The sequence below is a fragment of the Microlunatus ginsengisoli genome, assembly GCF_039537205.1.
Taxonomy (GTDB): Bacteria; Actinomycetota; Actinomycetes; order Propionibacteriales; family Propionibacteriaceae; genus Microlunatus; species Microlunatus ginsengisoli.
Window position 1 is genome coordinate 99,798 of sequence record NZ_BAABAB010000021.1, and the last position, 57,349, is coordinate 157,146.

Below are 57,349 nucleotides of genomic sequence, written 5' to 3' on the forward strand. Positions count from 1 at the left end.
CGTCCGCCTCCCCCGGCCCCGGAAACTGTGCAGCTCTGACAGCGACACGCCGGCGGCAACTGCAACAGCTGCACAGTTTCCGGGGGCGGGGGGAGGTTCTCGGGGCCGCTCTGGTCAGCTCTCGCGGACTCCGCGCGGGGTGATGGCCATGTGCAGGCGGTAGCGGTCGGCGCGATACCAGGAAGTGGACAGCTCGATGGCTCGGTCTCCGGCGTGGGTGACCCGCTCCTGCACCAGCAGCGGTGCGCGCTTGGCGATGCCGAGGATCCGGGCCTGGTGGGCGTCGGCCGACTCCGCCCGGACGGTCTGCTCGCCGCTGGTCACCACGACGCCGTACTCGGAGGCGAACACGTCGTAGAGCGAGCCGAGCTCGCGCTGCAGCAGGCCGGGGAACAGTGCCGATGGATAGAAGCCGACCTCGTACGCCATCGGGGTGCCGTCGGCGGTGCGCAGCCGCTCCACCCGGATCACGGGCCGACCGGGGCGGATCCGCAGCGCGTACGCGACGTCGTCGTCGGCCGGCTCCTCGCGCGCGCTCAGCACCACCGTCGATGGCACCAGGCCGCGATCGCGCATCTCCCGGGAGAACGAGGTCAGGTGCAGCCGGGAGTCGACCTGGGGGCCGGTGACGTAGGTCCCCTTGCCGTGCACCCGCTCCAGCACGCCGGCGTCGACCAGGTCGGCGATGGCCTGCCGCACCGTCACCCGGCTGACCCCGAGCCTGACCACGAGGGCCCGCTCGGACGGGATCGCGTCGCCGGCGTTGAGCTCGGTGTCGATCAGCTGTTCGAGGATGCCCCGAACCTGCGCGCGCTTGGTGGTCGCGAAGCGCTGCGGCCGCTCGGGGCGATACCTGACCGGCGTCTCCGCCCTACCGAAGTCGTGCTGCAATGGGAACCCCTCCCTCGACGCCGCCGCGTCGACCACGGACCGGTCGAGCTAGACCAGTTCATACCAGTATGAAGGAGTCGCCGCGTGTCCACCAACCCGTCCGAACCGGCGGCCGGCACCACCCGGATGGCGATCGAGATCGGCGAGCAGCCACGCGCGCTGGCAGACACCCTGGCGGAACTGCTGCCGATGCGGCCGGCCGTGCGCCGGATCGCCGCCGGCCGACGGCACCTCCGATTCGTGGCGCGCGGCTCCAGCGACAACGCGTGTGTGTACGCCCGATACCTCAGCGAGGTCCATGCCCGGATGCCGGCGGTGCTGGCCGCACCGTCGGTCTCGACCCTGTACCGCGCCCCGCTGGATCTCTCCGACACCGTGGTGGTGGCGGTGAGCCAGTCGGGATCGACGCAGGAGATCGTCGAGGCCCTGGAGTGGGCCCGGGCCGGCGGCGCCGCCACGCTGGCGATCACCAACGTCGAGGGCTCCCCGCTCGCGGCGGCCGCCGACCTGGCGCTGGTCACCCAGGCCGGTCCCGAGCTGGCCGTCCCGGCCACCAAGAGCTACACCACCCAGGTGGCGGCGCTCGCCGTCCTGGTCGACGCGCTGGCGCCGGAGCCCGGCACCCTCGACGCCGGCTTCGCCGCAGTGCCGGAGCAAGCGGCCGCGATGGTCGCCGTCGAGGGGACCGATGCGCTCGCCCAGCGGCTGGCGGCAACCCAGGAGGTGCTGGCCAGCGGACGCGGTCTCGCGTTCGGTACCACCCTGGAGGTCGCGCTCAAGCTCGAGGAGACCTGCCTGCGGCCGGTTCGCGGCCTGTCCTACGCCGACCTCAAACACGGCCCGATCGCCATCGTGGACCACGACCTGGTGACCGTGCTGGTGGCCGCCCCCAGCGGGCCTACGCTGCCCGGTCTGGTCGAGCTCGCCGCGACGCTGAGGGCGACGGGCAGCCCGGTGCTGGGCATCGGTGGCGACCCGGCGTTCCGGGACGCCTGCGACCTGACCCTGCCCGGGCCCTCTCTGAGCGAGGAGCTGGCCCCGCTGGTGCTGGCCATCCCGGCTCAGCTGACCGTGGAGCGGCTGGCCCGTCGGCTGGGCCTCGATCCCGATGCCCCCCGTGGACTGCGGAAGGTGACCCAGACCGACTGAGCACCCGAACCGGCTCGCGTCAGCCGGGTCGGGCCACGGCCGCTGCGCGGTGTCGTGGGCTATCTCCCCATGGCGATGAACGCGGCTCCTGCTGCCTCGAGCGCGAGATCACCCCGCGCAGCGATCCGCGCTCGCAGCATCACCTCCGGCAAGTCGTCGATCTCGCCGAGCCAGCGATGGATCTGGAGGCTGAAGTCCGCCGCCGCACGGTCGTTGACGACGACCACGCTGGACACGACGCCGACCGTACCGAGCGACAACAGCGCAGCGGCGAAGCCGAGGAGCTCGCCGGAGCCCACCGGAGCCATCACCCCGGACTCGCAGGCCGACAGCACGAGCCGATGCGGTGCGTGATCCAGCCGACCGAAATCGTGCACCGTCAACGCACCGTCATCGACCTCCAGGGTGGAGAACAGCGGGCTGTCGATGCGGAAGTGCCCGTGCGCCGCGATATGAGCGACGGAAGCGTTTTCGAGTGCACTCAGGCAGCCATCCACGGTCGCCGTTCCGTCGCGGAGCACCCGGGCCCCCGGCCGTCTCGCCGCGAGCGTGGTCACCTCGGCCCCCCCGGACTCCATCGCCGGGCCGGCGATGAACACCGGCGGTCCCGTCCTCGGTTGCACACGCTCCGCCCGGAGCCACAGGGCTGCCGACGGCACCGTGCTCACCGGCACGTCGCGCAAGGCAGGAAAGATCGACCACGGCACGGCATGGAGCCGGCTGGTCGGCGAGATGATCACGGGTCCGTCCGGCATCGCTCGCGCGGCATCGCCCAACAGGGCCGCCTGGAGCCGGTCCGGCAGCGTGCCGAGCGGCGCGGGTCGACCCCGGGCGGCGTGCCTGAGCCCGAACCGCGCCGACTCGACCAAGGCCAGCGCGCTGTCGGCGTCGCCGAGCGGATACCGCCGAACGGTTCGGTTCGCGACGACCACGGCGTGCAGCCGATTGTCGACGTTGACCAATTCGACAAAGGCTCGATCACCGAGCTTCTCGATCAGACGATCGAGATCGAATGCGCCATCCTCCGCTCCGGGCAAGCCGGGCAACTGGTGGTGGAACTGACGAACCGACTGTTCCAACTTCGTCCGCGCGGCTTCCAGGCCGGCGGTCGGAGCGTGGCTGAGCCGAGCCTCCGCCAGCCGGCGCCCGTTGTCGCGCAGCGCCGCGAGGGCCGCGACGAGCTCCAGGTCCTCCGGCGGCCTGACCGGGGGCTGGATCAGCGCATTCGCCCGCCAGCGTTCACTCCACCACAGCAGGCTGCGCGAGCTGACCCGTGACGCACGGCGGGTCGCAAGACGCGCCAGCTCGTCCCCATGGACCGTGGAGGAGGCGCGAAGCTCGGCGCTGCCGAAAGTGCGTCGCTGCTCGTCGACGGCATCCAGACCTCGGCGGCACGCGTGCAGCACCGCGCGAGTGTCGTCGCGGAGATCGCCTTCGATCGCACGCGCCAGCCAACCGGTGGCACGCACCATGTTCGACGAGTGGCGGGTGGCCCGCCCTGCTCGAGCGAGCACGTCACATGCACCCGGATCACCGGATGCGGCGGCGAGCCGGCCCGCGATCAGCCACGCGGCCGGAGCTTCGTCCGACCGATGGGCCTCCAGCCGGCGTGCGACCTCCGAGGCGGCCGCCACCAGTTGCCGGCCACGATCACCGTGCCGTCCACGGGCCCGGAGCACCGCCAGCTCGGCTCGAAGCATCCACTCCTCGCGGCGTTGCCGGCGGAACAGGTCCCGCGCATCCCGGGCGTAGTGCAACGACGTCTCGGTGCGCCCGGTCGCGAATTCCGTCGATGCGAGTGCGAGCAGCAGCTCCGCCCGGCGGATCGGCTGAAGCGCTGGACGACTCAACTGGTCGGCGAGGATGTCCCGCGCGTCCGCCATCAGGCCCGCCGTGAGCATCGCGTCCGCTTGGTCCAGCGCGAGCAGCGGAGGCGTCGGCCCGAGTGCCGCGAAGCGGTCAGCGGCCGAGTTGTAGAGCGCCAAGGCGGTCGGCAGGTCGCCCCGGCAGTAGGCAATCAGTCCGCGCATTTGCTGGGTCTGCACCGCTTCCAGCTGTTGCCCCTCGCTGGCGAAGATCTCCTCCGCATCACGGACGAGCTCAGCCGCTGCCGACACCTTTCCCAGCGCTAGCTTCGCTACGCCCATCAGGTTCAAGGTCCGGGCCTCCCAGACCCGGTCGCGGGCGGCGCGGATGCCTGGCAGCGCGCGCTCCAGATCGGCGAACGCGGCAGCATGACGGTCCAGGATGAGGGTCTGAACGTAGCCGCGGCGCATCAGGACCTTCGCCAGGGTGGTGCGATCCGTGGCGATGCGCACGGCCAGCTCCAGCTGAGCCAAGCCAGCCTGGGTGCGTCCGCTCATCGTCAGCGCGGCCCCCAGGCTGGCCCGCACATCGGCTTCCCGGTCCTGCTCGCCGCTGCGTCGGCTCAGCCGCAGGGCGGAGCGGAGTTCGACGAGGGCGGGCCCGAGCTCGCCGCGATCCCGGAGCACCAGCCCCCGTGCCTGGTGCGCCACGGACAGCACCGACGGATCGCGACTCGTCGAGATCAGGCTCGCCGCCCGGAGCTCGGCGTGTTCCGGCACGGACAACGCGAGCCGGAGGAGTTCCTCGCCATCCGCCGTCGAGGGACTCAAGAAAATCCCTCCTGACAGCGTACGAATCTCCGCTACCTTGATGAGCACCCTATTCCCCCCAACTCTGCGAGTGGGTGCAGCTGTGGCTGGTGATGCATACGAGGACGACCGTCGGCAACGAACCCGCGACCAGATCGCGTTGATCCGTTCGGCCCGGGAAGGATCGGTCGGCTGGGACTCCATCGACGAGGCAGATTTCACGTACCTGGTCGATCCGAGCCATGTCCTGCTTCGCAATGCCGAGGACGCCGTCCGGGTCGGCGACGCCCTCGAGCGGACGGATGAGTTCGAGGGTCGGGGTGATCTGGTCGAGTCGCTCTTCCCGGCCGTCGCGCGATACCGCCTTCCCACCAGGCGCGACAGCGGCGCGACCGACGTCGATCGAGCCCTGGAGCTGATCGCCGCCGACCCGTCGATCGACCTCGTGACGCCCGAGCACCTCCTGCACATCTGCTCGAACGGCAGCTGCTGCCCGGCCACCGAGCCCGCCGAGACCGGGCTGGACGGTCCGTGGCCGCGGATGACGCCCGATCCGGACGCCGGCGACGGGGTTCGCGTGCTCGTGATCGACACCGGGATCCACCTCCCGGCCACGACGGACGGCCGGACGCCCTGGCTCGACGGTGTCAGCGGCGACGCGGAGCCGAACGGTCCGATCCTCGACCCCTATGCCGGTCACGGCACGTTCGCGGCCGGTGTGGTCCGCTGCCGTGCACCCAAGGCGACCGTGGAGGTGCTCCGGTTCACCGTGGACGCATCGGGAGCGGTTTCGGAGATCGAGATCGCCGATCTGCTCGGGCGAGCGCTCGAGTCAGCCGACCCGCCGGACGTGATCAGCCTGTCGGCCGGTACCTACACCCGGCTGCATCGACCGCTGCTGGCCTTCCAGGTGTTGTGGGACAACACGCTGCAGAGAATGCCCGACACGGTGGTCGTCGCGGCGGCCGGAAACGACAGCCGATATGCGCCGTTCTGGCCGGCCGCGTTCGACTGGGCGGTCGGGGTAGGCTCGCTCGACCGCGACGACCGCATCTCCAGCTACTCCAACTTCGGTCCGTCCGCCGACGTGTTCGCGCTCGGCCGCAACCACGTGAATGCCTTCCCGGACGGCAGCTACGTCTGCAACGAGACTCCCGACAAGGGAGATCAGCGCGAGTTCGGGACGGGTCTGGCGCGGTGGAGCGGCACCTCGTTCTCGACTCCGATGGTGGCGGGGATGATCGCCGCCGAGATCAGCGGGGATCGCACCCACCGGCGCAAGACGCCGCGGCAGGCCCGGGACTCAGTCCTCTCGCAGGCCGGCCCCCGCTCCGATCAGGTGCGCGGTCCTTATCGGGCGCTGCCGATTCCCTGAGTTGATCTGGCGGCAGGCCACACCGGCTCGGCCGACCCGCGTCAGACTCTTCGTGCCTGTCAGATCAGGATCCAGTCGGTCCGCCGGGTCAGCTCGCCGCTGGTGAGCGCGAACCGGAGCGGGCCCGGCAGGGGTTGGATCGTGAAGATTCCCGACTCGTCGGCGAGTACGGTTCGTCGCTCACCCGACGCGTTCTCGATCGTCACCTCGTACGGTTGCGCGGGCACCGCCTGGCCCCAGATCGCATCGGCGCTCACCTCGAGCTCGAGGGCGAGGCCCTCGATGTCGAACGACAGGAGGCGCGGATCGTCGCTTCCGCGCACCGCTGCCGTCCCGACCTCGAGCGAGTCGAAGGACAGACGCATCAGCTCCTCGTCGACGGACCTCCAGGCGAACGCGGCCTGCGCGGCCTTCCGCCGATGGTCCGGCACGGCCGCCGCATCATCGAGAGCCCGACCGAGGTCGGCCATCAAGGCATCGTCGTCATCCCATCGCAGCATCGCGACCGCCTCCTCCATCATGTCCTTCTTCGTGGTCGACGAAGGCTCTCATCGCCTTGGTGTCGCGTAGCTGCGCGAGGGCACGTGCTCGTGTCGGTCCGATGTACCCGATGGGAATACCCAATCGGGCGCTGATCTCCCGATAGGACAGCGGGGGCTCAGCCAGCAGCAGCCGCAGCAACTCGCGGCGCTTCTCCGGCAGCTCATCCAGCGCCGCCAGCAGGGCCTCGTGGGTCTCCCACTGGATCAGGGCGTCACCGGCCAGATCTTCGACGACGACCTCCAGTGAGGACCGTTCCAGATCGAACGGCAACGTACGGCTCCGGGCGCGGATGGCGCGCAAGGCCTCGTTCCGGGTGACCGTCGACAACCAACCAGCAAGCGCGAGCGGCTCGCGGATGTCGTCGAGATGCTCCACCAGCCGCAACCACACGGTCTGGTTCACGTCGTCGGCATCGACCGCCGGCAACCGCATCCGGCGGATCACCGCGGTCACCAGCGGCAAGAACTCGTCGACCAGCCCGTTCCACGCCTGCTGATCGCCCGCCCGGGCGCGGGCGACGAGATCCGCCACCAGCGCGGGCTCGCTCATGGCTGACGTGGGGCCGGCCAGGTCCGGTCCACGGGCCAGCACTCGGACGTCACCGAAGCTCCTCGCTCTCACGCCGGATGGATCCACGAGCGTACGTCTTGATACCCGACCTCGCGGTCCGAGGTCGGGTATCGGTCAGTTCGGCTGCACGAACACCGCCACGGTCCGGCCGGGCACGTCGAAGCCGGCGGTCGACGGGTTCCAGCTCGCCGCCTTGACCACCGGGTCGGCACCGCCGGCCTGCACGGGCGAGAGCCGCCAGCGGCCGGTCAACCCAGGAACCTGTTGCGACACCCGATCGGGTGAGGTGTTGAAGACGACGACCGCACCCTTCAACCGCGGGTCGACGTCGCGGCCGGCCCGGTCGTCGATCCGCATCACGATCACGCCGTCGTGCTGATCCGCCGTGCCCGACGCCGGGAACGAGACCTTCTGCTCGATCAACTTCGCCGAGCCCAGCCGGAACAGCGGTGTCGAGAACCGCAGCCGGAGCAGATCCTGCGCCTGCGCGGACGCGGTCTGCACCTGGTCCGCGGTCGGCTTCAGCGCGCGGTCGGCCAGCAGCGGCTGTTGGAAGCTCCACTTGCTCTCGTTGTCTGCCTTCATCGGCAGCCCGTGACCGAAGCCGTTGTCGTCGCCGGTCCAGGACAACGTGTTGAACCAGTCGCCGGAGTTGTAGGAGTTGCGGTCCAGGCTCTTGCTCCGCAGCAGGTCGGTGCCGGCGTGCCAGAACGACGGCGTCTGCGACAACGCGGTGAACGACAGTGCGACCGTGTTCATCCGGACCCGGTCGGCCATCGGCGTGCCGGTCGGCAGCTTGTAGGCGAGTTCGTCGAACAGCGTCTCGTTGTCGTGCGCGTCGACGTACGTGATCACCTCGTCGGGTTGATCCGCATAGCCCGCCGGGCTTCCGTTGTAGTCCACCTGGTCGCCGCGGACGATGGCGCCGGAGGCGTTCCGGAATGTGTACGCGCGCAGGTTGCCGGCCAGCCCGAGCTGGGCCAGGTCGGTGTAGTTCTTCAGCCGGGCGGCCGCGTCGGGTTGTGGCTTCGCGTTCGGGTCGGTGACCAGCCCGGTGCCGAGACCCTGCAGTCGCGGATCGTCGTCGAACGGCCCGCCCCCGCGCACCGCGTCACGCAGCCGGTCGGAGAAGGTGCCGATCCCGGTGCCGCCGAGCTGACCCTGGGTGGCCTGCACGAACCGGGCGTTGTTCGCCACCTCGCCGAAGTTCCAGCCCTCGCCGTAGACGTAGATCGACTTGCCGTCGACCCCGTCCTTGCGCACAGTCAGCTTGTCCAGCGCGGACCGGACGGCCAGCATGTTCGCCTTGCTGTGGTGCCCCATCAGGTCGTAGCGGAAACCGTCGACGTGATAGTGCCGGGCCCACAGCACGGTCGAGTCGACCATGATCTTCTGGCCCATCGCGTTCTCCGTCGCGACGTTTTGGCAACAGGTCGAGGTCTCCACCGCGCCGGAGGCGTCCAGCCGCTGGTAGTAGCCCGGCACGACCTTGTCGAGCACCGAGGTCGGCGCGTTCCCCGACGCCGGGGTGTGGTTGTAGACCTGGTCCAGCACCACCCGCAGCCCGGCGGAGTGCAGACCCGCGACCATGGTCCGGAACTCGGCGACGCGCTGCCCGCCGTCGGCGGCCTGGGCCGAGGACGCATACGAGCCCTCCGGCGACATCCAGTGCCACGGGTCGTAGCCCCAGTTGAACGCGTCCTGGTCGGCCACCGCGCCGACGCACGCCTGCTGCTGCTTGCCGTCCGGCGGGTAGCTGCCCAGGTCGCAGTCGGGCGTCTTCTGCTTCGCCGGATCCTCCGGAATGGAGGCGATGTCGAACGTCGGCAGCAGGTGCACCGTGTTCAGCCCCGCCCTCGCGAGCGACGCCAGATGCTTCCAGCCGTCGCTGCCCTCGTCCGCGAACGCCAGGTACTTCCCGCGATGGGCCGCCGGCACGGTCGGGTCGCCGATCGAGAAGTCCCGAACGTGTAGCTCGTAGATGGTCGAGTCGACGGCTCGGGCGAGCTTCGGGGACGCCGTCATGCGCCATTTCTTCGGTTGGAACGCCTTGTCGTCCAGGTCGATCGCGACCGATCGGGTCGAGTCCAGGGTCAGCGCGACCGAGTAGGGATCGGTGACGTCGTTTGTCTCGATCTTCTGCGTCTGCGGCTGGTAGGCCCTGACCTCGAAGAGATACCGAGCGCCGGCGACACTCCCTCGCGGTCGCGCGGTCCAAGAGCCGTCGGACTGCTCGTCCATCGCCAGCCGTACGCCGGCGGAGGGTGGCGCGTCCGCTGCCGAGCCGGCCGGCCAGGTCCACAGGGCGACGCTTTGCGCGGTCGGCGCCCAGACCCGGAAGCTGCCGCGGTTGCCGGACCAGGTGATCCCGTACGCCTGCTTGCCGGCCTTGCCGCCGTACAGGTCGTCCAGCACGGGTGCGATCTGCACGCCGGTCCCGTCGGTCAGGTGGTAGCCGTCGCTGTATTGCCCGACGACCACCTGGCCCTTCAGCAGCCGCTTGACCAGCCTGTCCGAGCCGTCGAACCGGAGCGCGACGTAGCCGTCCAGGTAGGGATACGCCTTCAGTACCGACGCGGGCAGGCCCCTGGGGTCGTAGCGCAGGTCGTACGTCGCATCGCTGTGGATCTGCTCGGCGTCGTACGTGATGCCCGCCTGCGGAGACGCCTGCAGCGTCCAGCGCATCGTCCCCGGCCGGTCCGCCGGAGGGATCGCGTCGGCCGGCCAGGCCAGCAGGCCGGGCCGGATCCAGTACGCCTTCGACTTGGTCAGGTCGGTCGAGCTCGCGGGCTGGCTCACCGTGACGCTCGGCACGTGGGTCGCCGCGTTGTAGCTGAACTGCACCGTGAGTCCGTCGTCAGGCACGCTGAACGCGATGTTGTCACCGCCCGCCTTTCCGTCCGCGCCGTAGTTGACGTCCCACCCCAGATTCAACGCGATCTTGAACTCGTAGTTGCCCTTGGGGATGCCGGTGCCGGTCCAGGTGTAGGTCCCGTCTCCGTCCGGATCGCCCAACCAGCTGCGCATGCAGGCCGGATCCCAGTCACCGGAGCAGCCCTGCTCGGACTGGTAGCTGCCGGCCGCGACGATCAGGTCGCCCTGCGCGGTGTTCTGGATGTTCTTGGTGCGGTGGTCGTAGTAGAACGACACCGGGCCGCCGGACGTCTTGTAGCCGATGTTGCCACCGCCCGCTGCTCCACCGGCGCCGTAGTTCTCGTCCCACGACTTGTTGATCGCGATCTTGTAGGCATATGACCCCGCCGGCAGGCTCGCGTAGGTGCCCTTCCAGATGTCATCGTTCTTGTCGCGCGTCAGTTGCGCCTGGCCACAATCGGGCGCCCAGTCCGCGGCACAGCCCATCTCCGAGTTGTGGTCCCCCGGCACCGAGACGAAGTCCGGCTGGGTAACCGGACCCGCGCCGGCGCCCGGTCCGGCCTGATCGGTCCCCTTCGCGCCGACCGTGCCGAAGGTGGTGGTGACGGCATAGCGGCCCCGGGAGTCCTTCGCGACCATCCGGTACTCGACCAGCGAGCCGGTCTTCATCCCGGACACGTCGTGGTAGACCGCGTACGGCGCGGCGTCGTCGGTGCCGAGCTTGTGCCACTGCGTCGTCCCCGCGGGTCGCCAGGCGAAGGTCACCTGGGCGAACTCGTCGTCGCCGAGCGCGGCGCTGATCTTCGCCCGGCCGGTGAAGTCGGCGCCGCTGCCGGGCAGCCGGGGATAGAGGACGGGCGCAGCCGCGGACGCATCGATCCGGCCGTCGGCCTTCCACACCGAGACGCTCAGACCGGGAACGGTGACGCTGACCCGGCCGTCGTCGCGGGATCGGACCGACTTCGTCGCGCCGTACACCGGGCGGAACCGGTCGCCGGCGCTGTAGGTGTCGAAGTCCGCCGACTTCGGCTCGGTCGCATTGTTCACCGCGACGATGTATTCCCGCTTGTCCTTGCCGATCCGGCTGAACGCGTAGATGCCGGGGCCGTCCTCGGCGTACCGGCTGATCTGAGCGCCGTCGGCCAGCGCCGGGTTCGCCTGACGCAGCGCAGACAGCTGCTTGATCAGCTTGTACAGCGGAGTGCCGGTGCCGTAGCGGTCCTTCGACCCGCTCGCGTCCGAGCCGAACAGGTTCGGCTCGGTCTTGTACTGCTGGGTCTTCGTCGCGAACATGTCCTGCCGGGCATCCTTGTCCCCGCCGGCACCGATGAAGCCCTGCTCGTCGCCGTAGTAGGTGACCGGCTGGCCGCGGGTGAGGAACATCAGCTTGTTGGCGAGCTCGACCCGGTTCAGCACCTGGTCGGCGGCCACACCGGAGTTGGTCAGCAGCGCCGACAACCGGCCCATGTCGTGGTTGCCGAGGAAGGTCGGCAGCTCGTACGCGTTCGAGTCGGTGTCGGTGTAGTAGTCGTCGCCGGCATAGAGGTCGCGGAGCAGGCTTGCGCTCTTGCCCGCGGCCACCTGCTGGGCCGCGTTCTGGAAGCCGAAATCGAGCGTGGCGGGCAGGTCACCGGCGGTGGTGTAGGTGCTCATGAAGCTGGGACTGGCGTCGTACACCTCGCCGAAGGAGAAGAAGTCCGGATTCCCGATGTCCTTGGCGTGCTGCAGGATCGCCGGGTTGAACTTCTGCCAGAACTCCAGGTTGACGTGCTTCACGGTGTCGATCCGGAAGCCGTCGATGCCGAGATCGACCCACGACTTGTAGATGTCGGTCATCCCGTCGACGACCTTCGGGTTCTCGGTGAACAGGTCGTCCAGTCCGACGAAGTCGCCGTAGGTGGAGTTCTCGCCGGTGTAGGTCGAGTCGCCGCGGTTGTGGTAGAGGGTCGGGTCGTTCAGCCAGGCCGGCACCTTGACGGTCTTGTCCGCCTCGGTCCGGAACACCGGCTTGCGCGGGAAGGACGTGTTCGGGTCCATCGCCGGGAAGGTGTCCGTGCCCGCATATGCCCTGTCGTCGAAGACGTTGCCGTTCGCGTCCTTGTAGGGCGAGGCGGCCTTGTCGATGTAGGTGTAGCTCGCCGGGTCGTAGTCGATCACGTCCGCGGTGTGATTGGTGATGATGTCGAAGAAGACCTTCATCCCCTTGGCGTGCGCCTTGGCGATCAGGTCCTTCATCTCGGCGTTGGTGCCCAGATGCGGATCGATCTGGGTGAAGTCTGTGATCCAGTAGCCGTGGTAGCCCGCGCTGACGGTGTCCCCGCTGCCCTGCACGGGGCGGTTCTTGAAGGACGGGGTGAGCCAGATGGCCGTGGTGCCCAGGCCCTTGATGTAGTCGAGCTTGCTGGTCACACCCTTCAGGTCGCCACCGTGGTAAAAGCCCTTGTCGGTGGGGTCGAAGCCGGTGTCCAGCCGGCCCCCGGTGAGGCCGCCGGTGTCGTTGCTGGTGTCGCCGTTGGCGAACCGGTCGGCCATCAGGAAGTAGAACCGCTCCCGGGTGAGCCCGGTGCGCAGGCTGTCGGTGGCCAGCTTCTTGTCCGCGCCGGTCAGCGTGTTGTCCAGGTCGAGCGGCGTCACGGCCGTGGTGTGGGCCTTGCCGTCGTAGACGACCTTCAGCTGCACCTGGCCGCCGACGGCCAGCGGCGTGTTCGCCGAGCCACCGTCGCCGCCGTAGCTCTCGTCCCAGGTGCCGTTCAGCGCGACCTTGTACTCGTACGCGCCCGCGGGCAGCGTGAACGTCTTGCTGTACGTCGTCCCCGACGGGTCCTTGGGCAACTGGGTGGCCGCACAGTCCGGCTGCCAGTCACCCGAGCAGCCGAGCTCGGACTGCATGCTGCCGACCCAGAAGGCCGTGGGTTCGGCCGCCTGGGCACTCGAGCCGGGCAGGAAGACCAGCGCCAGGCCGGCGATCAGGGCGAGCGCAGACGTGATCGCGGCAGCGGGGGAACGGCGCACGCGTGACTCCTCTGTCAGGCGGGAGATCTGGCGAGCCCCCGAGGCCATCGCCGGCGGCGGGGGCCGCCGGCTACGCAGGACTCAACCTAGATCTGACCACCGACAGCCGTCTACGGCTTCTCTGGGGCCTCACTCAGCGGCGTCCGGCGTCGACCGTGCGCGGCCGGGTGGCCGAGTGTCCCGATATGGCGCCGACACGCCGAGCATCGCGCACCAACCGGGCGCGAGTGTCCGGATCGGTGTGCTGATCTGCGGTGGGCGTCCCGACCGTCAGGTGGCCGTCGGTCCGGGCAGCCAATCCCGCGCCCAGTGGTACATCGCGATCGCGGCGGCGGCGCCGGCGTTGATCGAGCGGGTCGACCCGTACTGGGTGATGGCGACGAGCCGCTCGCACACCGACACCAGCTCGTCGGTCAGCCCGGGGCCCTCGGAGCCGAAGACGAGGCAGACCTGCTCCGGCAGCCGGCAGGACTCCAGCGCAACGGCACCGGGCAGGTTGTCCACCCCGACCACGGCATAGCCGAGCGAGTCCATCGCGGTCGCGAACGACGCCACGTCTGGGTGATGTTCGACACTCAGGTAGCGATCGGTGACCATCGCGCCGCGCCGGTTCCAGCGCCGCCGGCCGATGACGTGAACCCCGGCCACGTTGAAGGCGTTCGCGGTCCGCACCATCGACCCGATGTTGAAGTCGTGCGCCCAGTTCTGGATAGCGATCCGCAGCGGATTCCTTGTCCGATTGAGATCCTCCACGATCGCGGCCATCGTCCAGTAGCGGTAGCGGTCGGCCACGTTGCGATGGTCTCCGCCGGCCAGCAGCTCCGGATCGAGCCGGTCGTCGCCGGCCGGCCACGGCCGCGGGTGCGGACCGACCCCTGGACCGGCGAGGCGCGACACCTCGTCCTCGCTTAGGAAACTCACAAGCTCCGACGGTACCGTTGTCACGCGTGAGCCCACTGATCGACGCCGCGTTCCTGACGCCGATGCTGCTGCCGTCCTGGATGGACCCCGAACACCTCATCCAGACGTTCGGCCCGTACGCCCTGTGGGGTGTCGCGTTCATCATCTTCGCCGAGTGCGGGCTGTTCGCGATCCTGCCCGGCGACTCGCTGCTGTTCACCGTCGGGATCTTCACCGCCCTCGGCGTGATCCCCCACTCGCTCTTCTTCGTCTGCGTGGTGCTCACCATCGCGGCGGTGCTGGGCAACATCTGCGGTTACTGGATCGGACGGCTGATCGGGCCGCCCCTGTTCCATCCGCGGCCCGGTCTGATGGGCAAGATCTTCAAGCAGAGCTACGTCGACAAGACCCACGAGTTCTTCGAGCGGTACGGCAACCGGGCGCTGATCCTGGCCCGGTTCGTGCCGATCGTCCGTACGTTCGTCACCCTCGTCGCCGGCGTTGGCAGGATGGACTTCCGCAAGTTCATCACCTACACCGCGATCGGTGGCGTGCTCTGGGTGACCATCGTGACGACCGCCGGCTACTACCTCGGCAACGTGCCGTTCATCAAGAACAACATCGAGGCCGTGCTGGTGCTGATCGTGTTCATCTCGGTGATCCCGATGCTGGTGGAGTACGTCTTGCACCGGCGCCGCGCCGCCAAGGCCGGCAGCCCCTCGGCCTGAGCCCGGGCCGAGGAGTCGCCGGGGCTCAGCCCTGGTAGCTCTGCGACGGGTCGTCGGTGCAGTGGCCGTCGATGTTGACGGCGTGGGTGGATACGTCCCAGTTCGTGTCCGAGGCGCCGCGCGAGTCCCAGCCGGTCACCCGGCCGTCCTTGTCGATGTCGAAGTTCGGGATGGTGACCCCGACACTGCCCCCCTCGTCCACCGAGACCCCGTTCGGCACCAGCCGCCCTGACGCCAGGTTCTGGTCGATCAGCCACGGGTGGTCGGCGGGACAGGTGAAGCCGGAGATCCCGGTGCTCTGCAAACCGCTCAGGGTGGCCGAGTAACCCAGGATCGTCTTCTCCGAGTAGGCCTTCCGATCGCTGATCGAGACGATGCTGTAGCCGTCGCCACTGAGCTGACTCAACTGCAAGGTGCTGTCGGGAAGGGCTTGGAACGACATCCCGTCGGTGTGGTCCTGGGCGATGCCCAGGCTGAGGGTGCCGCCACCGGCGGACCGCAGCTGGAGGGTGTCGCTCGCCCCGCCGTGCGGCCGGACATAGATCCAGACCTTGGCATCCGTGCCGATTTGTGTGCCGACCGCGGGATCGGCGGTCTGGGTGTTCCAGTCCGAGCCCGCGTAGCCGCCGATCGTCAGGGGAGCCGTCGTGCTGTTCTGGATCTGGAAGGCCTTGTCGTAGCTGTCGCCCAGCTGGGCGGTCGAGCCGTGCGGGGTGGCGGCGGCCGCCGTGCCGGCGGCGAGTCCGAGCAACGCCGTCGCGGTCAGGGCGGCGGCCAGGGTCTTGGTGGCGATGTTCATCGATGCTTCCTCGGGACGAGACACCCGGTGGGCGGGTGCGGGATCAACTGGACGACTCCCACCCTGCCGCCGGCGGCGGCCGTTGTCGGTCCGACCGCCGGCCCATCCATCGGATGACGTCGGCATCCCCCGATCGGTGGAACGACGCCGCCCGCGGCCCGGATCAGCTGACCCGCAGCGCCGCCAACGCCTGTTTCGCCGGCTCGCTGAACTGCGGCGCGTTGTCCGGGATCGAGGAGTAGAACAGGCCGGCCTCCCCGTCCGCCGAACCGGTATCGACGACCACGATGGTGGCGGTCTCCCCCTTGGCCTGGATGCCCGGGATGTCGAAGGTCAGGTGCATCTCGATGATCCAGCCGGGGTGCCCGTCGATCGTCGTGGCCTGGTTCCGGAGATCCTTCCGATCCACCGGGTTGTCGCCGTAGAACTTGCCGACGATGCACTGGGCGACCACAGCCGCGCCCTGCTGCGGACCGTAGAACCCGTCACCTGCCAGCAGCCGGGCGATCAGCACGCCCGCGACCCAGCTGCTCGTGCCGTCCGCACTCTTCTCCACCGGTGCCACCTGAGAGCGGACGTCGCGACCGAACGGGGTGCGCGAGTCGGGTTCCGGCGTGCTGAACGGCGGGGCCAGCCGTGGATAGGACAGGTGTCCGCTGACCACCCGATCGCTGCCCGTGTCCGGGATCGGCGTCGGTGTCTGCGACGGGGTCGCCGGGCACTGGATGGCCGCCGAGTTGCTCGGGTTCATCTCCGGGTCCTGGTCGGGCGGCGCGGCGTCGAGATTGCGCAGCAGCAGCACCCCGGTCACCACGAGGGCCCCGACAACCAGGGCCCCGACCCCGGCCAGGATCCAGCCGACCGGGCTGCGACGCCCAGGCCCGCCGCTGCCCGACGGACCGCCGCCCGACCGACCGCCGCCCTGAGCGCCGCCGGCCGGTGGACCGCTCGCCGGGGCGGTGGCCGGCGGCCCGACGTACGGATTGCTCGTGGTGCTCGCCGACCAGGACCGCCCGTCCCAGTAGCGGAACATCCCGGGCTGCCCACCCGGATCGGGATACCAACCTGGTCCGGCGCTCACGGTCAGCGAGTCTAGGTGGCTCCGGGGTCGCGACGGCCGACGTCGCACAGCCGCTCACCTCACCCGCAGACCCTCCAGGGCCTCCCGGGCCGGCGCGACGAACTGGGGCGAGGTGTCGGGGATCGAGGAGTAGAACAGGCCGGCCTCGCCGTCACCGGTGTCGACCACGACGATGGTCGCTACCTCGCCCTTGGTCTTCAGGTCAGGGATGTCGAAGCTCAGATGCATCTCGACCAGCCAGGCGTCGCGCCCGTCCACCGTCGTCGCTTCGTTGCGCCGGTCCTCGCGACCGACCGGATAGTCCCAATAGAACTTGCCGATCACGCACTGGGCGACGATCGCTGCGCCCTGCCGCGGACCGTAGAACCCGTCACCGGCGAGCAGCCGGGCGATCAGCACCTGAGCCACCCACAGCCCCTGCCCCGGCACCTGCTCCACGGTCGCCAGCTGGGTGCGGACGTCGCGACCGAACGGGGTCCGGGAGTCCGACTGCGGCGGGGTGAACGGGCTGCCCAGCCGCGGATAGGACAGCCGGCCGCTGACCACCCGGTCGCCGCTGTCCGGCGCCGCGGTCGAGGACGCGGCGGTGGCCTGCGGACAGACGAGGCCGGTCGAGGCCGGGTCCGTGCCCGGGTCGTCCGAGGCGGGTCCCGTGGTGCGAGCGATCAGGAAGCCGATGCCCACCAGCACACCGACCAGGACCACCGCGAGCGCGGCGAGCACCCAGCCCCAGGCGCCGCGGCGGCGGGGAGGGGGCGTCACGACGGTCCGAGGCGCAGCCGGGGCGGGTACGCCCGACGCCGCCGGCATCGTCGTCGCCGACCAGGCCCGGCCGTCCCAATAGCGGGCCATCCCCGGTGCGCCACCGGGATCGGGATACCAGCCCGGCGGAGCGCCCATCCTCGGAGTCTACGAAGGCGCGGTGAGCTCTCGCAGCGTCGCCAGGTCGGAGGCGCTCGGGTCCCAGGCGCCGGCAGCCACGTTGGCCCGGACCTGGTCGGCCGAGGTCGCGCCGGCGATCACGGAGGTCACCGGCCCGCTCGCCGACAGGCCGCCGATCGCTACCTGCAGCATGCTCAACCCGCGCTCGTCGGCGAATGTCTGGACGGCCTCGATCCGGTCGAAGTCCGCCGCGGCGAGCCGCTCGGGCATCTTCGCCAGCTTCGTCCCGGCGGGTGCGGACTTGCCGCGACGGTACTTCCCGGTCAGCAGCCCCGAGGCGAGCGGGAAATAGGGCAGCAGGCCCTGGCCAGTGCGCTCCAGCGCGGGAACCAGCTCGGCCTCGACCCCGCGATGCAGCCACGAGTACTGGTTCTGGGCCGACACGAACCCGGTGGTTCCGGCGGTCCGTGCGGTCCAGTCGGCGTCGATCAGCTGCCAGCCCGCAAAGTTGGACGAGCCGAGATAGCGCACCTTGCCCTCGCGGACCAGATCGTCCAGCACCGACAGCGTCTCCGCGATCGGGGTCTTCGGGTCCGGCATGTGCATCTGGTAGAGATCGATCCAGTCGGTGCCCAGCCGCCGCAAGCTGGCCTCGACCGCGCGACGGACGTACCGGCGGGAACCGCGGACGCCCCAGTCCGGGCCGTTCTCGCCGGCCATGTCGGCACCGAACTTGGTCGCCACCACGACGTCAGCACGCCGGGCGCCGAGGGCCTTGCCGAGCAGCACCTCCGAGCCGCCGCGATTGCCGTAGACGTCGGCGGTGTCGAACAGCGTCACGCCCGCGTCGATCGCCGCGGCCACCACCTCGGGGACCTTCTCGTCGGGCATCCGGGCGCCGAAGTTGTTGCAGCCGAGCCCCACCGCGGAGACAGTCAGGCCGGAGCCGCCGAGTTGTCGATAGTCCACCGTTACAGTCTGCCAACTGGGCAGGTGCATCGATTCAACCGGTGCCGGACCCGGCGGCGAAGCCGTCTAGGCTGACGCAAGACCTCAACGGGAAGGCCGTACGTGAGCATCGTCGCCGGAGTCGACTCCTCCACCCAGTCCTGCAAGATCGTGGTCTGCGACGCCGATACCGGCGAGGTGCTGCGGACCGGGCGGGCGTCGCACCCGAACGGCACCGCGGTCCCGGCCGGCGCCTGGCTGAGCGCCTATCGCGAGGCCAGCGCCGACCCGTCGCTGCTGGCCGAGGTCGAGGCGATGGCGGTCGGCGGCCAACAGCACGGCATGGTCGCCCTGGACGAGAGCGGCGAGCCGGTCCGCGACGCGCTGCTGTGGAACGACAATCGATCCGCCTCCGATGCCGTCGACCTGATGATCGAGCTGGGCGGCGCCGAGGCATGGGTCGAGGCGGTCGGTTCCGTGCCGGTCGCCGCCATGACGGTCAGCAAGATCCGCTGGCTCGCCCGGAACGAGCCAGACAACGCCGCCCGCACCGCGCAGGTCGTGCTCCCCCACGACTGGTTGACCTGGCAGTTGGGCGGGCGAAGCTTCGGCCCGGTGACCGATCGCGGCGACGCGTCGGGCACCTGCTACTTCGACGCGACCACGAACCTCTACCGCGATGACATCGTCGAACTCGCGTTCGGTCGGCAGCTCGAGCTCCCCCGGGTGGCCGAGCCGCAGGAACTCGTCGGCGAGACCCCGGAGGGGATCGGGCTGGCCGCGGGAACCGGCGACAACATGGCCGCGGGGCTCGGGCTCGGGCTGACCCATGGCTCGGCCGTGGTCTCGCTCGGCACCAGCGGCACCGCTTTCGCCCAGTCGGCCCGGCAGACCCGCGACCCCTCCGGCGTGGTGGCCGGGTTCGCCGACGCGACCGGCGCTTTCCTGCCGCTGGTCTGCACCCTGAACGGGGCCCGCAACCTGGCCGGCACGGCCAAGCTGCTCGGCGTCGACTTCGCCGAGTTCGCCCGGCTGGCGCTGAGCGCACCGGCCGGCGCCGAGGGGGTGTCGTTCATCCCCTACCTGGAGGGCGAGCGGACGCCACCGCTGCCGTACGCCAAGGGTGAGATGGTTGGCCTCGACCTCGACAACTTCACCCCGGCCAACATCGCGCGGGCCGCGATCGAGGGCATCCTGTGGAGCCTGGCCTACGGACTTCGTACGCTCGCGGAGTATGCCGGTGCGCTCGACCGGGTGATCCTGACCGGCGGCGCCGCCCAGTCGACCGCGGTGCAGCAGATCGCACCGGCCGTCCTCGGGCTGCCGGTCACGGTCACCGCGGTCGAGGAAAGCGTGGCGATCGGTGCCGCCCGGCAGGCCGCCTGGGCGCTCGGCGGCACGCTACCGGACTGGCCGGTGCCCCAGCAGCGCGAGCTGGAGCCCACCGAAGCCGACGTCAAGGCCGCCGAGGAGATCCACCAGCGCTACCACGGGATCGTCACCGCCCACTACACGCGGATCTAGGCCATCCGAGTCGGCTCAGAACTCGCACCACACCGACGCTGCGCGCCGGGGAGTGCAGGAGCGTTCGGTGAAACACGCTCTTCCGTTTCACCGAACGCGACGAACGACCCGGCTTGAAGCGCAGCGGAGCGCGGAGCGAGGCTTGCCGAGCGGAGCAATCAGGACGTCTGGGGCGGTTGGTAGCCGCCCTGTTGGGGCGGGTTCGCGCTCGGCGGGGTGTAGCCGCCCTGCTGGTAGCCACCCTGCTGCGGCGGCTGGTAGCCACCCTGCTGCGGATTGCCCTGCTGAGGGTTGTAGCCGCCCTGCTGCGGGTAGCCCTGCTGCTGCGGCGGTGAGTAGTAGCCGCCCTGGCCCGGCTGGTTCTGCACCGGCTGGTTCTGCACCGGTTGGTTCTGGGGCGGCTGGTAGTGCTGCTGCGGCTGGTACTGGTTCGGATTCGGCAGCGCATCGGAGGAGGGGCTGCCGTACTGCGCCGGCTGGTTGGACGGCTGCTGCGGCAGGCCCTGGGGCTGGTCGCCCCGGTAGGCGATCTCGCCGAAGCTCACGCTCGGCGCCTGGCGTACGGTCGGGTCGTTCACCTCGAAGTAGGTCGCCTTCTCGAAGTGGAACATGTTGGCGATGATGTTGGTCGGGACGGACTCGACCTTGGTGTTGTAGACCCGAACGTTGGCGTTGTAGAACCGACGCCCGGCGGCGATCCGGTCCTCGGTCTCGGTCAGCTGCTTCTGCAGCTCCAGGAAGTTGACGTTGCTCTTCAGGTCCGGGTAGGCCTCGACGCTGACGATCAGGTTCCGCACCGCGCCGGACAGCGCCGCCTCGACGTCGGCGCGCTGCTGGCTCGGCAGCGAGCCCTCCTGCTGCGACAGTTGCTGCGCCTGAGCCCGCAGCCGGGTGATGTCCTCCAGCGTGTTCCGCTCGTGCGCCGCGTACGCCCGGACGGTCTCGATCAGGTTCGGGATCAGCTCGTAGCGCCGGTTGAGCTCGACGTCGATCTGCCGCCACGACTCCTGGATCAGGTTGCGGGACTTGACGAACCCGTTGTACGCACTCATGGCGATCAACGCGATGATCGCGACGATCACCACGATGACGATGATCACAACGATGGCAGTACCCATCGACGACTCCTCGGCTCGGCACCCCAGCGAACGCTGGTTTCGTCTTGTCGGTGTGCCCTCAGGCTAGTCGACAGCCGGATCAGCCGCTGGCAGACCTCGCGCTGAGGGCCGGGACGATCAGGACAGACCGAGATCGCGAAGACCGAGCGCGGAACGGTACGGCAGCCCCGCCTCCTGGATGACCTCGCGGGCACCGGTGTCCCGATCGACGATCGTCGCGACCCCAACGACCTCGGCGCCGGCCTCGCGGACGGCCTCCACCGCGGCCAGCGGCGACCCTCCGGTGGTGCTGGTGTCCTCGACCACGAGCACCCGGCGGCCCTCGACCGGGGAACCCTCGATCCGCCGCTGCATGCCGTGCTTCTTGGCCTCTTTCCTGACCACGAAGGCGTCCAGCCGCTCACCGGCGGCGGCCGCCGCGTGCAGCATCGAGGTCGCCACCGGATCGGCGCCCAGGGTCAGGCCGCCGACGGCGTCGAAGTCCCAGTCCTCGACCAGCGCGCGCATCACCCGGCCGACGATCGGGGCCGCGGCGCCGTCCAGGGTGACCCGGCGCATGTCGACGTAGTAGTCGGCCTCACGCCCGGAGGTCAGCGTGACCCGGCCGTACACCACGGCGAGCTCGCGGATCCGTTCGATCAGCGCCGACCGGTCGTCGGCGGGGGTGTCGGTGGTCTCTGGCGTCAGGCTCACGGGGCACCAGCGTACGGCGTCCGCGCCGACGGATGCGCCGCTCAGCCCTTGTTCTTGGTGCTCTGCAGGTGACCGAAGCCGATCGAGCGGTCCGGGGAGTGGAACAGGTCCTGGCAGGTCGTCAGGGTGATCAGCGCCTGCGTCGGGGTCGCGTCGGGCTGGCCGGGGACCGGATCGACGACCCAGGTCGCGTTCTCCTCCACGGTCAAGTCCCGCGGCGCGGTGTCGATGACGTAGGTATAGATGGCCGATCGGGTCTCGACCAGGATCTGGTCGCCCTTGTCCAGCTCCAGCAGGCGGGAGAACGGCTGACCGTGGGTCACCCGGTGGCCGGCGATGGCGAAGTTGCCGATCTGACCCGGCTGTGCGGTCGACGGATAGTGCCCGACCCCGCGGGCCAGCACGGAGAGCTCGGTGCCTTCCAGGATCGGCACCTCGTAGGAGTCGCCGAACCGCGGGATCCGCAGCAGCGCGATCGCATCTCCGGGCACCGCTCGCGGCTGGGCGTCACTCAGCGCCGGATCGGCCGATCCGGTCGGGACGGCCGGGGCGGGCGGCTGCGCGTCCCACCTGGCCCGCAACTCCCCCGACTCCTGCTCGAAGGCGCGCTTGGAGACCACATTGGTGCCGACGTACTGGTAGGCGATCCAGCCGAGGCAGCCCAGACCGCCGAGCAGCAGGACGAGCCCGATCACCCCGAGCACCGACGGGCGGCGGCGCCGGGCACGCGGCTTCTCCAGACTCGGCGCGCTCACCCGGCCCATTCTGCCGGTCGGCCCAAGCCGGCCGAGGCGCGCTCGCCGTAACGTGCACGTATCACGGTCGACCTACCCTTGCTCAGAAGGACTGTGGACGACGGGGTCGTCTCTCCCCCTGGTCCGCGAGTCCAAGAAAGCGGGTTGGTCGTCGTGTTCACCCTCGTCGTCGTGATGATCGCGTCGTTGGTCGCGCTCGCCGCGGTGCAGGCACACCGCCACCGGGTCGAGGCGCGGCGCTTCCACTGGCAGTTCGCGACGTACGCCGGCGGCCGGCTGGTCCACGCGGTGCCGATCAGCGACATCCAGCACATCGAGGACCAGCCCGCCGACTGCAGCTGCGGGCCGTGGAGCGAGCGGTTCGAGCGGGGGGACGGCTCGTACGGCGACGTGATCTATCACCAGCGCGTTCGACGCTGACGGTGTGCGGCCGGCTCGCCGGCGACCAGAACGTCCGCCGGCCGCGGAGGGCGCGCGTCGAGGGTAGGTCTAGGGTCGCACCCGAAGCCTCCCTCCACATCGCCGTAGGAGTCCTCATGAGGTCTCGTCGTGCTCGCCGCCTCGGTGTCTTCCTGGGGTGCGTCGGCCTGCTCACCCTCGGACTGGGCATCGCCACACCGGCCACGGCCGCCGTGCCCGCTCCGCTGAGCCCGGCCACCAGGTTCTACGTCCCACCGCCCGATCCCGGGGCCGGGCAACAGATCAAGCGGCTGCTGCACCAGGGCCGGCTCGGCGACGCCGCCAAGATCGCCCGGATGGTGACCACGCCGCAGGCGGTCTGGTTCACCGGCGGCACGCCGAAGGAAGTCCGCAAGGACGTGACGTCGACGATCCGTGCCGCGCGGCACCAGCGCGCCGTGCCGGTGCTGGTCGCCTACAACGTCCCCGGCCGGGACTGCTCGCAGTACTCCTCGGGCGGGGCCGGCAGCGACGAGGCCTACCGGGCCTGGGCGGACGGGTTCGCCGCCGGTCTGCGGTCCGCCGGGCGGGTGGTCGTGGTGGTGGAACCCGACGGGCTGTCGAACCTGCCGAGCGACTGCCCGGACGCGTACCCCGGAGAGGACGTCGCCGCCCTCACCGCGGGCCGGATCGCCGACATCGCCTACCTCGGCCATGCGATCCAGGCCGCCGACCCGGACGCGCTGGTCTACCTCGACGCCGGGCACGCGGCCTGGCACTCGGTCGGCGACATCGCCGACCGCCTGCACCAGGCCGGGATCGCCGATTTCCAGGGCTTCTCGCTGAACGTCTCGAACTACCAGCCGACACCGCAGTCGGTGCAGTACGGCACCTGGATCGCGAAGTGCCTCTGGTACGCCGCCAACACGGCGGAAGGCGGTTGGCGGCTCGGCCACTACGACTACTGCGCCAGCCAGTACTACCCCGCCACCGCCGGCGACTACAGCACCTGGCACCTCACCGACCAGTGGTACGCGACGAACGTCGACAACGCGGCGAACCCACCGGCCGGTCCGAGCGATCTGGCCCACTTCGTGGTCGACACCAGCCGCAACGGGCAGGGTCCGTGGAGCGGCCCGCAGGACTGGTGCAACCCGCCCGGTCGAGGACTCGGGATCCGGCCGACCGCGGACACGGGGTCTGCGCTGGCCGACGCGTATCTGTGGGTCAAGACTCCCGGTCAGTCCGACGGGCAGTGCAACCGAGACGTCGCCGGCTCGACCACGGATCCGGAGTGGGGCGGGATCACCGATCCGCCAGCCGGTCAGTGGTTCCCGGCGCAGGCGCTGCAACTGGCCAGGCTGGCGTCACCACCGCTGCGGTGACCTTGTCCCCGGCCGTGGATGTGCGGATCCACCGCCGGCGGGTGGCGTCTCGGGCGCGCTCGGACGCGACGGTACGGGGCGGGTGGTGACGGTACTGTTCGGTGCGTGGCGTCGCAGTGGAGAGCCGGCCGGGTCCGGTCGTCGACCACCACGATCTTCGCCGAGATGTCTGCGTTGGCCGTGTCCACCGGCTCGGTGAACCTGGGCCAGGGCTTTCCCGATACCGACGGCCCGGCGTTCATGCTGGCAGCGGCCGAGCAGGCGATCGCGAACGGCGTCAACCAGTACCCGCCCGGCCGCGGCATCGCGCCCCTGCGGCAGGCGATCGCCGACCACTCGGCCCGGCACTACGGTCTGGGCTACGACCCGGACGCCGAGGTCCTGGTCACCACCGGCGCGACCGAGGCGCTGGCCAGCGCGATCCTCGCCTTCGTCGATCCCGGCGACGAGGTGATTGCGCTCGAACCGTTCTACGACTCCTATGCCGCCTCGATCGACCTGGCCGGCGGGACGCGGGTCGGCGTCGGCCTGTTCGGCCCCGACTTCCGGCTCGACCTGGACGAGTTCGCCGCCGCCTTCACGCCGCGGACCAAGCTGGTGCTGATCAACTCCCCGCACAACCCCACCGGAACCGTGCTGGACCGCGCCGAGCTGGCCGAGATCGCCCGGCTGGCCGTGGAGCACGACGTGCTGGTGGTCTGCGACGAGGTCTACGAGCACCTGGTCTTCGACGACGCGCGGCACGTGCCGCTGGCGACCTTCCCCGGCATGCGGGAGCGTACGGTCCGGATCTCCTCCTCGGGCAAGACCTACTCCGCCACCGGCTGGAAGATCGGCTGGGCGCTCGGCACGCCGGAGCTGATCAGCGAGGTCACCGCGGTCAAGCAGTTCCTCACCTACGTCTCCGGCGCGCCGTTCCAGCCGGCGATCGCGCGGGCGCTGAACGAGGGCGACGATTGGGTCGCGGCGCTGCGGGCCGACCTGCAGCGCAAGCGGGACCGGCTCGCGGCCGGCCTCCGCGGCATCGGGCTCGAGCCGGCGATGCCGAGGGGGACGTACTTCATGACCACCGACGTACGCCCGCTCGGCTACGCCGACGGCATCGAGTTCTGCCGCGACCTGCCCACCCGGTGCGGGGTGGTCGCCATTCCGCACCAGGTCTTCTACGACGACATCGAGGCCGGCCGGCCGTACGTCCGCTGGGCCTTCTGCAAGCGCGACGAGGTGCTCGACACCGCGATCGAGCGGCTCAACCGCGGTCTGGGCCGAACCAGCGGATAGCTGCCGGGGTCCACAGAATCGCCACGCAGATCAGGATGTAGGCGATCGGCGCCACCGCCCAGACGGGACTGAGGTGCAGCCACCAGACCAGCCAGCCGATGCTCACCGCGCCCAGCAAGCTATAGAACACCTGCGCCCAGCGCCGGCCCGACAGCAGCGTGAAGGCGGCCACGAACGCGATCGCGGGCAGCCCGAAGAGCGGGATCGCCAGGCCGTCCAGCAGCCGAGCGGAGAACCGGTTGAGCATGATCAGCACCTGGCCGTCGAAGTCCTGGTCCGCCGCCAGCCGAGCCTGGCCGGCCGCCGCAAACAGCCAGGCGGTCGCCAGCGCGCAGACCCAGAGCGCGGTCGCGGAGACGGTCATGCTGGCCGACATCGCGACCACCGCCGGACGCTGCGGACGGTGCGGCTGCTGGATGACGTACGTCCCCGGCGGGCCAGCCGGATAGCCGACCGGTCCGGGATAGGCCGGCCGCGGATACTCGGGCTGGGGGCCGTAGCCCGCGTTCGGCGGCGGATATCCCGGCACACCGGACGGCGCCGAGCTGCTGCCCGGCGGCATGAACTGGGGCTGGTAGGCCATGCGCTCCAGGTTACGGTCCCGGTCGAACGGTGGCCGGTCGTCAATCCAGAAGGGCTAGCGCGGACCCTCGATGCGTGGACCACAAGGGTTGCGATGGCCCACTCGTCGACGTACTCACCGACAGCCGACTCACGCGCCCCATCCAGCAGCCCCGAGCCGACTCCGCACCCCGCAGGGCGACTCCGCGCCCCGCGCACAGGGTGCGGAGTCACCTTCGGGGGTGCGGAGTGGCAGGGCGGACTTGCACTGGGGTTGCAACACCCAGCGCCGTGACCCGCCCCTTGACGGCTCGCGGATCAGAACCCGCGGAAGAAGTCGAAGGGCGGGTCCGGCGAGGGCGACACATCCTCGTCGGCGAAGGGCTTCGCGCCGGCGACCAGCTGGGTCAGCCGGGACCCGGTGAGGACCCGATAGGGGTACGGTCCGGAGCCGGCCCGCTGGGCATAGTCGAGCACCGGCAGCGGGAGCGCCGACGCGGCGAGGATGACATTGCCGAACCGGCGGCCCTTCATCGTCGAAGGCTCGGCCGACCACAGCACCTGGGCGAAAGCCTCGAGCAGACCGGCGGCGACCCGGCGGCCGTAGCCGAAGGGCCCGCGGTCGGTCAGGTTGATCGCCAGCACCCCGCGCGGCGCGACAACCCGGGCCACGTCGGCGAAGAACTCGACAGTGGTGAGCTCGGCCGGCACCCGGGCGCCGAGAAACGCGTCGACGACCACCAGATCGGCGTAGCCGTCCGGCAGCTCGGCGACCCCGGCCAGACCGTCGGTGGCGCGGACCTTGATCCCGCTCTGCCGGGGCAGCGGCAACCACTCCCGGACCCAGGCCGTCAGCGCGGCGTCCGGCTCGAGCACGACCTGCGCCGACCGCGGCCGGGTGGCGGCCAGATAGCGCGGAATCGCCATCGCGGCTCCGCCCACGTGGACGACCCTGATCCGCTCCGCCGGCGGTGCCAGCACGTCGATCAGGTCCGCGATCCGCTGGACGTAGTCGAACTCGAGATTGCTCGGATCGTCCAGGTCGACGTAGCTCTGGTCGGTGCCGCCGATCCGGAGCGTGTACGCGTTGACGCGGGCCGGGTCGCGGATCAGCACCGTGCCCGGCCGGAGGACGATCGCATGCTCGGCCACCCGGCCATCGTCCTACGAGCCGGGCTCGGGCAGCCGGCCGGCGCCGTTCAGCAGGCTCCGCATGGTGTCTGCGGCCAGCCGGGCGGCCGCGTCCAGGTCGGCGAAGATCCCGATCAGGTGCATCGAGGCCGAGCCGTGCGCGACCGCCATGAACTGCGGGATGAGGTCGACCGCGGCCTGGGTGTCGCCCCCGGTCGCCGCGATGGCGCGGAGCAGGACGATGTCGCTGACCGACCGGCCGGCATCGCGCAGCGACGGATCGTGCACCCCGCGCAGCTCGGGCGCGAAGACCACGTCGAATCCGGTGCGCCGGGTGCCGGCGAAGCGGACGTAGGCCGCCGCGGCGGCCGCGATCGCCTCGGTCGGGTCATCCCCCGCCTCGTCGGCCGCGGCCCGCATGGCGGCGTCGAGCTCCTCAGCCGCCTTGGTCGCGACCGCGACGACGAGATCCTGGCGGCTCGGGAAGTGCCGGTAGGGCGCGGCTGCGCTGACCCCGGTGCGCCGAGCGGCCTCGGCCACCGACAGCGCCGGCAGCCCGCCCTCGGCGACCAGCTCGGTGCCCGCGTCGATCAGTGCGACCCGCAGGTCGCCGTGGTGATATCCCACCGCCCACTCTCCTCATCGGTATCGGCATCCTCGGGAACGAATGTAAGAGAGATCATACATAACCTCTTGCGCTCTATGTTAGTCGCCTCTTACTATGTAAGAGCACACTAACAAGGAGGAAGTCCCGATGAGCACCTTGCCCTGGGGAACCATGAACGACTGGCAGCGCCTCGAGGTCGAGGAGCGTGCCACCCGGCTCCAGCGCCGGCTCGACGCCCGCGCCACCCGGGCCGCCCGCCGAACGCAGGCCGCGCCGATCGTCCGCACCGCTCCGGCCGTCCCGGCCATCTCGCAGGCCGACTGCACCGAGGCCGCCTGACCCAACCCGCCCCTCCGCACTGCCTCACCCCCAGATCCTCGGATCCCCTGTGCGGGGTCGGATCCGCTATACGGGATCCGACGGGCCGCAGGGGATCCGAGGATCTGAGGGGGCTACGTCGGATCCCCTGTGCAACGTCGGATCCCTTGTACGACTTCGGATCCCCTGGGCGACTTTGGATCCCCTGGGTGACTTTGGATCCCCTGGGTGACCTTGGATCCGCTATACGGGATCCGGCGAGGTACAGGGGATCCGAGGATCTGGAGAGGCGACGTCGGATCCCCTCGGTGACGTCGGATCCGCTATACGGGATCCGGCGGGCCGCAGGGGATCCGAGGATCTGGAGGCGGACGGGGTGAACGACGCAGCAGAAGGGCCGGGACCCACGGATGGGTCCCGGCCCTTGTGTGCCGTAGAGGTATTGCCGGTGGCTCAGGCGTTCGCCGGCTCCGGGGCGACGGACACCAGCCCGTCCTTGCCCTCGTCGACGTCGAACACCACGGTGTCACCGTCGCTGACCTGACCCGACAGCACCTGGCGAGCCAGCTCGTCCTCGATCGTGGTCTGCACCAGCCGGCGGAGCGGGCGGGCGCCGTAGACCGGGTCGAACCCGGTGAGCGCCAGCCAGTCCTTGGCCGCAGGCGTGGCCTCGACGCTGATCCGGCGATCTGCCAGCCGCTTGTTGAGCCGCTGCAGCGCGATCTCGACGATCTGTGCCAGTTCCTCGGTGCCGAGCGCGTCGAACAACACGATCTCGTCCAGCCGGTTGAGGAACTCGGGCTTGAACGAGCTCCGCACCACGTTCATCACGGCCTGGCGCTTGGTGTCGGCGTCCAGCGTCTGATCGGCGAGGAACTGCGAGCCCAGGTTGGAGGTCAGGATCAGCAGCACGTTCCGGAAGTCGACAGTACGTCCCTGGCCGTCGGTCAGCCGGCCGTCGTCGAGCACCTGGAGCAGGATGTCGAAGACCTCGGGATGGGCCTTCTCCACCTCGTCCAGCAGCACCACCGAGTACGGCCGCCGCCGGACGGCCTCGGTCAGCTGGCCGCCCTCCTCGTAGCCGATGTAGCCCGGGGGCGCACCGACCAGGCGCGCCACCGAGTGCTTCTCGGAGTACTCGCTCATGTCGATCCGGATCATCGCCCGCTCGTCGTCGAACAAGAACTCCGCCAGCGCCTTGGCCAGCTCGGTCTTGCCGACACCGGTCGGCCCGAGGAACAGGAACGAACCGGTCGGCCGGTTCGGGTCGGAGATGCCGGCCCGCGACCGCCGGACGGCGTCCGACACCGCGCGAACGGCCTTCTTCTGACCGATCAGCCGCTCGCCCAGGCGCGACTCCATCGAGAGCAACTTCTCGGTCTCGCCCTGCAGCAGCCGCCCGACCGGGATGCCGGTCCAGTTGGAGACGACCTCGGCGATGTCGGATGCACCGACCTCTTCGGAGACCATCGGCTTGGTCGCCAGCTCGGCCTCGTCGGCGCGGGCGAGCTGGCGCTGCAGCTCGGGGATCTCGCCGTAGTTGATCTCGCTGGCCCGCTGCAGGTTGCCCTCGCGAAGCACCCGGTCGGCCTCGATCCGCAGCTCGTCGATCTTCGCCTTCAGGTCGCCGACCTGGTTGAGGCCATGCTTCTCGGCCTCCCAGCGGGCCTCGAGCCCGCGCAGCTCCTCCTCGGCGTCGGCCAGCTCGCTCTCCAGCCGGTGCAACCGCTCGACACTGCCCGCGTCGGTCTCCTTCTCCAGCGCGAACTTCTGCATCTTCATCCGCTCGACGCTGCGCCGGAGCTGGTCGATCTCCTCCGGCGAGGAGTCGATCTCCATCCGCAGTCGAGACGCGGCCTCGTCGACCAGGTCGATCGCCTTGTCCGGCAGCTGCCGGGAGGTGATGTAGCGGTTGGACAGGCTCGCGGCGGCGACCAGCGCGCCGTCGGTGATGGCCACCTTGTGGTGCGCCTCGTAGCGCTCGCGCAGGCCGCGCAGGATCGCGATGGTGTCCTCGACACTGGGCTCACCGACGTACACCTGCTGGAAGCGGCGCTCCAGCGCCGGGTCCTTCTCGATCCGCTCGCGGTATTCGTCCAGCGTGGTCGCGCCGATCATCCGCAGCTCGCCGCGGGCCAGCATCGGCTTGAGCATGTTGCCGGCGTCCATCGCACCCTCGCCGGTCGCGCCCGCGCCGACGACGGTGTGCAGCTCGTCGATGAACGTGATGACCTGGCCCTCGGCCTCCTTGATCTCGGTCAACACGGCCTTCAGCCGCTCCTCGAACTCGCCGCGGTACTTCGCGCCGGCCAGCATCGAGCTGAGGTCGAGCGAGACCAGCCGGCGGCCCTTCAGCGAATCCGGTACGTCGCCGGCGACCAGCCGCTGCGCCAGGCCCTCGACGACGGCGGTCTTGCCGACGCCGGGCTCGCCGATCAGCACCGGGTTGTTCTTGGTCCGCCGAGCCAGCACCTGGACCACGCGACGGATCTCGGTGTCCCGGCCGATCACCGGGTCCAGCCTGCCTTCGCGCGCCTGCGCGGTGAGGTCCACGCCGTACTGGTCGAGGGCCGAGGATGTGCCCTCGGCCTCCGGGCTGGTCACCCGCTTGCTGCCGCGGGAGTCGTTGAACGCCTTGGTGAGGCTGTCCGGCGTGACCTTGAGGTCGCGCAGGATCTTCTTGGCCGCGGACTCGACCGCGGCCAGGGCGATCATCAGGTGCTCGGTCGCGACGTAGGAGTCACCGAGCGAGTCCGCCCGGTTCTCGGCGTCGGCGAGCACCCGGGCCAGGGCGCCGGACACCGCCGGCTGGCTGACCGAGGAGCCGCTCGCGGACGGGAGCTTCGCGATCGCGCCCTGCGCCGCGGCATCCACCACGGCTGGGTCGGCGCCGACCGCACTGATCAGCGGCGACACGGTGTTGCCGGGCACCATCAACAGCGCGTGCAGCAGGTGCACCGGCTCGGCGTTCGGGTTGCCCGCGGTGAGCGCGTTGCGCAGGGCGGCCGAGACGGCGTCCCGGCTCTTCGTCGTCAGCTTGTTGGTATCCATCCAGGTCCTTCGCGTGTCTGTCTGAACTGAGTTGAGTCTACTAGGCTCAACCCTTCGCGCGAAGACCGTATTCCACCTTGAGCGCGGTTCGCTCAACTTGTTTGGTGCACGGCGGCCGGGTGCCCTCGGGTCCCCGTCGCGCCACCGCCCATTCCCGCCCGTGGCGGGCAACTGGGAGCCAAATGGCTCCCAGCGGGCCCCGGATTCCCGCCGCGGCGCGAATCTGAGCCGATGAGATCGGGCCGCCCGCGGGGTCTGACAGCGCATGGCGATGACGACGCGGATCATGAGCGTGACGATGCCGGTGGCGGACCAGGATCGCGCGCTGGCGTTCTATACCGAGGTGCTGGGTTGCGAGCTCGTCACCGACGTCGAAGTCTGGCCGGGCGCCCGGCTGGTCGAGGTGGTCCCACCCGGGTCGAGCGTGGGATTCGTGCTGCTCCCACCGGACAGCCCGATCCCTGTCGCCGTACGGATGGGGACGAGCAGCGCGGAGGATGCCCATGCCCGCCTTCGCGACGCCGGGGCCACCCTGCACAACGACGAGCTCGTCCGGATGCCGGGCGTGCCGCCGATGTTCTTCTTCGCGGATCCGGACGGCAACGGCCTGGTCTACATCGAGGACGCGCCCGGGAACGCCGACCGCGCGACAGCGGAGTAGATCCTCGGTCGAGTACCACCGACGATCGACTCCGATCGCGGTGTCCGGCGACAAGAACGACGATTCTGTGACGAATATCCCGAAGGGTCTTGCGGAAAAAATGAAACTTCCTTTTGAATGTTCGACGGCAGATAGCCATCCTCACAAACCCCAGAAGGGTCTCGATGGATCACACAGCTCTCACCCGTGACCGGGTGCGTCGCCGGCGTGGGCGGATCGCCGTCGTCGCCGCGGCCGTCCTCGGCCTCGGCCTGACCGCCACGCTCGCGCCGGGCGCCTCGGCTGCTCCGGCCAAGAAGGCACCCGTCGTCGTCAAGACCGACGTCCGCGAGATCGACCCGCACAAGAAGTTCTCGACCAAGGACATCAAGGCGAAGGCTGCGGCCAACTCCAAGGCGAGGGCGAAGGTACGGGCGCAGGCGGAGTCAGGCGCCACGCCGCCGGTCGGCACGACCCGCACGCTCATCGGTCTCGACGACTACAAGAACAAGCTGTTGCTCAAGAGCTACACGCTCCAAGCGGTGGGCGCGCACATCGAGGTGTGGGTCGCCGACGATACCTCGTTCCCAGCCGGCGACTGCCGCAACCAGATCGCGAACTCGACGACGGTCACCCGAGCGCAAGCCCAGGAGCTGGCCGACCAGTTCGACGACAACATGTTCCCGAAGGAGTCGCAGGCCTTCAGCGTCGCCCCCGATCGCGACGGCAGCAAGGCGGATCCCGACGCGCTCGCCGCTGGCATCGATCCCTCGGGCGACGGCAACAAGATCATGACCCTGGTCGACAACGTCCGGGACGACAACTACTACGCGTTCCCGGCCAACCCGACCTACATCGCGGGCTTCTTCTCCGCCGGCTTCAACGAGCTGCTCGATCGCAACATCATGACGATCGACGCCTTCGACTGGGCCCACCGCACCACGGCGAACCCGCAGGACGCCGCGACCAGCGACCCGTGCACCAGCCGGCCGGCGCGGCCCTACCTGTACGAGGGCACCTTTGCCCACGAGTACCAGCACCTGCTGGAGTACTACCAGGATCCGAACGAGGTCAGCTGGGTGAACGAGGGCCTGTCGGACTTCGCTCAGACGCTGGTGGGCTATGTCGACGCGACCAAGACCGTGTTCGACAAGGGCGCCGACAGCCACATCTTCTGCTACCAGGGCTTCGGCACGGTACAGACGGCGTACAACCCGAATCCGCGCGACTGTGGCGGACCGGCGAACTCGCTGACGCTGTGGGGTGACCAGGGCAGCGGAAGCGAGATCCTGGCCGACTACGGCGAGGCGTACTCCTTCATGCTGTTCCTCTACGACCGCTACGGCATCGGCTTCATGAGCACGCTGCACCGCGATGGAAACGCCCAGGGTCTGGTCGGGCTCCAAGACGCGCTGGACGGCTACGCCGACGGGGTCGACGTCTACAAGGTGCTGCACGACTTCCAGGTCTCGACCCTGGTCGACAAGTACGTCGACACGAAGAAGGGCAAGGTCAAGGGCATCAGCAAGGCCCGGGTGACCTCGAAAAGCCTGAACTCGACCGTCAACCTCGGCAACCCGGAGTCGTACGCGGATCCGGGCGCCTCGGCGAACGGCGCCGACTACGTCGGCCTGCGCGCCGGCAGCGGGCTGTACCTGAAGGGTAAGCAGCTCAAGTCGCTGAAGTTCAGCGGTGCGAAGCAGCTGGTGCCCGAGCCGTTGAAGTGGACCAGTGTCGCCAACCCGCCGCAGCACAGCGGAAATGCCGCACTCTGGTCGGGCAACTCGAGCAACCTCGACGCCAGCGCGGTGACCCCGGTGACGGTGCCGACGACGAACGCGACACTGACGTTCGACGAGCTGCACCTGGCCGAGCCGACGTACGACTACGCCTACACGGTGATCTCGACCGACGGCGGCGAGACCTACACCGCGCTGGCGAACGACAACACCGAGGACGGGCCGTACGGTCCGGCGCTCAACGGTGACGCCGAGGATTGGGCGACGCAGACCTTCGACCTGAGCGCGTACGCGGGCAAGTCGGTGCTGATCGGCTTCCGCTACGTCAGCGACGGCGGCACCAACGACGGCGGGTTCTACGTCGACAACGTCAAGGTCGGCGGCACGCTGGTCAGCGACGGATCCAGCACGAGCGCGTTCAAGTCGTTCACCCAGGCCCGGCCGGCCAAGGTGGCGGCCTGGAACGTCCGGCTGGTCGGTCTGGACACCGGCAAGCACAAGGCGCTGGTGAAGACCTACGCCAAGCGGTCGTTCAGCCTGAACTCGAAGGATCTCGCGCAGTTCCGCAAGTACCCGCGGGTGGTCGCCATCGTCAGCTACGACGAACCGACCGAGCAGCTGCAGCCCGCGGCGCTCTACACCCTCACCGTGAACAAGGTCGTCCAGGCCGGCGGTGGGCAGTCCAGCAAGGCAGTGAAGGTGAAGGCGGACAAGTTCTGATCGCCTCCCACCGGTAACACCCGACGTGACCCCGCCGGCCCACCTGGGCCGGCGGGGTCTCGCGCGCTCGCCGGACTGCCCGCAGCTGCCGCGCTGAGCTGGTGACTCGGCGCCGTCGTACGTCCGCGCGATGAGGCGGGCCGGGCGCCGTCAGCCCCGGAACGTACGGCCGTAGTTGCGTTCCCGCTCCGACGATCCGGAGCGGGAAACCCGGGAGATTTATCACCGTGATTGGTGATGCGTTCCTGGTGGCGGACCCGGACTTCTTCGAGGCGCCCGAGCGGATGGACGACTCCGCCGAGTTGTTCGAGGTGGCCCGCCGGCCGGTGCCCGAGGGTTGGGGCCGGGCGACCCGCGGGCTCTGGATCGGGTTCCAGCCGAACGAGCTGCGGCTGCCAGCCCAGGGCTGGAAGGTCCATCTCTCGGTGCTGCCCGAGCAGGCCGACGAGGCGCTGCGGATCGTCGTCGAGCATTGCCTCGGCGAAGGGCTCGCGTTCAAGTTCCTGCGCAGCACCCGAGCGCACCGGCTGACCAATCTCAAGTACGCGACCCGCGGGGCCAGCGGCAAGCTCGCCGCGATCTATCCCGAGAACGAGGACCGGCTGGAGGCACTGCTCGACCGGCTCGGACCCAAGCTCGCCGGCCTGGCCGGGCCGTACGTCCTCGGCGATCTGCGCTGGGGCGCCGGCCCGCTCTATCTGCGCTACGGCGCCTTCCTGGATCGCTGGGCGGCCGCGGAGGACGACGGGGAGCCGACGCTGGTGATCGAACGGCCAGACGCGAGCTGCGAGCCGGACCGCCGCGATCCGGTGTTCCGGGTGCCGGAGTGGGTGTCCACGCCGCGAGTCGTGGAGCAGGCGCTGGCGGCCGCAGCCGAGGTCGAGGCGAGCCTGCCGGTCCAGATCACCGACGCGCTGCACCACTCCAACGCCGGCGGCGTGTACGTCGGGGAGGACGCCGACGGCCGCGCGGTGGTGGTCAAGGAGGCCCGGCCGTGGGCCGGCCTGGACCCGACCGGCCGGGACGCGGTCGGCCGGCTCGGGCACGAGGCGAACGTGCTGCGCCGGCTGGACGGCAGCGGCGTGCTGCCGCGATGTCTGGGCGAGTTCACCGCGTGGGAGCACCACTTCCTGATCGAGGAGCTGGTCGACGGCGACAGCCTGCATACCTATCTGACCGACCACTATCCGTATCTGCATCCGGATCCGTCCGCGGCCGAGCTCGCGGCCTACACCGACTGGGCGCTCGGGGTCGGCGACGACGTCGCTGCGGCACTCGCCGCGGTGCACGAACGCGGCCTGGTGTTCGCCGACCTGCACGCCAACAACGTGATGGTCCGGCCGGACGGGTCGATCTCGCTGATCGACGGCGAGCTGGCCACCGACCTCGACGGCGGATCGCCGGTGTTGCTCGGCGATCCGGCCTTCCGGCACCGTGACGTCCGCTCCGGTCGGGCGCTGGACGACTACGCCCTCGCCTGCCTGCGGCTGTCGGTCTTCGTGCCGCTGACCGGGCTGCTGGTCTGGGACCCCGAACTCGCCCCCGCCACGGGAGGACGCGCCGGCGTCGCCGAGCGGCTGGTGGCCGCCGCGACCGAGCTGTTCCCGCTGCCGGCGGGCTGGGGCGCCGGCATCCTCGCCGAGCTGCGGCGGGTGTCGGGGCGGTCGGCGGCTCACCTCACCACCGGCGCCGTCGAACGACCCGCGCGGTCGGCGGAGGACGTACCGCTGGAGCGACGGCTGCTGCAGAGCACGCTGGCGGCGGCGACCCCGGAGCGGACGGACCGGCTGTTCCCGGCCGACCCGGGGGTCTTCTCCTACGGCGGCCACGGGCTCGCCTACGGTGCCGCCGGCGTGGTGCACGCGGTGGCGACGGTCGCCCCGGACCTGCTGGATCCGGTGCACGTCGACTGGCTGGCCGAGCGGGCGCTGCGCGCCGAGGGACCGTACGGCGGTCTCTATGCCGGCACCGCGGGCGCCGCCGTCGTGCTGGCCGAGCTAGGCCGGCCGGACGAGGCGTTCGAGGTCTTCGTCGCGGCCCGCGGCAAGCGCCACCTCGACACCACGGCTGGGATCTTCAACGGTGCCGCCGGGCACGGCCTCGCCGCGCTGGCCATCGGCGACCCGGCCCTCGCCGACGCCGCGGTGGCGGACGCGTTCGCCCTCCGGGCGCTGCTGGCCGGCGAAGAGTCCGGGTTGACCGAGCCGCTGGAGGGCGGGTTGCTGCGCGGCTGGTCGGGCATCGGCTTGTATTTCGTCCGGCTGTATGAACGCATCGGCGATCCGCGGTTGCTCGATGACGCGGCGAGCGCGCTGCGCCGCGAGTTGGACGGCTGTCTGATCGACGAGGCCGGGGCGCTGCACGTCCGCGACGGTGGACGGATCCTGCTCTATCTCGGCGACGGGGCGATCGGGGTCGGGCTGGCGCTGCAGGCCTACCTGCGGCACCGCGACGACCCGGACCTCGCCGCCGCGCTGGCAGCCGCGCGACGCACCTGCCGGATCGGCGTGGTGCTGTTCGGTGGCCTGTTCAACGGTCGCGCCGGGCTGCTGCTGGGCTCCGCGCTGCTGCTGGACGGATCCGAGCGCGACGAGATGACCGCCGTGCACCGTGAGCGGCTCGGCTGGCACCTGATCGACCACCCGCGCGGGCTGTCCCTGCCCGGTGACGGCCTGGTCCGGCTGTCGGGCGACCTCGCCACCGGCGCGGCCGGCGCGGCGCTCGCGCTGCACGCCGCTCGATCTCGCGCGGCCCGACCCCAGACCTCCCCCGCCGGCTCGACCGGCGGATGGGACCTGCTGCCCGCCCTGGGCTTCGGCCCGCAACACCCGGAAGGGGGTGAATCTCGATGACCGTTCTCAACCTCCAGGCGCTGACCGCCAAGGGCGCGACCCGTCGTCCGCCGGCCGGCGGCGGCTCCAGCTCGCTGAGCATCGTCTGCTGCAACGGCAACTGAGCCTCGGCTCGAACGCCGGCACGACCCCGGACGCGTCTGCGTCCGGGCCACCATCCACCAGCACGAACTCTCCAAGGGGGGAACTCTCATGAACGTTCTCGGTCTCCAGGCACTGTCCACCAAGGGCGCCACGCGGCGTCCCGCGGCCGGCACGCACTCGAGCTCGCTGAGCATCGTCTGCTGCAACGGCGGCTAGCCCACACCCGACGACGGATGCTCCCTCGTCCGGCGAAGTCGATCATGCTCCGGCTCGGAGCCCGACTCGGCGGTGCACGAGGGAGCATCCGTCGTCGAACGTCTCACCGACCTCTCACGACAGGACCACGATGAACACGACCGTGCTGCGCGCCAACGCGGACTTCCGCCGGCTGTGGATCGGCCAGGCCGCCTCCAAGCTGGGCTCGCGCGGCTCGGTCGTCTCCGTTCCGCTGCTGGTCCTCTCCGTCACCCACTCGCCCGCACTGATGGCCACCGTGGCGCTGTTTGAGTCCATCTCCGAGCTGGTCGTGATGCTGCCCGCCGGGGTGCTCGCGGACCGGTTCGACCGGCGACGGCTGATGATCGTCGCTGATCTCGGCTGCTTCCTCGCCGTCGCGACGCTGGCGGTCGCGGCGGCGCTCGGGTTCGCCTCGCTGCCCCTCATCCTGGCGGTGACCGTGATCGACTGCGCGTTCGGCAGCCTGTTCGCCGGCAGCTCCGCCGCCGCCCTGCGCCGGCTGGTCCGCGCCGACGACCTCGGCGCCGCGATCGCCGTTGTCCAGGCCCGCAACTCCGCCGTCTATCTGATCGGCCCGCTGCTCGGCGGCGCCACCTTCGGCATCGCGCCCTGGCTCCCGTTCGCCTTCGACGCGCTCACCTTCGCCGTCTCCGCGGTCTTGCTGCTGCAGATCCGGACCTCGCTGGCGGTGATCGAGCCGCCCGGTCCGAACTTGATCAACGAGGCCACCGCCGGCCTCAGATTCGTGCTGGGCAAGCCTTTCCTGCGATACGTCGTGATCGTCGCCGCGGCGATCAACAGCATCTTCGGCGGCGTGATCGTGGCCGCGATCGCGGTCTCCGACGCCGAGCGCGCCTCCAGCACGACGATCGGCGCGATCGTCACCAGCGCCGGGGTCGGCGCCATGCTCGGCTCGCTGGCCATGCCGTGGCTGCGCCGGCGGTTCTCCTCCGGACAGCTGGTGCTGGGCACGCTGAGCGCGATGGTGCTGCTGATCCCGCTGATGGGAGTGGTCGAGCACCCGCTGGCGATGGGCGCGCTGATCGTCGGCTGCTCCGTGCTGGCGCCGGTGATGAGCGCGGTGATCCTCACCGAGCTGACCGCGATCACCCCGGACGAGCTCCAGGGCCGGGTGCAGAGCGCGATGTCGTTCGCCGCCCTGTGTGCGACGCCGGTCGGCCCGATGATCGCCGGTGCAGCGCTCGGCGCCTGGGGCCCGCTGGCCACCTTCGTCGCGCTGGACGCGGTGCTGGTCGGTGCCCTGGTGTTCTCGGTCTCCGGCCTGCGCAACCTGCGACAGCTGCACGCCGAGGCCGCGGCACCTGGGCCGGCCGACGCAGCCGTCAGCCCGGCAGCCGCGCGCTGACCCGGAAGCCGCTGCCGTCGGGTCCGGCGACGAGCTCGCCGCCGGCGGCCTGCAGCCGCTCCCGGAGACCGCGCAGCCCGAGCCCGGAGTTCTCGGTCGGCAGCCCCGCCGTCGGCCCGTCGCCGGGCTGGTTGCGAACGTCGACACTGAGCTGGGCCGGCTCCCAGTCGAGACCGAGCTGGACGGTCGAGCCGGGGCCGCCGTGCTTGATCACGTTCGCCAGCGACTCCTGCACCACCCGGAACGCGACATGGTCCAGCTCGGGCGCGAGCTGGCGTGGCTCGCCCGACTCGTGCACCCGAACCTGGATCTGGCAGGCCTCGGTCAGCTCGACCAGCTGGTCCAGCTCGGCCAGGCTCGCGCCCGGCCGATCGCCCTCCGGCGTGCGCAGCAGGCCGAGCAGCCGGCGCAGCTCCCGCATCGCCTGGGTTCCGGTCCGCTCGATCAGCTCCAGGCTGCCGCGGAGCTGATCTTCGCCCACGGCCGGATTGCGACGTACGCCCGCGGCCTGCAGCACGATCCCGGTGACCGAATGGGCCACGATGTCGTGCAGCTCGCGGGCCAGCCGGAGTCGCTCGTCCGACAGCGCCAGGGCGGCCTCGGCGGCACGGGCGGTCTCGCGCAGCTCGGCGGCCCGGGTGGCGGACCAGGCGAACCGGGCGATCGTCCAGACCATCCCGTACAGCACGCACCAGACGAGCACCGAGACCAGCACCCCGGCGGCGTCCGTCGGGTGCCAGCTGGCCGTGCTGAAGGTGGCCGCAGCGATCACCGGGACCACACCGAGCAGTGCCAGCACGGCCTGACCCAGCGCACGGCGGCGGGCGACCGCGTACAGCGCGATGAGCAGTGCGGTGAACGGCTGGTACGGGATCAGGAGCGACCAGCCGACCGCGTACGCCCAGGCGATCGCGTAGCAGGGCCACGGATAGCGGCGGCGCCAGAGCTGGGCGCCAAAGGTGATCACCGTGGTGATCAGGACGGCCGGGATCGGGACCGAACCGGGAGAGATCCGCAGGGCCGGATCGAAGCCCCACAGAACGAGATCGACGACGGCGGCGACCAGCAGCAGGGCGACGTCGGCGAGGACGAACAGCCGGCGCCGGGTGGCCCCCCGAGGCACCAGCCGCTGCAGCCAGCCCCGCGACATCAGCAGCCGAACGCGCCCGGGCAGATCACGCAGTACCAGGGTCGCCGCCCCGGGTGCGGACGGTGGTCGTCGACATCGGGTCCGGCCGGCGGCGGGGTGGCCGGAGCCGGCGGGTCGCTCAGAGCTGCCTCGGTGACGAACGCCATCACCGCGTCGGCAGCCTCGTCGGCCGTCGGATGCCCCGGTCCCTGCGGCACGTCGATCACGTCGATGTCGCCGGCGAACATGATGTCCAGCTGGATCGCCGTCGGCGCCGCGACGCTCACCTCGGTCGGTGCCGGCAGGATCACGCCGTCGAGGGTGAGCAGCGACGTGTCGGTCCGGATCCGGCAGCGGGCCCGGGCCTGCGGTGCACCCGGGCCGGCCGGCGCCGCAGCCGGCTCGTCGTGCAGCGGCTGGGCGATCCGGGGCTCGAGCGGGAAGTCGGGCCGGAACGGGCCCGGACGGACCGGACCGGGACGGATGGGACCGGGGTGGATCGGGCCGGGGTGGATCGGGCCGGGGCGGATCGGACCCGGTTCGACCGGCCCGTCGGGCTCCGGCTCCACAGCGGCTGGATGCAGGAAGACCACCGATGGATCCAGCAGGGAGCCGAATCCGAGAAACGCGCCGGTGGTCTCGTCGGACTCGACGCGGTACACCTCGACCGTGGTAGGCACGGCGACATTATCCAGCGCAGGACCCGAGACCCCAACGGTAATCCGGCGAAGCGGTCAGCCCGGTTGGACCAGGCGGGACTGATAGGCCAGCACGACCGCCTCGGTCCGATCGCGAGAGCCGGTCTTCATCAGGATCCGGGAGACGTGGGTCCGCACGGTGGCCTCGCTCAGGAACAGCTTCCTGGTGATGTCGCCGTTCGACATGCCGTGCGCCATCAGCACCAGCACCTCTCGTTCCCGGGCGGTCAGCGCGTCGATCCGCGCGTCGGCGCCAACTCCGACCCGCGGCGCCTCGCCGAGTGCCTTGATCACCTGGCCCGCCACCGACGGGTCGATCCAGGAGTTGCCGGCCGCGATCGTCAGCACGGCGTCGATCAGGTGGAGCGGTGCCTCGTCCTTGACCAGGAACCCGCTCGCGCCCGCGCGCAGCGCACCGAGCACGGACGCGTCGTCGTTGAACGTGGTCAGCACCAGCACCTTCATCACGTCGTCGCCGCCGCTGGTGTTCTCGACCAGCGCGGTGGTCGCCTGGATGCCATCCATCCCGGGCATCTTCAGATCCATGATCACCACGTCCGGGCGTAGCTCGCCGGCGAGCGTCACGGCCTCGGCGCCGTTGGTCGCCTCGCCGATCACCCGGATCTCCGGGCTCGCGCCCAGCACCATCACGATCCCGGCGCGGACCAGAGCCTGGTCGTCGGCGACGACGACGCGGACGATCGGTTCGGTCCCGGTCACGATCGTCAACCTATCGGGCACCACCCACGTCGGCCCCCGAAACTCGGATCCCCTGGTCGACTTTGCACCCCGGGTAACGGATCCGAGGGCGTGCAGGGGATCCGAGGGCGTGCAGGGGATCCGAGGGCGTGCAGGGGATCCGGGTGGCGTCAGCTGGCGAGCCGGAACCTCTCCAGACCGGCCAGCACCACGTCGAGGCCGACGTCGAACTCGGCACCGAAGTCGTAGTCGCCGCGAAGCACCCGCTGCGCGGCGAACTCGGTCAAATGCGGGTAGCTGGCCGCGGAGACCGCCGCCATCATCTCGCCGGCGACGTCCGCGGCATCGTCCGGCCCGAACGGCAGGGACGCCTCCTGGAGGGCGAAACCGTAGACATAGCTGTCCAGGAGGGCGTACGCGTGACCGGCACCGACCACCGAGAAGCCCGCCGCTCGCAGCGTCCCGAGCATGACGTCATGGTGGATCAGGGTCTGCTCTCCCGGATTCAGCCGGGACTCGAGCAGGCCGATCACCCACGGATGCCGGCGAAGCACCGCCCGCATGGAATGGCAACGGATCCGGATTGCCTCCTCCCACGGGCAGTCGGATCCGGGCAGTTCGACCTCGGCGAACACCTCGTCCACCAGGCCGTCCAGGATCGCCTCCTTGTTCGGCAGGTGGTGATAGACCGCCATCGGCTTGACATCCAAACGCCCGGCCAGCGCGCGAATGGTCAGCCCGCCGAGCCCGTGCTCGTCGGCCACGGCGCGCGCGGCAGTGAGAATCCTTGCCCGGCTCAGCGGCTCTCGCACCGGCATCCGTTCTCTTGCCACGCGCTCACTCTATCGTCTACCGTACTTTGTACAACGTACTTAGTACAGCGATGACACGTCGTGAGAAGCAGAGGAGAAGCGGGATGGAGACCATGGGCACCGAGCCGAGGCCGGTCGAGGCGAGTGGAACGGGACGCGGCACCGAACACATGCGGGCGGTGCTGCAGCAGTCGTACGGGGCCTCCGGCGTGTGGCACTGCGGCGAGCGACCTCGGCCGGTGGTGCGTCCGGGCCAGGTGTTGGTCGCGGTGGAGGCGGCGGCCATCGATCGGGGCACCTGGCACCTGATGACCGGCCGGCCGTACGCGGCCCGGCTGGCCTTCGGCCTCCGCCGGCCGAAGAACCCGGTGCCCGGCCTGGATCTGTCCGGTCGGATCGTCGCCATCGGCCCCGGAGTCGATCAGCTCGCGGTCGGGGACGAGGTCTTCGGCGCCGGGAACGGCAGCTGCGCGGAGTATGCGGTGGCAGCTGCCGACAGGCTCACCGCGAAGCCCGCGGCCTGGTCCTGGACGGAGGCCGCCGCTGCCGCGGTGTCCGGTGTGACGGCGTGGCAGGCGGTGCACACCGCCGGCCGGGCCGTCCCGGGACAGCGCGTGCTCGTGCTGGGTGCCTCCGGAGGAGTCGGCAGCTTCGCGGTCCAGATCGCCACCGCGGCGGGCGCCGCCGTCACCGGTGTCTCCAGCTCGGCCAAGACCGGGTTCGTCCGGGCACTGGGCGCCGACGAGGCGATCGGCTACGAGAACGCGAAGCTGTCCGAGCGGGACCCGTTCGATCTCGTGCTCGACATCGGCGGCGGGCGGTCGATCGCCGAGCTCCGCCGGCTCACGGCACCCGACGGGACGATCGTCATGATCGGCGCCGAGAGCGGCGGAGCGCTGCTCGGCGGGGTCGGCAGGTCGATCGGCGGCGCGCTGAGGTCGCCGTTCCTCCGGCAACGGATCGTCATGCTCGCCTCTGCGGTGCGTCAGCGGGAACTGGCCGAACTGGCCGAGCTGGGACGTGACGGTCGGCTGACCCCCGCCGTCGACCCGCACCGGTTCACCCTCGACGACGCGGCCGTCGCGATGAACCTTCTCGTCGCCGGCGGCCAGCGCGGCAAGATCGTGCTGCGGATCGGCAGCGAGGCGCTCAGCGAGAGGTGATGGCCCGGGGTGACGTACGGCGGGTGCCGTGCCCCATGTGCACCCCGCCGGACTCGTCGGCGGTGAAGACGCGGGCGCCGGGCGGCGCCTGCCGGGCGGTAGCGAGCAGCTGAGCCAGCTCGGCGACCTGGGCCCGGAGGGTCTCCAACTCGCGTTCCATGGCGAGGATCCGGCGGATGCCCTCGAGGTTGATCCCCTCGTCCTGGCTGAGCCGCTGGATCATTCGCAGCAGCGCGACGTCACGGGCGGAATAGCGCCGCCCCCGCTTCGCCGTCCGCCGCGGCGACACCAGCCCCATCCGGTCGTACGTCCGCAGGGTCTGCGGATGCATGCCGGCGAGCTGGGCCGCCACGGAGATGACGAAGACGGGCGCGTCGCGGTCGAACGGCTGCGGGAGCCGGGGCCCGCCTTCGGGAGTGGTGGACATCGATAGTCACCCTCCCTCAGGCGGTGGTGAACAGCTTGGCCCGCGGGTTCTGCACGCCGACCGAGTCGGCGAACGAGGTCAGCGCGGCACGCTGCTCGTCGGTCAGTCCGGCCGGCACGACGACCTCGACGGTGACCAGCAGGTCGCCCTTGCTGCCGTCGCGCTTGCTGACGCCCTTGCCGCGGACCCGGAACGTCCGTCCGTTCGGGGTGCCCGCGGGGACGCGCAGCTTCACCGCCGGTCCACCCAGCGTCGGGACCTCGATCTCCGCCCCCAGCGCCGCCTCGGCGAAGGTCACCGGAGCGGTCAAGGTCAGGTTGTCGTCACGACGCCCGAACACCGGGTGCGGACGGACGTGCACGACGACGTACAGGTCGCCGGGCGCGCCGCCGTTCTCGCCGGCACCGCCCCGACCCTTCAGCCGGATCCGCTGACCGTCGGTCACCCCGGCCGGGATCCGGACCTGCATGGTCTTGGTCGACTTGCCCCGACCGGAGCCGTGACAGACCGGGCACGGGTCGTCCACGATCATGCCGCGACCGCGGCAGTCCCGGCACGGCTCGGTCACCTGGAACACGCCGCCCGAGGTCGAGGTCTGCATCCCGCTGCCCTCACAGGTCGGGCAGACGTGCGGCACGGTGCCGGCCTTCGCGCCGGTGCCGTGACAAGCCGTGCACGGCGCGTCGGAGACCATCTGCATGGCGACCGTGGTGCCGTCCACCGCCTGCTGGAAGTCGACGGTCACCTCGCCCTCGACGTCGGTGCCCCGGCGCGGACCGCGGCTCGTGCTGAACCGCTGCGTCGTCCGGGTTCCGGCCGAACCGCCACCGCCGAACAGCCCGCCGAAGATGTCGCCCAGCCCGCCGCCGTCGCCGGCATTGCGGAACAGGTCGTCGACCGACGGGCCGCCACCCTGACCGCTGCGCGGGAAGCGGAAGCCACCGCCCCCGAACAGGCTGCGGGCCTCGTCGTACTCCTTGCGCTTCTTGCTGTCGGACAGTACGTCGTTGGCTTCGGAGATCTCCTTGAAACGCTGCTCTGCTTCGCGGTTGCCCGGGTTCTGGTCCGGGTGGTTCTCCCGGGCCAGCTTGCGATAGGCCTTCTTGATCTCCTCGGGCGTGGCGTCCTTGGACACGCCGAGGACCTTGTAGAAGTCCTTCTCGATCCAGTCCTTCGTGCTCATGAACGCCTCCCTTCGTGCGGCTCAGTCGCCAGCAGCGGTGTCATCGGCACCCGCCTCGGGCGCGTCTGAGGTCTCGTCGACCGGTTCGATCACCGGCGCGTTCGGATCGGGCTCGGCCACCGCGACCCGAGCCGGCCGGATGATCTTGTCCTTGATCCGGTAGCCCGGCTGCAGGATCTCGACGCAGGTCGGCCCGGTGATCCCGTCGGTGTGCATGTGCAGCAACGCCTCGTGGATGTGCGGGTCGAACGCGTCGCCCTTGCTGCCGTAGCTCTCCAGGCCGTACTTCGCTGTGACCCGCTCGACCTCCTCGGCCACGGCCTTGAAGCCGCCGGTGAGTTCCTCGTGCTCGCGCGCCGACCGGATGTCGTCGACGACGTTGAGCAGGTCCTTCAGGACGCTCTCCACGCCGGCGACCCGGGACACGTCCCGGTCACGATCGACCCGCCTCTTGTAGTTGACATATTCGGCCTGGAGCCGTTGCAGGTCAGCCGTTCGCTCCGCGAGGTCGGTCCTGGTCTTGGCCAGCTCCTCGTCGCGGGCATCCGGCTGCCGCGGCGAGCCGACGGGCTCCTCCGCGGCGGGAGCCGCAGTCGCCTGCGGCTCCCTCACCTCGTACGTGTTCGGATCGATCCGCCGCTTGTCACGGATGGTCGGTCCGCGCTGCTCGTCCGGGCCCTGATCAGGTGCCTGGGTCACTTGCGCTCACCCGAGGTCTCGTCGTCGACGATCTCTGCGTCCACCACGTCGTCGTCGGACGACGCGCTCGACCCGTTGGAGTCGGCGTTGTCGCTCGGCGCGCCCGCCTCGGACGGCGCCTGCTGGGCCTGCGCGGCCGCGTACATCGCCTGGCCGAGCGCTGCGCTGGTGGAGTTGAGCTTCTCCACCGCGGCCTTGACCCGGTCGTTGTCCTCACCCTCGAGCGCGGACTTCACCTCGGCGATGGCCTCCACCACGGGCTGCTTCACGTCGTCGGTGATCTTGTCCTCGTTCTCGCTGATCAGCTTCTCGGTGCGGAACACCAGGTTGTCGGCCTCGTTGCGCAGCTCGACCCCCTCGCGACGCTTGCGGTCCTCCTCGGCGTGCGCCTCGGCCTCCTGCACCATCCGGTTGATGTCGTCCTTGCCCAGCGCGGATCCGCCGGTGATCTGCATGGACTGTTCCTTGCCGGTGGCCAGGTCCTTGGCGTGCACGTGCACGATGCCGTTGGCGTCGATGTCGAAGGCGACCTCGATCTGCGGCACGCCGCGCGGTGCCGGCGGCAGGCCGGTCAGCTCGAAGTTGCCGAGCGACTTGTTGTCCTTCGCGAAGTCGCGCTCGCCCTGATAGACCTGGATCATCACCGACGGCTGGTTGTCGTCGGCGGTGGTGAACACCTCGGACCGCTTGGTCGGAATGGTGGTGTTCCGCTCGATGATCTTGGTCATCACACCGCCCTTGGTCTCGATGCCGAGGCTCAGCGGGGTGACGTCGAGCAGCAGCACGTCCTTGACCTCGCCCTTGAGCACACCGGCCTGCAGGCTGGCGCCCAGCGCCACGACCTCGTCCGGGTTCACGCTCTTGTTGGGCTCCTTGCCGCCGGTCAGCTCCTTGACCAGGTCGACCACGGCCGGCATCCGGGTGGAGCCGCCGACCAGGATCACGTGGTCGATCTTGCCAACGCTGATGCCGGCATCGGAGATCACCGCGTTGAACGGCGCGCGGCAGCGGTCCAGCAGGTCGGAGGTGAGCCGCTGGAACTCCGAGCGGGTCAGCTTCTCCTCCAGGTGCAGCGGACCGGACTCGCCGAGGGTGATGTAGGGCAGGTTGATCGAGGTCTCGCTCGCCGAGCTGAGCTCGATCTTCGCCTTCTCCGCGGCCTCCTGCAGCCGCTGCCGGGCGATCTTGTCCTGGCTCAGATCGGTGCCGTTCTTGTTCTTGAACTGCTTGACCAGCCAGTCGACGATCCGGCCGTCCCAGTCGTCGCCGCCGAGCCGGTTGTCGCCCTTGGTGGCCTTGACCTCGAAGACGCCGTCGCCGATCTCCAGCAGAGACACGTCGAAGGTGCCGCCACCGAGGTCGAAGACGAGGATGGTCTGCTCGCTGCCGGACTTGTCCAGGCCGTACGCCAGCGCGGCCGCGGTCGGCTCGTTGATGATTCGGTCGACCTTCAGGCCCGCGATCTCACCGGCCTCCTTGGTGGCCTGGCGCTCCGCGTCGGAGAAGTACGCCGGCACGGTGATCACGGCGTTGGTCACGGTCTCGCCCAGGTAGGCCTCGGCGTCCCGCTTCAGCTTCTGCAGCACGAACGCGCTGATCTGCTGCGGCCGGTAGGTCTTGTCGTCGATCTTGACGGTCCAGTCGGTGCCCATGTGGCGCTTGACCGACCGGATGGTGCGGTCCACGTTGGTGACGGCCTGGCGCTTGGCGACCTCGCCGACAAGCACCTCACCGCCCTTGGCAAAGGCGACCACCGAGGGCGTGGTCCGCGAACCCTCGGCGTTCGGAATGACGGTGGGCTCTCCACCTTCGAGCACGGCGACGACGGAGTTGGTGGTTCCGAGGTCGATCCCGACTGCACGAGCCATGGTTTGCATTCCTCCAGGTTGAAGACAGTGTTGAACTTGAGTCTGCTTGACTCAAGCTTACAAGTTGAGTGCACTAGGCTCAACCTTGGGGTGGTCGGGGTTGTTCCCGATTTCCGCAGGAATGTCAGTCCGCGCCCGCAGGTTCACGCCCACTCCGGCCGGGCAGGTTTACCGACGCGGGTGCTCGGACGTCGGCCTACGGACATTCGACCCGGGCGCCTCACAGCGACACGGCGGTCAGGCGCACCAGGCACTGCAGGAAGCCGAGGCGGGCGTCGGTCCCGATAACGCGGGCGTACGCGTCGACCGCGCTCTCCACGAACTCACGTCGGTCGGCCTCAGGCAGGCTGCCGGTCCAAGCGACCAGGCCGGCCGCGCACCAGTCGGCGAACGCCTCGCGACTTCCGAAGTCCCAGAACACATCGTCGATGGAGATCGCGTCCACCCGCAGACCCGACCCCTCCGCCGCCGAAGCGTACGCCTGCGGGTCCACGTGGACGTACGGCAGATCAAAACCCTCGAAGGCGGCCGCCCACTGCCCTCGGGTGCTGAGCTCGACCACGACGTCCTCCAGACTCGGACGCTCACCGTCGCATACGAAGACCAACAACGCGCGTCCTGCCGGCCGGAGCGCCGCTCTGATCCGGACCAGCGCATCGCGCCAACGGGTCTCCCAATGCAGCGCGTTGAAGGACGTCACCAGGTCGAACGCGGCCACGAACGGCAGCGCGGCAGCCGTGCCCAGCTCGAAGCGTGCGCGCCCATCGGCCGCCAACAGCTCGCGTGCCCCCTCGATCATGGCTGCCGAGGGGTCCACACCGACAAGTGACCCGGTGGTGAGCCGGCGGACTACCATGTCGGTCACCCGACCGTCACCACAACCGAGGTCCAGGACGTCTTCGTCGCCCGACAGTACGAGGTCGGCCAGCGCGCGTTCAGCCAGCAGCTGCTGCAGACTGTTCACCCGCCCGTACGATGCCGGATCCCACTCCCAAGCCGCAGCATCCCCAGACCTGGATTCGCCTTCGACCTCCACCCGACCAGTCTGGCAAACCATCGGCGGGCTCGCCGCCAGCCAGAAGCGAGGGCGGCGTGGTGGCTCGGGCAGAGGTTCAGCTCGCATCGCGGTGATGAGATCGCCGACCTTCCCAGAAGGGTCCCTTTGTGGGACGCCTTGGGTCCGCACCTGAAACGGACAGTTCCAACACCCGTGGCCCGGCCCGCACGAGAACCTGGGAGGTCACGGATCGGTCAGACGGTGAGGCTGCCGACGAGTGCTCGGGCCGCGGTTGCACCGAGCCGGATGACGAGATCGACGGGTTGGCCGCGGTCGAGCTGGCGGAATCCCGCGTCGAGGATGCCGACGGTCATGCCGGCGGCGATGGGGATGCGGTCGGGATGCGCGCGCAGCAGGTCGCTCCATGCGCCGGCGAGGGTGTCGCGCATGCCGGTATGGGCCTCGGTGACACTCTCGTCGACGGCGGCGTTCGGCGCCTGGCTTCGGGCGGCCTCCATCAGCCAGCCGTGGCCGGTGGCCGCGGCCTGCTCGAGATTGACCCGCACCCACGCCACGACCCGGTCCCCGGGAGTCTGGGCAGCCTGCATCGCGGCCTCGACCGTGGTCAGCCAGTCGGGCAGGTAGCGGTCGACGACGAGAGTGCGGAGATCTTCGACGGAGTCGACGTAGCGGTAGATGCTGTTGCGGGCGATCCCGGCCGCCGAGGTCACCGCCCCGGCCGTGAGCCGACCGGACGGATCCCGCAGGATCGCCTCGGCCGCGTCGATCAGTCGGGTCCGGATCATCTCCCGATGCTCGGCGACGGTCGGCGCAGCGATCTTCGGCAACCCGTCCTCCCTCCGCACGCATGGACCGGTTCAGTGGATGCTACGCCGCACTGCTGCTCTTCCTGTGTTAGCGACATCACTGTCCGCATGTTGCGGACGAGGTGTCCCGAAACGTACGCTCGAGTCAGGTTCGAGACGGCATGTCGCAAAGGTGCGCGTCGACTCCGGACCGCAGCAGCCAGACAGTCACCGCATCGGCAGCTCAGGAGTAGTCATGCTCGCCCCGGCCATCGTGGTCATCACCCTCGCCCTCGTCTTCTATTCCGTCGGAGTCTGGGGAGAACGCATCCAGGGCATCCTCAAGCCCTGGCACGCGGTCTTCTTCGGCCTCGGTCTCGCCGCGGACGCCACGGGCACCTTCCTGATGACCCGAATCGCTGCCGGCCGCCGCGCCGACGGCATCCAGGCCAGCGGGCTCTCTGCGGTGATGGCGGTCAGCGGCACCATCGCCATTGCGCTGATGGCGATCCACCTCGTCTGGGCCGTCGTCGTGCTGATCCGCAACCGCGAGCACGAGAAACAGACCTTCCACCGGTTCAGCCTCGCCGTCTGGGTGCTCTGGCTCATTCCCTACGTGATCGGCGCGGCCTCGGCCATGTCCTGATCCGACGCGCCCGGGTTTGCCGAATTGGCTGTATTTCCCACGCGGTCGGGCCACTCTGTTAGGCAGAGCCGGGTCGCTGGTACAACGCCTCGGCAGACGGAGGCCGCCAGGCTCCGAGAGCAACACTGGCAGAGGGGCGTCGAGGGCTTCGCCGCGCTCGGCGCGTGAGCTTCTGGGTCGACGTCTTCGGCTAGCCGAGCCACCCGACCCCGCGCGATCCGGTCGGAGCGATCGGATCCGCGATCAGGCCGGCCACGCGATGGCGTCGAACTGTGCGCGGAGCCGGCGACCGCGTGCCGGGTTCGCCGCCTCGACCCAGCCGATCCGCCCGTCCAGATGGGCCCGGAAGTCCGGGTGACCGGCCCGGTTGGCCACGTCCGGACCGTTCCGTCCGGCATCGTGCAGGACCGCGCGCAACTGGTCGACGTACTCCCGGGGGACGCTCAGCCGTTCGTTGGTGACCAGGCCGGTGACGAGCTGACGCCGGCCCGAACTCTGCACCCGGGTCTTCGTCGGGTTGATCGCGAAACCTTCCGCCGCGGCGATCGCGGTGACGCTCCGCACCAGCCGTGCGGCCTCGACCCCCGGGCCCGAGAACGCAACATCGTCGGCGTACCGGGTGTAGGCCAGGTCCGCCGCGCTCGCCAGGCCGGCGAGGCGCCGGTCGAGCCCGAAACAGGCGAGGTTGGCCAGCGCGGGCGAGGTCGGCGATCCCTGCGGTAGGTGCCGCGCGCGGAGCGCCGCGCGCAGCCGGTGCCGCGCCGTGCTGTCACCGCCGGCCGGCATCCGCGCGAGCACGTGCACCGGCGTCCGACGAGTGCACAGGCCGGTCAGCGTCTCGGCCACCGGCTCCGGGTAGCCCATTGCCCGGAACATCCCGTTCACCCGGCCCGCCGTGACCGCGGCGAAGAAGTTGCGCAGGTCGAGGCAGAGCACCGTGTCACGGCCGACGTGTTCGCCGGCGTGGGTCGTGGCGCTGCGGCCGCGGACAAAGCCATGGGCGGCCGGATGGACCGGCACCCAGATCAGGATCTGCTCGAGCACCCGGCGCAGCACCGCCCGCAGCAGCGGGGTCGGAGCCTCCAGCAGCCGAGGCACCCGGCCGGGCCGGTCCAGCCAGCGATAGCGGAACAGGTGCAGAGGCCCCGCGGGCGTCCGGCGCTGCAAGCCGCGTACGTCCGCCACCCAGCTCAGCTGATCGAGCGGAAGCTCGAGCAAGCGGGCCAACTGGGCCAGGTCGTCGATCGCCGGCACCGGCCAGCGCCGCGGGCCCATCCGCCCGGCAACCATCGGGATCGCGCGGACCTCGACCGGCGTCCTCCGCCGGCGGGCGCGACCGGCCGCCTCCGCCAGCGGAGTCGAGGCGAGCAGGAACCCGCTCAGCTCATCCGGCCGGTCCAGCGGCGGCACGCGATAGCCGGCGACAACCGCAGCGACGACCCGGCCGAGCCAGCGATGCCTGCGGCCGAGCGCGTGAGCGCCGGCGGCGGAGAGCGCGGGCCGGCTCCATTCCTCTGCCGCCAGGAACGCCCAGGCCAGGCAGCGGGCCAGATGCTCGTCGGGGTGACGGGTCACGGCCGAGCGGGTGTGCTGGGTGGTGGTGGCGCCGGACGACCAGTCCTGCAGCTGCGGGTGCCTTCCTGCGCGCAGCGCAGCGGGGCACCTGCGGGCCTACGGCAAGGCAGACGAACAGTCACCGGAGGGAACCTCGGGCGCCGATCCGCCGAAGCGGGTCGAGTTTCTCGTCGGCGCCACCACACCCTCCGATTGTGGAGGACACCCGCCAGCGCCGCTGAGCCGGCCGTCGTAGCGTGGAACGATGGATCTCGACCAGGCCCTGCTCCGTTGGTTGCTCGACACCGACCCGGCGCTGCGCTGGCAGGTCGAGCGCGATCTGGCCGACCTGCCGGCCGAGATCTGGAACGTGACCCGCTCCCGGATGGCCACCGAGGGCTTCGGGGCCCGGCTGCTCGGCCACCAGGATCCCGACGGGCAGTGGGCGGGCGGTGCGTTCTTCCCGAAAGACTTCGACTTCTCCGGGCCCGAGGCGGCCGACGACGCCGGCCAGCCGTGGACCGCCACGACCTGGAGCCTGAACACGCTGCGGGACTGGGGCCTGGACGCGTCGGTCCTGGCCGGCACGGCCGACCTGCTGGCGGCCAACTCTCGCTGGGAGTACGAGGACCGCGCGTACTGGGGCGGCGAGGTGGACTGCTGCATCAACGCCTACACGCTGGCCAACGGCGCCTGGCTCGGCGCCGACGTTTCCGGCATCGCACAGTGGTTCGTCGACCATCGGCTGGCCGACGGCGGCTACAACTGCGAGTGGGTCAACGGGTCGACCCGGTCCTCGTTCCACTCCACCCTGAACGGCCTGAAGGGCCTGTTGTCCTACGAGACCGCCGCCGGGGCGGACGACAGCCTGCGAGCGGCGAGACGGGCCGGCGAGGAGTACCTGCTGGACCGGCGGCTGCTTCGGCGGCTGTCCGACGGCGAGCCGGTGGCGCCCTGGGTGGACCACTTCGCGTACCCGTTCCGCTGGTTCTACAGCGCGCTGAAGGCGGTCGACTACTTCCGCGAGGCGTCGCTACATGATCAGACGTCACCCGATCCACGGCTGGCCGATGCCATCGCCGCGATCCGCGCCGCCCGCCGCCCGGACGGGACCTGGCTGCAGGAACGCCGCCATCCCGGCCGGGTCTGGTTCGAGATCGACGTGCCGCCGGGCGAGCCGTCGCCGTGGCTGACCTTCTATGCCACGCGGGTGCTGGGCTGGTGGGATGCGTCCTGACGTCGCCAGGTCGACCCGCGTGTGAGCGCGCCGGCCCGCCCGGCCAGAATGGCGATCATGCCCAAGCCCGAGATCTCCGTCCAGCTCTATTCGATCCATACCGCCCTCGGCGAGGACCTCGACGGTTCCCTCGCGAAGCTCGCCGGGATCGGCCTGAAGACGGTGGAGGCATTCGACTTCGTCCGCCGCGCCGACGAGCTGAAGGAGTCCTTCGACCGTCACGGGCTGACCTCACCGACCGCCCATGCGATCCTGATCGAGGACGAGGGCGTCACCACGCCGGACGGTCTGCTGTCGGTACCGCCGGCGGAGGAGACCTTCGCCGCCGCGGCCACCTTGGGCGTCGAGGTGGTGATCGATCCGTTCGTCGCGCCGGACCGCTGGACGACGCTCGCGGACGTCCAGCGCAGCGCCGACCGGCTGAACGCGAGGGCCGAGCAGGCCGCGCGAGCCGGGCTCAAGGTCGGCTATCACAACCACGATCACGAGCTGTCCTCGATGATCGACGGCCGGCCCGCGCTGGAGGTGTTCGCCGATCTGCTCGATCCCTCGGTGCTGCTGGAGGTGGACCTCTACTGGGCGACCGCCGGCGGCGCGGACCCGGTGGAACTGGTGCAGCGCCTCGGCGACCGGGTGGTCGCGGTGCACGCCAAGGACGGGCCGATCCGGCCGGGGATCACCGCCGCGGACCTGCCGACCGACCAACAGCCGGCCGGTCAGGGTGACGTCCCGCTCGCCGCGGTGCTCGCAGCGGCGCCCAGCCTGCCGTACGCCGTGATCGAGTTCGACCACTACGCCGGTGACGTCTTCGACGGCATCGCGCAGAGCTACCGGTTCCTCAGTTCGACCCTGTGAGCTCGCCGAGCGAGCCGTCGGAGATCCGCTGGAAGAGCAGGTGGTCCTGCCAGCTGCCGGCGATCCGCAGGTAGGACCGGGCCAGCCCGATCCGCTCGAACCCGTTGCGGGCCAGCACCTTCTGCGAGCCGGTGTTGTGGATCAGGGTGCCGGCCTGCACCCGGTGCAGGCCCAGCTCGACGAAGGCGATCCGGATCGCCTCGGCGACAGCCGCCGAGGCGATCCCGCGGCCGTTCGCCGCGCCGGCGACCCAATAGCCGAGGTGCGCGGAGTCGAACGCGCCGCGGACCACGTCGCTGATCGTGATCCGGCCGACCGGCTCGCCGTCGTCCATGATCATCCACGGCAGCGTGCTGCCGGCCGCCTGCCGATCCAGGGCGTCGGCGAGCCAGATCCGCTGGTACGCCTCGGTATAGAAGTCCTCGCTGCGCAGCGGTTCCCAGGGCGCGAGGAAGTCGCGATTCGCGCGGTACAGCTCGGCGAGCAGGGCGGCGTCGGCGGGCACCAGCCGACGTAGGGTGACGGGCACGAGACGACGATAGGCCCGAGTGACGGGTCCGGGGAGGCCGACGATGATCACCATCCAGCTCGACGACCGGGAACGGTCGAACCGGACGCTCTCGGCGGAGAACGTCCGGACCAGCGTCCGAGCCTTGCGCGAGGACGGCTTCGTGCTGCTCGAGGACGTGGTCGATGCCGCGCACCTGGACGTGCTGCACGAACGCATGATCGCCGACATCGACGCGTTCCGGGGCCGGCCGGATGCGCCGTACAACTGGAACGTCGGGAACCTCCAGCAGGACCCGCCGCCGTTTCCGCCGTACCTGTTCGCCGACGTGCTGCTCAACCCGTTCGCGATCGCCGTCACGTCCGCGATGCTTGGCCCGGGACTGAAGAACGTGATGTACGGCGGCAACACCGCCCTGCCCGGAGACCAGCGGCAACCGGTGCACTCCGACGTCGGCCACCTCTGGCCGGTCTCGGTGCTGGAGGCGCCGCACCCGCCGGCCCAGCTGGTGCTCAACGTACTGACCGTGGACGTCTCGCCGGCGAACGGCGCCACCGAGATCTGGCCCGGCACCCACCGCGAGCTCGGCGTCGGGGTCGGCGACGACATCAAGATCACGCCGGAGCGGCTCGCCGCCCGGCGCGCGGTCTCGCCGCCGTTCCAGCCGACGTTTCGCCGGGGCAGCATGCTGATCCGCGACATCCGGCTGTGGCACGCCGGGATGCCGAACCGGACCTCCGCACCTCGGCCGATGATCGCCATGGTGCACGCCAGCGGCTGGCTGGACACCGGCCGGCCGCTGCTGTTCCCGACCGGCACCGAGTCGTTCTTCGACCACCCGGTGCTGAGCACGGCTGCCCGGTTCACCGCGGAGCCGATCGACTACATCGGCGAGCCGCAGGGTTTCGAGTACGTCCCGGGCGGCATGGTCACGACCTGACCGTCCGCGTGGCAGCATCTGCAGGATGCGACAGGACGAGATCTGGGACGCCGAAGCAGCGGCACGCTACGACACCCCCGGCGCCGGGATGTTCGCACCCGAGGTGCTCGAACCGACCGTCGAGACGCTGGCCCGGCTCGCGGCCGGCGGCCGGGCGTTGGAGTTCGCGATCGGCACGGGCCGGGTCGCAGTACCGCTCGCGTCCCGCGGCGTCTCGGTGACCGGGATCGAGCTGTCGCTGCCGATGATCGAGCGGCTGCGGACCAAGGTCGACGAGGCGACCGTGCCGGTGGTGGTCGGTGACATGGCGACGAGCCATGCGCCGGGGGCGGCGACGAGCCGTGCGCCGGGGACGTACGCGCTGGTCTATCTGGTCTTCAACACGATCTCCAACCTGCTGACCCAGGACGAGCAGGTCGAGTGCTTCCGCAACGCGGCCCGGCACCTCCAGCCCGGCGGCCGGTTCGTGATCGAGCTCTGGGTGCCGGAGCTCCGCAGCCTGCCGCCGGGCAAGCGGGCGACCGTGTTCACCAGTGAGCCGGGATACATCGGGCTGGACACCTACGATGTGCTCGACCAGCGGATCGTGTCCCACCACTTCCGCTTCGGGGAGGGCCGCGACGCCAGCCTGTTCCGCAGCCCCCATCGCTACATCTGGCCGGCCGAGCTCGACCTGATGGGCCGGCTGGCCGGCTTCGAGCTGGAGAGCCGGCACGCCGACTGGACAGGCTCGCCGTTCACCGCCGAGTCGACCTCGCACGTGTCGGTCTATCGGCTCGGCTGAGAATCACCTCGCCTTGGGCTCGGCGACCAGGCGCGCGGTCGACGTGTTCCCGTCCTTCCGGGCGACGACGCGCACCGTGTCGCCGGCCTTGATGTCACCGATCTTCGCCGGCTGACCGTCCTTGCGAACCTTGGTCTCGCCGTTCACGACGTACGTCGCGGTGAAGCCGTCGGTGCTCTTCAGCGTGATCGCCGTCGGGCCGACCTTCTGCACAGCGCCGCGCTGGAAGTCGATCACCCGGGTCTTCTCCTTGCCGCCGAGGGTCACCTCGCCGTGCAGGGCGCGCTTCAGCAGCGCCCGTCTCGCGTGCGCGCCGGCCTTGTCCGCTTGGTGGCCCTGCCCGGACGGCGCCGCGCTGGCAGGGGCGCTCGGTGTCGGGCTCGTGCTCGGGTCGTCGGCGTAGGAGACCCCGACGCCGATCAGGGTTCCGAGCGCAACAGCGCCCACGGCGACCGCTGCGATCTTGCTCCTCACGTTCATGCTGTGGCTCCTGTGTTCTCCGGCCGGGACCCCGCGTCCCGCTCCGCCGGCAAGTCTGGGCGCCCCCGAGCCCGGATCGGACCTGCACGAGGGCGATCTTCAGCAGGCCCACAGGCTCGTCTCGTCAACCGATCTTGACAATGCCAGTGGTGTCAACCTAGATTGACAGCTATGACCCAGTCACTGCTGGACGCGGCGGCCGAACACCCGCGCGACGGACTCCGGGCGGTGCGCGCCCTGCGCGAGCTGGCCGACCGGCTGGAGCGGCTCCAGGTCGACCGGGCTCGCGATCTGGGCTGGTCGTGGCAGGAGATCGCGGACGCTCTCGGCGTCAGCAAGCAAGCAGTTCACCAGAAGCACAACAGGAGGCGCTGATGTTCGAGCGATTCACCACCGATGCCCGGAACGCCGTGGTGGAGGCCCAGATCGTCGCCCGCCAGGCGGGTTCGCCGACGATCGATACCCGGCACGTCCTGGTCGCCCTGGCCGAACCGGACGGCGCCGCCCGCGACGCCCTGGAGGACGTCGGGGTGGGCGCCACCGAACTGGCCCGCCGGCTTCGTGCCGATATCGCCGCCGGCGGTCTGGATGGTCAGGCCCTCGCCTCGCTGGGGATCGACCTCGACGCCGTCCGCCGCCAAGCCGACGCCGTGTTCGGGGCGGGCGCGCTGGAACGGGCCGCCCGCCCGAGCCGGGCGGGTCACCTCCCCTTCGTCGCCGAGGCGAAGAAGACGCTCGAGCTGGCGCTGCGGGAGGCCGTACGGCTGCACGCGTCGGCGATCGACGGCAACTTCTTGCTGCTCGGTGTGCTGCGGTGCTCCGGGTGCGCCGCCGAGTCCGAGCTGCGCCGGGCGCTTGCGGAGGCAGGCTCGAATCCCGCGAGCCTGCGGACCGCGATCGAACGCCGGGTCAGCGCCGCTCGTTCCGCGTGACGGCCTTGGCCACCATGGCCGAGCCGGTGGGCACGAGCCGAGCCCACCACATCCGGTGACCCGGGAGAAGCGAACTCGAAAATCCGCACCTCGCCGCACTCACC

Annotated in this window: 51 protein-coding genes; 21 read left to right on the forward strand and 30 right to left on the reverse strand. The window is 70.3% G+C overall.

Features of this window, described 5'->3' with window-relative positions; all coding sequences use genetic code 11:
- Positions 1 to 114: 114 nt before the first annotated feature.
- Complete coding sequence (locus ABD747_RS14595; RefSeq protein ID WP_344805763.1) at positions 115 to 891, reverse strand: GntR family transcriptional regulator; 777 nt, start codon at positions 889 to 891, stop codon at positions 115 to 117.
- Between the two features lie 84 nt (positions 892 to 975).
- Between ABD747_RS14595 and ABD747_RS14600 the strand changes: the two genes are divergently transcribed.
- The gene (locus ABD747_RS14600) at positions 976 to 2,040 is read left to right on the forward strand and encodes an SIS domain-containing protein (protein WP_344805765.1); all 1,065 of its coding nucleotides are present in this window, start codon (positions 976 to 978) and stop codon (positions 2,038 to 2,040) included.
- A 59-nt stretch (positions 2,041 to 2,099) separates the two neighbouring features.
- Here ABD747_RS14600 and ABD747_RS14605 read toward each other — a convergent pair whose 3' ends face one another.
- Entirely contained in the window at positions 2,100 to 4,676 is a 2,577-nt protein-coding gene (locus ABD747_RS14605; protein ID WP_344805767.1) for a CHAT domain-containing protein, read from the reverse strand.
- 82 nt (positions 4,677 to 4,758) lie between these two features.
- Between ABD747_RS14605 and ABD747_RS14610 the strand changes: the two genes are divergently transcribed.
- The gene (locus ABD747_RS14610; protein ID WP_344805769.1) at positions 4,759 to 6,030 is read left to right on the forward strand and encodes a S8 family peptidase; all 1,272 of its coding nucleotides are present in this window, start codon (positions 4,759 to 4,761) and stop codon (positions 6,028 to 6,030) included.
- Positions 6,031 to 6,089: 59 nt separating this feature from the next.
- Here the strand turns inward: ABD747_RS14610 and ABD747_RS14615 are convergent, their stop codons facing one another.
- From ABD747_RS14615 to ABD747_RS14630, 4 genes are all read right to left on the reverse strand, one after another.
- Positions 6,090 to 6,530: a hypothetical protein gene (locus tag ABD747_RS14615; RefSeq protein WP_344805771.1), complete on the reverse strand. Its 441-nt coding sequence runs from the start codon at positions 6,528 to 6,530 to the stop codon at positions 6,090 to 6,092.
- Positions 6,514 to 7,122, reverse strand: coding sequence for an RNA polymerase sigma factor (locus tag ABD747_RS14620; RefSeq protein WP_344805773.1), 609 nt, complete (start codon positions 7,120 to 7,122; stop codon positions 6,514 to 6,516). The genes ABD747_RS14615 and ABD747_RS14620 overlap by 17 nt, the downstream gene beginning before the upstream one ends.
- 135 nt (positions 7,123 to 7,257) lie before the next feature.
- On the reverse strand, positions 7,258 to 13,029 hold the full coding sequence (gene pulA, locus ABD747_RS14625) for a pullulanase-type alpha-1,6-glucosidase (RefSeq protein ID WP_344805775.1): 5,772 nt from the start codon (positions 13,027 to 13,029) through the stop codon (positions 7,258 to 7,260).
- 270 nt (positions 13,030 to 13,299) lie between these two features.
- Positions 13,300 to 13,950, reverse strand: coding sequence for a TrmH family RNA methyltransferase (locus ABD747_RS14630; protein WP_344805777.1), 651 nt, complete (start codon positions 13,948 to 13,950; stop codon positions 13,300 to 13,302).
- Positions 13,951 to 14,012: 62 nt separating this feature from the next.
- On the opposite strand from ABD747_RS14630, the gene ABD747_RS14635 reads away from it, so the two are divergent.
- Entirely contained in the window at positions 14,013 to 14,657 is a 645-nt protein-coding gene (locus tag ABD747_RS14635; protein WP_344805913.1) for a VTT domain-containing protein, read from the forward strand.
- A gap of 25 nt (positions 14,658 to 14,682) precedes the next feature.
- Here ABD747_RS14635 and ABD747_RS14640 read toward each other — a convergent pair whose 3' ends face one another.
- The 4 genes from ABD747_RS14640 to ABD747_RS14655 form a co-directional block, all read right to left on the reverse strand.
- A complete protein-coding gene (locus ABD747_RS14640; RefSeq protein WP_344805779.1) occupies positions 14,683 to 15,456 on the reverse strand; it encodes a hypothetical protein in 774 nt (257 codons plus the stop codon).
- 163 nt (positions 15,457 to 15,619) lie between these two features.
- Positions 15,620 to 16,537, reverse strand: coding sequence for a DUF2510 domain-containing protein (locus ABD747_RS14645; protein WP_344805781.1), 918 nt, complete (start codon positions 16,535 to 16,537; stop codon positions 15,620 to 15,622).
- Between the two features lie 54 nt (positions 16,538 to 16,591).
- Positions 16,592 to 17,437: a DUF2510 domain-containing protein gene (locus tag ABD747_RS14650; RefSeq protein WP_344805783.1), complete on the reverse strand. Its 846-nt coding sequence runs from the start codon at positions 17,435 to 17,437 to the stop codon at positions 16,592 to 16,594.
- Positions 17,438 to 17,446: 9 nt separating this feature from the next.
- Complete coding sequence (locus ABD747_RS14655) at positions 17,447 to 18,388, reverse strand: aldo/keto reductase (protein WP_344805785.1); 942 nt, start codon at positions 18,386 to 18,388, stop codon at positions 17,447 to 17,449.
- 102 nt (positions 18,389 to 18,490) lie between these two features.
- On the opposite strand from ABD747_RS14655, the gene xylB reads away from it, so the two are divergent.
- Positions 18,491 to 19,891, forward strand: a complete 1,401-nt coding sequence (gene xylB / locus ABD747_RS14660) for a xylulokinase (RefSeq protein WP_344805787.1) — start codon at positions 18,491 to 18,493, stop codon at positions 19,889 to 19,891.
- Between the two features lie 158 nt (positions 19,892 to 20,049).
- On the opposite strand, the gene ABD747_RS14665 is transcribed toward xylB, so the two are convergent.
- From ABD747_RS14665 to ABD747_RS14675, 3 genes are all read right to left on the reverse strand, one after another.
- Positions 20,050 to 21,009: a LemA family protein gene (locus ABD747_RS14665; RefSeq protein ID WP_344805789.1), complete on the reverse strand. Its 960-nt coding sequence runs from the start codon at positions 21,007 to 21,009 to the stop codon at positions 20,050 to 20,052.
- A gap of 117 nt (positions 21,010 to 21,126) precedes the next feature.
- Entirely contained in the window at positions 21,127 to 21,702 is a 576-nt protein-coding gene (gene pyrE, locus ABD747_RS14670; protein WP_425562533.1) for an orotate phosphoribosyltransferase, read from the reverse strand.
- A gap of 41 nt (positions 21,703 to 21,743) precedes the next feature.
- A complete protein-coding gene (locus tag ABD747_RS14675) occupies positions 21,744 to 22,466 on the reverse strand; it encodes a class E sortase (RefSeq protein ID WP_425562534.1) in 723 nt (240 codons plus the stop codon).
- A 135-nt stretch (positions 22,467 to 22,601) separates the two neighbouring features.
- Here ABD747_RS14675 and ABD747_RS14680 point away from each other — a divergent pair, with 135 nt between their 5' ends.
- From ABD747_RS14680 to ABD747_RS14690, 3 genes are all read left to right on the forward strand, one after another.
- The gene (locus ABD747_RS14680) at positions 22,602 to 22,877 is read left to right on the forward strand and encodes a hypothetical protein (RefSeq protein WP_344805793.1); all 276 of its coding nucleotides are present in this window, start codon (positions 22,602 to 22,604) and stop codon (positions 22,875 to 22,877) included.
- Between the two features lie 116 nt (positions 22,878 to 22,993).
- Positions 22,994 to 24,241: a glycoside hydrolase family 6 protein gene (locus tag ABD747_RS14685; RefSeq protein WP_344805795.1), complete on the forward strand. Its 1,248-nt coding sequence runs from the start codon at positions 22,994 to 22,996 to the stop codon at positions 24,239 to 24,241.
- Between the two features lie 105 nt (positions 24,242 to 24,346).
- Complete coding sequence (locus ABD747_RS14690) at positions 24,347 to 25,522, forward strand: pyridoxal phosphate-dependent aminotransferase (RefSeq protein ID WP_425562535.1); 1,176 nt, start codon at positions 24,347 to 24,349, stop codon at positions 25,520 to 25,522.
- On the opposite strand, the gene ABD747_RS14695 is transcribed toward ABD747_RS14690, so the two are convergent.
- The 3 genes from ABD747_RS14695 to ABD747_RS14705 all read right to left on the reverse strand — a co-directional run bounded on the left by ABD747_RS14695 (position 25,491) and on the right by ABD747_RS14705 (position 27,841).
- The gene (locus tag ABD747_RS14695; protein ID WP_344805797.1) at positions 25,491 to 26,105 is read right to left on the reverse strand and encodes a hypothetical protein; all 615 of its coding nucleotides are present in this window, start codon (positions 26,103 to 26,105) and stop codon (positions 25,491 to 25,493) included. The genes ABD747_RS14690 and ABD747_RS14695 overlap by 32 nt on opposite strands.
- Positions 26,106 to 26,401: 296 nt before the next feature.
- Positions 26,402 to 27,235 (reverse strand): spermidine synthase, encoded by an 834-nt coding sequence (locus tag ABD747_RS14700; RefSeq protein ID WP_425562536.1) that lies wholly within the window; start codon positions 27,233 to 27,235, stop codon positions 26,402 to 26,404.
- A gap of 12 nt (positions 27,236 to 27,247) precedes the next feature.
- Complete coding sequence (locus tag ABD747_RS14705) at positions 27,248 to 27,841, reverse strand: TetR/AcrR family transcriptional regulator (protein WP_344805799.1); 594 nt, start codon at positions 27,839 to 27,841, stop codon at positions 27,248 to 27,250.
- Positions 27,842 to 27,968: 127 nt separating this feature from the next.
- Between ABD747_RS14705 and ABD747_RS14710 the strand changes: the two genes are divergently transcribed.
- Positions 27,969 to 28,160 carry a hypothetical protein gene (locus tag ABD747_RS14710; RefSeq protein ID WP_344805801.1) on the forward strand — a complete coding sequence of 64 codons (192 nt, stop codon included), beginning with the start codon at positions 27,969 to 27,971 and terminating at the stop codon, positions 28,158 to 28,160.
- A 432-nt stretch (positions 28,161 to 28,592) separates the two neighbouring features.
- Here ABD747_RS14710 and clpB read toward each other — a convergent pair whose 3' ends face one another.
- Complete coding sequence (clpB, locus tag ABD747_RS14715; protein ID WP_344805803.1) at positions 28,593 to 31,190, reverse strand: ATP-dependent chaperone ClpB; 2,598 nt, start codon at positions 31,188 to 31,190, stop codon at positions 28,593 to 28,595.
- Between the two features lie 271 nt (positions 31,191 to 31,461).
- Between clpB and ABD747_RS14720 the strand changes: the two genes are divergently transcribed.
- The 5 genes from ABD747_RS14720 to ABD747_RS14740 all read left to right on the forward strand — a co-directional run bounded on the left by ABD747_RS14720 (position 31,462) and on the right by ABD747_RS14740 (position 38,828).
- On the forward strand, positions 31,462 to 31,851 hold the full coding sequence (locus ABD747_RS14720) for a VOC family protein (RefSeq protein ID WP_344805805.1): 390 nt from the start codon (positions 31,462 to 31,464) through the stop codon (positions 31,849 to 31,851).
- A 164-nt stretch (positions 31,852 to 32,015) separates the two neighbouring features.
- Positions 32,016 to 34,289, forward strand: coding sequence for a choice-of-anchor J domain-containing protein (locus tag ABD747_RS14725; protein WP_344805807.1), 2,274 nt, complete (start codon positions 32,016 to 32,018; stop codon positions 34,287 to 34,289).
- A 227-nt stretch (positions 34,290 to 34,516) separates the two neighbouring features.
- On the forward strand, positions 34,517 to 37,141 hold the full coding sequence (gene lanKC / locus ABD747_RS14730) for a class III lanthionine synthetase LanKC (protein ID WP_344805809.1): 2,625 nt from the start codon (positions 34,517 to 34,519) through the stop codon (positions 37,139 to 37,141).
- Positions 37,138 to 37,245 (forward strand): SapB/AmfS family lanthipeptide, encoded by a 108-nt coding sequence (locus ABD747_RS14735; RefSeq protein ID WP_344805811.1) that lies wholly within the window; start codon positions 37,138 to 37,140, stop codon positions 37,243 to 37,245. Before lanKC ends, ABD747_RS14735 begins: the two co-directional genes overlap by 4 nt.
- A 326-nt stretch (positions 37,246 to 37,571) precedes the next feature.
- Positions 37,572 to 38,828, forward strand: coding sequence for an MFS transporter (locus ABD747_RS14740; protein WP_344805812.1), 1,257 nt, complete (start codon positions 37,572 to 37,574; stop codon positions 38,826 to 38,828).
- Here ABD747_RS14740 and ABD747_RS14745 read toward each other — a convergent pair.
- From ABD747_RS14745 to ABD747_RS14760, 4 genes are all read right to left on the reverse strand, one after another.
- A complete protein-coding gene (locus tag ABD747_RS14745) occupies positions 38,806 to 39,978 on the reverse strand; it encodes a sensor histidine kinase (protein WP_344805814.1) in 1,173 nt (390 codons plus the stop codon). The two genes, ABD747_RS14740 and ABD747_RS14745, sit on opposite strands and share 23 nt — an antisense overlap.
- A complete protein-coding gene (locus ABD747_RS14750) occupies positions 39,978 to 40,637 on the reverse strand; it encodes a hypothetical protein (protein ID WP_344805816.1) in 660 nt (219 codons plus the stop codon). Before ABD747_RS14750 ends, ABD747_RS14745 begins: the two co-directional genes overlap by 1 nt.
- Before the next feature lie 54 nt (positions 40,638 to 40,691).
- A complete protein-coding gene (locus tag ABD747_RS14755; RefSeq protein WP_344805818.1) occupies positions 40,692 to 41,375 on the reverse strand; it encodes a response regulator transcription factor in 684 nt (227 codons plus the stop codon).
- A gap of 149 nt (positions 41,376 to 41,524) precedes the next feature.
- Positions 41,525 to 42,187, reverse strand: a complete 663-nt coding sequence (locus tag ABD747_RS14760; protein WP_344805820.1) for a TetR/AcrR family transcriptional regulator — start codon at positions 42,185 to 42,187, stop codon at positions 41,525 to 41,527.
- 83 nt (positions 42,188 to 42,270) lie between these two features.
- On the opposite strand from ABD747_RS14760, the gene ABD747_RS14765 reads away from it, so the two are divergent.
- Complete coding sequence (locus tag ABD747_RS14765) at positions 42,271 to 43,329, forward strand: NAD(P)-dependent alcohol dehydrogenase (protein ID WP_344805822.1); 1,059 nt, start codon at positions 42,271 to 42,273, stop codon at positions 43,327 to 43,329.
- On the opposite strand, the gene ABD747_RS14770 is transcribed toward ABD747_RS14765, so the two are convergent.
- The 6 genes from ABD747_RS14770 to ABD747_RS14795 form a co-directional block, all read right to left on the reverse strand.
- Positions 43,316 to 43,756, reverse strand: a complete 441-nt coding sequence (locus ABD747_RS14770) for a heat shock protein transcriptional repressor HspR (RefSeq protein WP_344805824.1) — start codon at positions 43,754 to 43,756, stop codon at positions 43,316 to 43,318. The two genes, ABD747_RS14765 and ABD747_RS14770, sit on opposite strands and share 14 nt — an antisense overlap.
- 16 nt (positions 43,757 to 43,772) lie before the next feature.
- A complete protein-coding gene (gene dnaJ, locus ABD747_RS14775) occupies positions 43,773 to 44,939 on the reverse strand; it encodes a molecular chaperone DnaJ (RefSeq protein WP_344805826.1) in 1,167 nt (388 codons plus the stop codon).
- Positions 44,940 to 44,960: 21 nt separating this feature from the next.
- Positions 44,961 to 45,638, reverse strand: coding sequence for a nucleotide exchange factor GrpE (gene grpE, locus ABD747_RS14780; protein WP_344805828.1), 678 nt, complete (start codon positions 45,636 to 45,638; stop codon positions 44,961 to 44,963).
- On the reverse strand, positions 45,635 to 47,506 hold the full coding sequence (dnaK, locus tag ABD747_RS14785; RefSeq protein WP_344805830.1) for a molecular chaperone DnaK: 1,872 nt from the start codon (positions 47,504 to 47,506) through the stop codon (positions 45,635 to 45,637). The genes grpE and dnaK overlap by 4 nt, the downstream gene beginning before the upstream one ends.
- Before the next feature lie 220 nt (positions 47,507 to 47,726).
- Positions 47,727 to 48,470 carry a methyltransferase domain-containing protein gene (locus ABD747_RS14790; protein WP_344805832.1) on the reverse strand — a complete coding sequence of 248 codons (744 nt, stop codon included), beginning with the start codon at positions 48,468 to 48,470 and terminating at the stop codon, positions 47,727 to 47,729.
- A gap of 287 nt (positions 48,471 to 48,757) precedes the next feature.
- Positions 48,758 to 49,351 carry a TetR/AcrR family transcriptional regulator gene (locus ABD747_RS14795; RefSeq protein ID WP_344805834.1) on the reverse strand — a complete coding sequence of 198 codons (594 nt, stop codon included), beginning with the start codon at positions 49,349 to 49,351 and terminating at the stop codon, positions 48,758 to 48,760.
- A gap of 214 nt (positions 49,352 to 49,565) precedes the next feature.
- Here ABD747_RS14795 and ABD747_RS14800 point away from each other — a divergent pair, with 214 nt between their 5' ends.
- Positions 49,566 to 49,955, forward strand: a complete 390-nt coding sequence (locus ABD747_RS14800; RefSeq protein WP_344805836.1) for an HsmA family protein — start codon at positions 49,566 to 49,568, stop codon at positions 49,953 to 49,955.
- Positions 49,956 to 50,198: 243 nt separating this feature from the next.
- Here ABD747_RS14800 and ABD747_RS14805 read toward each other — a convergent pair whose 3' ends face one another.
- Positions 50,199 to 51,530 carry a reverse transcriptase family protein gene (locus tag ABD747_RS14805; RefSeq protein WP_344805838.1) on the reverse strand — a complete coding sequence of 444 codons (1,332 nt, stop codon included), beginning with the start codon at positions 51,528 to 51,530 and terminating at the stop codon, positions 50,199 to 50,201.
- Positions 51,531 to 51,774: 244 nt separating this feature from the next.
- On the opposite strand from ABD747_RS14805, the gene ABD747_RS14810 reads away from it, so the two are divergent.
- Together ABD747_RS14810 and ABD747_RS14815 are read left to right on the forward strand one after the other, a co-directional pair.
- Positions 51,775 to 52,746 carry a squalene cyclase gene (locus ABD747_RS14810; protein ID WP_344805840.1) on the forward strand — a complete coding sequence of 324 codons (972 nt, stop codon included), beginning with the start codon at positions 51,775 to 51,777 and terminating at the stop codon, positions 52,744 to 52,746.
- Between the two features lie 57 nt (positions 52,747 to 52,803).
- Positions 52,804 to 53,601 (forward strand): sugar phosphate isomerase/epimerase family protein, encoded by a 798-nt coding sequence (locus tag ABD747_RS14815; RefSeq protein ID WP_344805842.1) that lies wholly within the window; start codon positions 52,804 to 52,806, stop codon positions 53,599 to 53,601.
- On the opposite strand, the gene ABD747_RS14820 is transcribed toward ABD747_RS14815, so the two are convergent.
- Entirely contained in the window at positions 53,585 to 54,130 is a 546-nt protein-coding gene (locus ABD747_RS14820) for a GNAT family N-acetyltransferase (protein WP_344805844.1), read from the reverse strand. The two genes, ABD747_RS14815 and ABD747_RS14820, sit on opposite strands and share 17 nt — an antisense overlap.
- Positions 54,131 to 54,173: 43 nt before the next feature.
- Between ABD747_RS14820 and ABD747_RS14825 the strand changes: the two genes are divergently transcribed.
- Both ABD747_RS14825 and ABD747_RS14830 read left to right on the forward strand, forming a co-directional pair.
- Positions 54,174 to 55,049, forward strand: coding sequence for a phytanoyl-CoA dioxygenase family protein (locus tag ABD747_RS14825; protein WP_344805846.1), 876 nt, complete (start codon positions 54,174 to 54,176; stop codon positions 55,047 to 55,049).
- Positions 55,050 to 55,074: 25 nt separating this feature from the next.
- Positions 55,075 to 55,833, forward strand: coding sequence for a class I SAM-dependent methyltransferase (locus ABD747_RS14830; protein WP_344805848.1), 759 nt, complete (start codon positions 55,075 to 55,077; stop codon positions 55,831 to 55,833).
- 3 nt (positions 55,834 to 55,836) lie between these two features.
- Here the strand turns inward: ABD747_RS14830 and ABD747_RS14835 are convergent, their stop codons facing one another.
- Entirely contained in the window at positions 55,837 to 56,313 is a 477-nt protein-coding gene (locus ABD747_RS14835) for a hypothetical protein (protein WP_344805851.1), read from the reverse strand.
- A gap of 171 nt (positions 56,314 to 56,484) precedes the next feature.
- Here ABD747_RS14835 and ABD747_RS14840 point away from each other — a divergent pair, with 171 nt between their 5' ends.
- Positions 56,485 to 56,688 carry a helix-turn-helix domain-containing protein gene (locus ABD747_RS14840; RefSeq protein ID WP_344805853.1) on the forward strand — a complete coding sequence of 68 codons (204 nt, stop codon included), beginning with the start codon at positions 56,485 to 56,487 and terminating at the stop codon, positions 56,686 to 56,688.
- Positions 56,688 to 57,245, forward strand: coding sequence for a Clp protease N-terminal domain-containing protein (locus ABD747_RS14845; RefSeq protein WP_344805855.1), 558 nt, complete (start codon positions 56,688 to 56,690; stop codon positions 57,243 to 57,245). Before ABD747_RS14840 ends, ABD747_RS14845 begins: the two co-directional genes overlap by 1 nt.
- Positions 57,246 to 57,349 lie beyond the last annotated feature (104 nt).

Bases quoted from the DNA above. Each gene is read 5' to 3' on its own strand.
- ABD747_RS14735 (WP_344805811.1), top strand. From the start codon at position 37,138: ATGACCGTTCTCAACCTCCAGGCGCTGACCGCCAAGGGCGCGACCCGT.
- ABD747_RS14835 (WP_344805851.1), bottom strand. From the start codon at position 56,313: ATGAACGTGAGGAGCAAGATCGCAGCGGTCGCCGTGGGCGCTGTTGCG.
- ABD747_RS14815 (WP_344805842.1), top strand. From the start codon at position 52,804: ATGCCCAAGCCCGAGATCTCCGTCCAGCTCTATTCGATCCATACCGCC.
- ABD747_RS14840 (WP_344805853.1), top strand. From the start codon at position 56,485: ATGACCCAGTCACTGCTGGACGCGGCGGCCGAACACCCGCGCGACGGA.
- ABD747_RS14765 (WP_344805822.1), top strand. From the start codon at position 42,271: ATGGAGACCATGGGCACCGAGCCGAGGCCGGTCGAGGCGAGTGGAACG.
- ABD747_RS14675 (WP_425562534.1), bottom strand. From the start codon at position 22,466: ATGGGCCGGGTGAGCGCGCCGAGTCTGGAGAAGCCGCGTGCCCGGCGC.
- dnaJ (WP_344805826.1), bottom strand. From the start codon at position 44,939: ATGAGCACGAAGGACTGGATCGAGAAGGACTTCTACAAGGTCCTCGGC.
- ABD747_RS14810 (WP_344805840.1), top strand. From the start codon at position 51,775: ATGGATCTCGACCAGGCCCTGCTCCGTTGGTTGCTCGACACCGACCCG.
- ABD747_RS14635 (WP_344805913.1), top strand. From the start codon at position 14,013: ATGCTGCTGCCGTCCTGGATGGACCCCGAACACCTCATCCAGACGTTC.
- ABD747_RS14745 (WP_344805814.1), bottom strand. From the start codon at position 39,978: ATGTCGCGGGGCTGGCTGCAGCGGCTGGTGCCTCGGGGGGCCACCCGG.
- ABD747_RS14740 (WP_344805812.1), top strand. From the start codon at position 37,572: ATGAACACGACCGTGCTGCGCGCCAACGCGGACTTCCGCCGGCTGTGG.
- ABD747_RS14830 (WP_344805848.1), top strand. From the start codon at position 55,075: ATGCGACAGGACGAGATCTGGGACGCCGAAGCAGCGGCACGCTACGAC.
- ABD747_RS14650 (WP_344805783.1), bottom strand. From the start codon at position 17,437: ATGGGCGCTCCGCCGGGCTGGTATCCCGATCCCGGTGGCGCACCGGGG.
- ABD747_RS14665 (WP_344805789.1), bottom strand. From the start codon at position 21,009: ATGGGTACTGCCATCGTTGTGATCATCGTCATCGTGGTGATCGTCGCG.
- ABD747_RS14685 (WP_344805795.1), top strand. From the start codon at position 22,994: ATGAGGTCTCGTCGTGCTCGCCGCCTCGGTGTCTTCCTGGGGTGCGTC.
- ABD747_RS14845 (WP_344805855.1), top strand. From the start codon at position 56,688: ATGTTCGAGCGATTCACCACCGATGCCCGGAACGCCGTGGTGGAGGCC.
- ABD747_RS14800 (WP_344805836.1), top strand. From the start codon at position 49,566: ATGCTCGCCCCGGCCATCGTGGTCATCACCCTCGCCCTCGTCTTCTAT.
- ABD747_RS14725 (WP_344805807.1), top strand. From the start codon at position 32,016: ATGGATCACACAGCTCTCACCCGTGACCGGGTGCGTCGCCGGCGTGGG.
- clpB (WP_344805803.1), bottom strand. From the start codon at position 31,190: ATGGATACCAACAAGCTGACGACGAAGAGCCGGGACGCCGTCTCGGCC.
- ABD747_RS14695 (WP_344805797.1), bottom strand. From the start codon at position 26,105: ATGGCCTACCAGCCCCAGTTCATGCCGCCGGGCAGCAGCTCGGCGCCG.
- dnaK (WP_344805830.1), bottom strand. From the start codon at position 47,506: ATGGCTCGTGCAGTCGGGATCGACCTCGGAACCACCAACTCCGTCGTC.
- ABD747_RS14640 (WP_344805779.1), bottom strand. From the start codon at position 15,456: ATGAACATCGCCACCAAGACCCTGGCCGCCGCCCTGACCGCGACGGCG.
- ABD747_RS14770 (WP_344805824.1), bottom strand. From the start codon at position 43,756: ATGTCCACCACTCCCGAAGGCGGGCCCCGGCTCCCGCAGCCGTTCGAC.
- ABD747_RS14825 (WP_344805846.1), top strand. From the start codon at position 54,174: ATGATCACCATCCAGCTCGACGACCGGGAACGGTCGAACCGGACGCTC.
- ABD747_RS14710 (WP_344805801.1), top strand. From the start codon at position 27,969: ATGAGCACCTTGCCCTGGGGAACCATGAACGACTGGCAGCGCCTCGAG.
- ABD747_RS14620 (WP_344805773.1), bottom strand. From the start codon at position 7,122: ATGAGCGAGCCCGCGCTGGTGGCGGATCTCGTCGCCCGCGCCCGGGCG.
- ABD747_RS14720 (WP_344805805.1), top strand. From the start codon at position 31,462: ATGACGACGCGGATCATGAGCGTGACGATGCCGGTGGCGGACCAGGAT.
- ABD747_RS14615 (WP_344805771.1), bottom strand. From the start codon at position 6,530: ATGCTGCGATGGGATGACGACGATGCCTTGATGGCCGACCTCGGTCGG.